A 57,671-nucleotide genomic window follows, 5' to 3' on the forward strand; every position below is an offset into this window, starting at 1 on the left:
TCAGACTACAAGTGATCCACTGGATCAATTGCTTAACGACTTCACATCGTCAGGCTCATATCCTGAACGCCAGAGGTGCAAAGCCGTAAGCTACGAGAAGACAGCCTCGTTCGTTCCGGGGTGGTCAACATAACAGGTAGGACACCAGTAAAATACTCATCAGTGGCTCCCCGGTACTGTCAAAACGATCAGGATCAATCCAGCAGTAACTCGAATACCGCATCGCGCTCGGACAAAACGAGTAACAGAGCGAGATCGCCAGGCTGTAACTGCTCTAAAATCATTTGCGCGGCTTCCGTTGGAGAACGCGCGTCAATGACGCTGTCAGACGCCAGTCCTGCACCGATTGCGGTCTGACGGATCAAGGCTGGAATCTCACCAAGGCTTCGACCACGCAGGTAGCTCTCCATCTCGACAGCGACCACTACGTCGGGTTTGAAACCCATCGCGGTCAGGGTAACGTTGTGTATGTCCTGATCGGACCTGTCCCCGGCATGGCTGAGCATGATAAAGCGGCGTTTGGCCGGAATAGCGGACATCGCATCGCAGACTGCTGCAATTGAGTGTGGATTATGTGCAAAATCCACGAAAACACGGGCGCCGTTATGCGTGAATTCGTTGCAGCGTCCGGGGTTATCTTGTGCGTTGGGTTTGAAATTCGCCAGACCGGCTTGGATGTCACGTGCGTCCAGATCCAACGCTTTTGCGAAGCATAAGGCGGCCAGCGCGTTGGAAATGTTATACTTTGCCGCACCATCCATCGTAATGGGAACATTGTGAACCGATGTCACGGCATGTTCGGTTGTTCCGTCAAAGAACATCAACATTTCGCGGGTCATGTACGCGCAGGGATGGCCTTGGTCTCGGGCTGTTCGAACTTTTGAATTATCGGGATTTAGCGCGAACCACCAAGTTGTAGCGGCGGCGTGTTCGGCCTCGGCGACCACGAAGGGATCATCCGCATTCAGGACGAGCACGCCATCCTCGGCCAGGGTTCGATGGACTGCGAATTTGGCCTGCGCCAGTTCGGGAACTGTGTTCACGCCATATTGTCCCAGATGATCGTTGGCTACATTGGTCACCACGGCAACCTTTGCGCGGCGTGTTGGCAGACCGCGCCGTAGGATGCCGCCGCGGGCAACTTCGAGAATGGCAACCTCGAGTCGTGGATCGCGAAGCAACATGCGCGCACCGCCGGGACCGGAATAGTCACCGCGATCAAGTATGCGGTCCCCAACGCGTACAAAATCGGTCGAGGTCAATCCTGCGGTCAGTCCCGCAGTTGCGGCAATAGCCGCACAAAGGCGGGTTGTGGTCGTTTTGCCATTTGTTCCAGTGACAAAGGCAACAGGCACATCATGCAGTGCAGTCCAGTCGACCTGATCAGGTGCGGGCAAGGCATCGACCGGCCAGATTTGACAGCCGGTGCCATGGCCAATCGAAATCTCGTCATCGTCACACAGGATATCGATACCATGGGCATGCGCGGCGTTGATCAAATCGATCAAGGGCGGGTTCGCCTCTTTCGCCATCACGGATTTTATGTCGGCGATCATGTTGTCAAAATCACCCGCGGGTTGATCCAATATGTCGGCTGCACAAAAGTGCCACGCGGTCTGCGCCGCGAAAATCGACGAATAGAGCTGGTCCATCGGGGCCGAAATGGCAATGTTCACGCCGCCTTCAAATTGGCGCAGGATGTGGTTTTGGTCCTGCCATCCCAACGCGTCCAAAACCCGCCGGGCGTGACGAGCCCACAACGGCGCAATCATCTCGCGCGTGGCATCATCGCAGAATACGTCGATCACTGCGCCCGGGCGATCCCATAACAAACCGGGTCCGGTCAGGCGCCGGGCGTCATCGACACGAAGATTGTCCGCGCTTGCACTGACAATCTTCAACGCTGTTTCAAGCTCTTCGATGCGATCCATCGGGGATCCTCCGATCAATCGGCTTCTTCGTCAATTTCGCGGGCCAGACGCACGCCGCGTTCATCGCGGATAAGCGACTGATCGCCATCAAACATGTCTTCAAAACCGCTCAGGACGGCAGGTTTCGGGATATGCGCCTCGGCTTCGGCCGTATCTTCGCCAGCGTTGTGATAGATGATCTGTTTCCAGCATCTTGCGCTGTCGTCGCCAAAGATCACCAGAAGATCACCCGGAGCGGCCCGTTCAAGACCGGCAGTTACCGCTTCGACCTCATCCGGGATGATGCTGATCGAGGATTCGGGCACGCCATTGCGCATCAATTCCGCCTTGATCATCTGTGGTACTTCATCGTGACCGCGCCCGCGTCTCTGATCGTCGGCTTTGCAGATGTAATGATCGAAATGCCCGGCCAAGGTCGCCGCGCTTTCCACAATATCCTCGTCGCGCCGATCACCCGGCATCGCAGCGACCACGATACGTTCGCGCTTTACGTCCAGCCGGTCCACAAGGTCGGTGACCACGCCAATAGCTGCGGGGTTATGCGCGTAGTCCAGGATGACCTTGAACGGATGCTCATCATAGACATTCATCCGGCCTGGGGCCTGGAAATAACTTGTATCAAAGGTCCGTAACCCGTGGCGGATATTGTCCAGATCAACACCGAAACTATAGGCCATCGCCGCCGCAAACATTGCGTTCTGGACGTTGAAGATGGCTTTGCCCTCCAAAGCAGCCGGTATCAGATGAGACCAGAGTACCGGCATGTGAAGGCCGTTGTCATAGATGGTCAGCATGTCGCCGTTCATGCCGCTTTCCAGAACGATGGCTTTGCCGCCAGCCTTGATATGCTGCTTTACCAGGCTGTGCCCGGGATTGACGGTGACATAAAAGATCGACTCGACATCGGCATAATCCGCCATCTTCAGGCAGTTGAGATCGTCTGCGTTCAAAACCGCCGTATCGGTTGCGCTTTCGACAACGACACGTTTGACGACGGCCAGTTCTTCGACAGTGTTGATGCCGCGCAGGCCCAGATGATCTGCGGATACGTTCAGGCATGCGGCCACGTTGGATCGTTGATACCCCAGCCCGGACCGCACCAGCCCGCCCCGCGCGGTTTCCATGACCGCAAAATCCACAACCGGGTCGCGCAGTACGATCTGCGCCGATTTCGGGCCGGTCATATCGCCTTTGACGCTGAGCTTGCCGTCAACATAAACCCCATCCGTGGAGGTCATGCCCACCGTTTTGCCGCTGCCCTTCATGATATGAGCAAGCATCCGCGAGGTGGTTGTTTTTCCGTTTGTCCCGGTGATGGCGGCAATCGGAATGCGTGCCTCCTCTCCGACGGGAAACAGCATGTCCATGACCTTGCCCGATACATCACGCGACTGACCTTCCGAGGGTGCCACATGCATACGGAACCCGGGTGCCGCGTTGACTTCGACAATTGCGCCGCCGATTTCCTTGTAGGATTTGGTGATGTCATCGATCAGAAAATCGACACCTCCCACATCCAGACCCACTGCCATGATCGCGCGCTCGGCCATGTCGCGGTTATCGGGGTGCACGACATCGGTCATGTCGATCGACGTCCCGCCTGTCGACAGGTTGGCCGTAGACCGAAGGTAAAAAATCTCACCCTCCGGCAAAACGGTCTCGGCGCTGTGACCGGCGTCAGCCAGCAGCCGGTTGGCCTGATTGTCAAGCTCCAGCTGTGTCAGCACCTTCTCGTGACCAATCCCGCGCCGCGGATCGAGGTTCACGATATCAACCAGCTCGGCGATTGTGCTTTTGCCGTCCCCGACCACATGCCCGGGCACGCGCTTGGCGACAGCTTCCAGCTTGTTGTTGATCACAAGCATCCGGTGGTCGAACCCGGTGACAAAGCTTTCCACAAGAATGGCACGGCTTTTGGAGTGTTCCTTGGCCTCATGAAACCCGGCTTCGACCTCGGTATCGGAATTCAGGTTGATTGACACGCCGCGCCCATGGTTTGCATCAAGCGGTTTCACGACCACCGGATGACCAATGCGCCGCGCCGCCCGGACAGCTTCACGGGCGCTGTAAACCATATGCTGTTTGGGCACCGGCAGGCCCAGATCGTTCAGCAGATTGTGGGTGTCTTCCTTATCGCAGGAAATTTCGACCGCGATATGTTTGGTTTCAGACGTGATCGTTGCCTGAATGCGTTTCTGATACTTGCCATGGCCGAACTGGACCAACGAATACTCGTTCAACCGCAACCACGGGATGTCACGTTCTTCCGCAGCCTTAACCAGGGATCCGGTTGAGGGGCCGAATTCCTTGCGCTGTGCCCGCAGCACGAAAGTGCGCAATTCGTCTTCCCAGTCGAATTCCGGGTCAAATTCATAATCGGACTGATCCTTCAGCGCTTGCGGCAGAAGATGCATCAGCAACCGAAGCGCCAGCTTGCCCGCATCAAGGCCGACATCGCGCTGGCGATATTGGTAAACCATGTTGTATTGCCCGGGCTCACCGGTGGATCGGGTTCGCCCAAAGGTCACATCCGTTCCCGCCACGCCCTGGATTTCCAATGCGCAATGTTCCATCACATGGCCCAGCCAGGTGCCTTCGTCTTCCCGCAGACGCCGGATGAAGCCACCCGGCTCGCGATACGAGCAGCCGTGCTCGGACAGGCCCGGCAGCGCTGCAATCAGGCCATCAATGAACTCGGGGCCGATCTTTGCCGACGGCCAGTCTTCCAAAAATCCCAAATCAACGACATGTCGAATAACCGGAAAACTCGCCCAGACATTGGGGCCGACATAGACATTGGTTGAGACGATTTTCATAGGCTTCCCCGTTTGAGGTTTGTTGTTTTCTTGCGGTCACTCAACATTGCCGCCTGACACTGGAAGGGTGCAGAACGCTGCATGTTCGTCGGGTGGATAGGCTTGACGACCCGTCAGATCATAACGGCACCCTTCACCCAAAACGTCAAGACGAAGGCCCAACAGGCTGAGCGCCTCACCCCGCCGCGCGTCCCACATCGAGGAATGGGTCAGATGACTGGCGTCAACCACGGTCACCGTTCCGCTGCCCACAACCTCGATAACGTTGTCGGGGCCGATAAAGGCAGCGGTGTCTTCGTCGATCCCCAGACCGATCAGAAAAGGGTTGAACGATGACGCTGTGAGCAGACGCCCCAGCCGATTGCGTTGGGTGAAGTGCTGATCGATGATCACCGCGTTGGTCAGCCCCATACCGGGGGCCAGGGTGATGTTGCCCTCGGCGGGTCCGGCGTTGCTGCTACCGCCGGCAACCATATGTTCTGACATGATCGAAGCGCCCGCCGATGTTCCCGCAACCGGAACGCCCGCCGCATTTTTGCGGCGAATTTTCTGGGCTACAAGCGTGCCGCCAAGAATGGCCGACAGGCGCAGCTGATTGCCCCCCGTCATGAATATTCCGGTTGCCTGATCCAGCATCTTGGCAAAGTCCGGGTTGTCACAATCGGCCCGTCGCGAGATCGGGAGAAACTCGACCTGCCCAGCCCCGAGATCCAAGAAGATGCGATGATAATCGGGCCCGGTTTCTTCAAGCATCGATGCGGTCGGGATCACTACGATATCTGCATCCGCACCGCCGGACAGTTCAAGGAATTTCCGGTGAATCTGCATCTCCTTGACCCGGTCTTCGCCGCCGCCGATCGGAATGATAAATCCGCGATCCGTGTCATCCTGTGCTGGTGCTGGGCACATGGCTGTTCCTTGCCTTTCGTTCGTCCCGAGTGTTCCGGAGGGTTACTTTGCGGTTTCGTACAGGCCCTGCCGCACGGTCTGATGATCCTGTACGTGCCAGGCACCCCGAGCCATAACATCCCGAACACCCAGATCACCATCCAAAATCACCAGATCGGCATCCCTGCCGGCATCCAGACGGCCTTTGTGGTGCAATTTCAGCAAGTCCGCGACATTGCTTGTCAGTGGGGCCAGCGCCTGAGCAAGAGGAACGCCCAGACCGACAAGTTCGGCCAAAGTGTCGGGCAAGGTCTGGGACACGCCTACGCCGAACCGCGTCAGCTGCCCCTCGCTGTCGAAACTGGGTAGACAACCACCGCCGTCCGAGCTGATGGTAAAGCGGTCCATCCGGCATCCGGCGTCGCGAAAGCGCAGATAGGCCTGGGCGGCAGAGACACCGGGGTCGACATGGCCATCAGGAAAGGCGGTTGCATCAATAAAGCAGCCATGCCGCGCAAGCGCGATGGCTTGTTCCAGCAAGGGCAGGTTTCGGTTCACATGGGTCGGGTTGAACACCCGCGCAGGGATTTCGCAGACATCGATGGCCTGTTCCAGTATCTCGAGGCCACGGGCCCCGTCGCCCATGTGAAAATGGACGATCCCGGCTTTGCCGGTCATCAAACCGGCCACATGTGCTTCGCTGGCGATCCGCAGCACTTCGTTCAGGGTGGGTTGGCTGGATCGGTGATCGCTCAGCGCCAGCTCTCCCACGCCGATCACCGGGTCAAGAAACACGATATCTCCGCGTGCGGATCCGGTCAGCGTCGTAAGCGGAACATGATAGCCGCCGGTGTGACACCACGCTGACAGCCCTTCTTCGCGCAGCCCGTAGGCTTGCGTGACCAAGCCTTCGGTATTGCGAGTCAGATCATCCGTTCCAAGAACGCCAACAACCGAGGTAACCCCGGCCGAGGTAAAGGAGGACAGGAGAAGAGGCGGGACCCGACTGGACGGGCCGGTTTCGCCCCCGCCGCCGGTGATATGGGCATGCCCATCAATAAATCCGGGAACGACCGCTGCACCTTTGAGATCATGGACGGACGCATCCAGCGCCGCAGGTAAGCTGGGTTGCTCGGCGCCAAGGTAAACAATTTTTTCCCCTGCGATCAGAATCGAGCCCAGCCCAAGCGGGTCCGGCGCATAAATATCTGCGTTGGTTAAAAGTGTGAGCACGCGCATGACCTTTCGAAACGTTTATCGTTTTCGTAAAGGCTTGGGCCACGGTTTACAAACTCAACACCGTTTATTCTTGTTCAGCGTCAGTGAGCGCATTTGCGTGTTCAAATGTCAGGAATGACCCTGCGGCTAGTCCAGAATCAGGTCTCCGGATACCGAGTTTTGTACGACGCGCAAAGCGTTTGGAATGTCGTTTGCCAGGGCGCGTTCTCGCGCACGATCGGGGGGCAGGTCGTGCGTCAGCCATCTTTTGATCAGGCGTTTTTCCAATGTCTTTTGCGGGACGTTCAGGAACACCGACATCACCCAGTACCGGCGTAGCTCTGCCCATCCGGGTTCGTCCAGAAGAAGGTAATTGCCCTCGACCAGTACGATCCGCTGATCAGTCGCAATCACCGATCTGGCGGCTATGGCCTTGTCCAGAGTGCGGTCAAACTCGGGCACTGCAATCTCATCCTCGACCAAAAGACGTCTGAGCAAGGCGTGCAGCCCGGCAATGTCGAAAGTCTCGGGTGATCCTTTGCGGTCCAACATGCCGCGTGCAGTCAGGATCGCGTTGTCATAGTGGAACCCGTCCATCTGCACGAGGCCGACCGAGAGTCCGCGTCGGTGCAACGCGGACAGCGCCCGTGCCGCCACGGTCGACTTTCCTGCACCCGGCGGTCCGGCCAGCGCAACAAGGCGACGTGTGGGCTGCGGTGGCAAGGCGGCTATTGCGTCGGCGACCTTTTCGGCCTGCACATCGGCTGTAAAGGGCTCGGCGCTCACGCCGCCTGGTCCTCGGCGGGCGGTTCCTTTGCGCCGGTCATAAAGGCCACCGCGTCTGACATCGAATAATCCTTGGGATCGATGACACAGAGCCGCTTGCCCAGACGATGGACGTGAATCCGATCTGCGACTTCGAAAACATGCGGCATGTTATGGCTGATCAGAATGATCGGAATGCCGCGCGACTTCACATCTAGGATCAATTCCAGCACTTTGCGGCTTTCCTTGACCCCCAGCGCCGCGGTCGGTTCGTCCAGAATGATCACCTTGGACCCAAATGCAGCGGCGCGGGCCACGGCAACCCCCTGACGCTGGCCACCCGACAGGGTTTCAACGGCCTGATTGATGTTCTGGATCGTCATCAGGCCCAGTTCCGTCAGCTTGTCGCGGGCAAACTTCTCCATCGCGGGACGGTCGAGCATACGCAACCATGACCCAAGCGGACCCTTGCGCCGGATTTCCCGCCCCATGAACATGTTATCGGCAATGGACAGGGCAGGGGACATGGCCAGCGTCTGGTAGACGGTTTCGATCCCGGCTTCGCGCGCATCAATCGGTGAATGGAAGTTGACCTTTTCGCCATCCAGCCAGACGTCGCCCTCGTCCGGTGATACTGCCCCCGAGACCGCCTTGATCAGGGTGGACTTTCCGGCCCCGTTATCGCCGATCACGGCCAGAATTTCTCCGGGCATCAGATCGAAATCGCATTGGTCCAGAGCGGTCACCTTGCCATACCGTTTGACCAGATTGCGTCCTTTAAGAATGGGTTCCATCAGGCTGCTACCTTTCTGATCCACTGGTCCACCGCAACAGCGGCAATGATAAGAATGCCGATCAACAGGAAGGTCCATTGGGCGTCGGCCCCCAACAGCCTGAGGCCCAATGTGAACACGCCGACAATCAGCGCGCCGAACAACGACCCAAGGATCGAACCGCGCCCGCCGAACAGCGATATCCCTCCGATCACAACCGCCGTTATACTTTCGATATTGGCCAATTGCCCCGACGTGGGTGAAACCGAACCGATCCGCCCGATCAGGGCCCATCCTGCAAAGGCGCAGATCAGACCCGACAGCATGTAAACTGAAATCAGGGTGCGATGCACGTTGACCCCGGACAGCTCGGCCGCTTCAGGGTCGTCACCGACCGCATAGACATGTCTGCCCCAGGCTGTGTGCCGCAGGGCGTAGGCCAGACCCAGAATGAGCACCAGCATAAACACAACGCCCACGGTGAAGACCGCGCCGCCGACGTTGAATTTGGCCCCGAACAGCTGAAGGATCGGTGCGTTTGCCTCGATATCCTGCGACCGGATGGTCTCGTTCTGTGAATACAGGAAGTTCGCGGCCAGCACGATTTGCCACATGCCCAGTGTCACGATGAAAGGCGGAAGCTTGATGCGGCTGACGAGAAAGCCGTTCAACGCGCCGATTGCCGCGCCGACTGCCAGGCCACAGACAATCGCGATGGTTGGGGGCAGACCATAGCGAAAGGTGAATTGCCCCATAACAACGGAAGACATCACCATGATCGCCCCGACGCTCAGGTCGATACCTGCGGTCAGAATCACAAGGCTCTGGGCGGCGGCGACGATGCCGACGATCTGAACCTGCTGCAGGATCAGTGTCAGTGCGAAGGGTGAAAAGAACTTTGACCCAAGCAGGACACCGAAGATGACAATCGCGGCGATCAGGACGATCAGCGGCACAAGAGATGGATTGATGTGCAGAAAATGCTGGATGGTCCCGACGACCCCCCGGCGGTGATCCTCAAATTCGGCTACACGTTCCGGACTCCCATGCGCTGCGGATTCAAAGTCGTCGGATTGTCGAGACGTGTCGGACATATAGCTTCCCCCATGGGTCAAGAACCCGTCTGTGGAACACAATAGCAAAGATTCTGATGAGTTTGATATTTACGTCGAGAGGCCGCAAAGGCGGCCTCTCGGCAGGTCAGGTTAACCCCAGCAGAGGTCCATGCCTTCTTTGACGGTGATCGACTCGACCCCGTCCGCTGTCTTGTCGGTCACAAGGGCAACACCGGTATCAAAGAAGTCTTTTCCCGGTGTGTTTTCAGGCTTCACACCTTCTTCCGCCCATTTCTTGACGGCTTCGACGCCCAGCGACGCCATGAGAAGCGGATATTGCTGCGATGTCGCACCGATCACTCCGTCCGAAACGTTCTGGACGCCGGGGCATCCGCCATCGACCGAAACGATCAGAACATCGTTCTCGCGCCCAATGGCCTTCAGCGCTTCGTATGCGCCCGCTGCAGCCGGTTCATTGATTGTGTGAACCACATTGATCGTCGGGTCCTTGGCCAGAAGGTTCTCCATCGCGCGGCGACCGCCTTCTTCGTTGCCTGCGGTCACGTCGCTGCCGACCAGGCGCGGGTCACTTTCGTCCCCGATCACGTTCGGGTCCGCCAGATCTACGCCGAAGCCCTGCAAAAAGCCCTGATTGCGCAAAACGTCGACCGTCGGCTGGCTGACCGCCAGATCCAGCGTGGCGATCTTGGCATCCGCAGCAGCATCGCCAAGCGTGGCTTTCGCCCATTGTCCAATCAGAAGGCCCGCAAGGAAATTGTCGGTCGCGAAGGTGGCATCGGCCGAGTCGATCGGCTCTAGCGGTGTATCGAGTGCGATCACCAGAACACCTGCATCGCGTGCTTGTTTCACTGCGGGAACAATGGACGAGGTATCAGAGGCGGTCAGCAAAATACCCTTGGCACCGTCGAGAATACAGGTCTCGATCGCCTGTACCTGAGTCTCATGATCCCCGTCCACCTTGCCTGCAAACGCTTTCAGCGTCATGCCAAGCTCTTCGGCCTTTGCAGTTGCGCCCTCTTTCATTTTCACGAAGAAGGGGTTGGTGTCTGTCTTGGTGATAAGGCACACGGTGGTCTCGGCCATTGCGGACCCGGCCATAACGGTGAATGCAAGCGCCGAGGCGCCGGCAAGCTTTGATAAGTTCATTCTTAATCCTCCCAGTATCTCCCGTGCCCTAAGTCGGCACATAAGCGATCGGGTGAAATTGAACCCGATCACACGGCAAAAGCATCCTCAGATTCGAGATGTGAGTCAATAAATAAATCACTCTTATTTATTATTGACAGATGACAACCCATTCCACATTTTTAAACAGCGGAGGGTCGATTGTGACGTCAGAACCAACGCCGCAAGCCATTGCCCCGGATCGGGTGTCGAATGTGCGCGGTACAAATCAAAGTGGAATGCGGGCGCATAATGAACGTCTTGTGTTGTCTCTGGTTCGGCGGCACGAGGCGCTGGCGAAATCCGAAATTGCCCGCATGACGGGTCTGTCCGCACAGACGGTTTCGGTCATTATGCGACAGCTGGAAAAGGACGGTCTTCTGCTGAGGGGAGAGCCTGTTCGGGGCAAGGTCGGGCAACCCTCGGTTCCGATGCGTCTGAATCCGGAAGGGGCGTTGTTCTTTGGTCTGAAGGTTGGGCGTCGCAGCTCGGAACTGGTGATGACCGATTTTCTGGGCGATGTGCGCCAGCGTGCGCGGCGCACCTATGACTATCCGACCCCTGATGACACTCTGGATTTTGCGGCGAAGGCGCTGGACGACATGATCTCGGGGGTATCGCCGGACATGCGTGGCAGGATCGCCGGGCTGGGTATCGCGATGCCGTTTTTCCTCTGGGACTGGGCGCAGACCTTGCAGGTTCCGCAGAATAAGATGGACGCTTGGCGCACTGCCGATATCAAGGCCGCGCTGGCGTCGCGATTTGACATCCCGATTTTCGAACAGAATGACGCAACCGCAGCGTGCGGGGCAGAACTGGTCTTTGGCCCGTCGGGCGGGCCTGATGATTTTCTGTATTTCTATGTCGGGTATTTCATCGGTGGCGGGGTGGTTCTGAATGGCGCGATCTTTTCCGGTCGCGGCAATGCCGGCGCATTGGGGCCGCTGCCGGTTCCGGATGCCGGGGGCGCGATCAAACCACTGATCGACGTCGCCAGTCTTTATGTTTTGGAAAGATCCATAACTTTAAATGGGCAGGACGCCGCTCTGCTGTGGGAAATGTCCGAGCGTTGGGACATACCGCAGGATGTGTTAGAGACGTGGTTGCACCACGCGGCTGTCGGGCTGGCCTATGCCATCGCAACATCCTGCAGCGTCATCGATTTCGAATGTGTCAAGATCGATGGATGGATGCCGCCCGAGGTCAAGGCCCGATTGATCGAAGCCATCGAAGACCGGTTGTCAGAGATGAATCTGACTGGGTTGGAAAGACCGATGATCTCAGCCGGGACCGTTGGGCCGGACGCGCGTGCCCTAGGCGCGGCAAGCCTCCCCCTGTCCGAGCGTTATCTGGTCGAGGGCTGACAATTGGTTGAGCAGAGACGCCCATGAACACCACGGCGAAGGGTTCATAAACGGCAACAAGATCGGGTACGGGCGGGCGCAAGGTTGCCCCTCGTGTACCTGTGCTAATATGTCTTCACAGTATACCGAAAATCACAGTCGGTACGGGGTTGTCTATAATGATACCAACAGGTGCAGAATTCAGAGCTTCTAAAAAGGTGCAGGGGTTGCATCAAGTCGAACTCGGCAGGTTGGCGGGCCATGGTCGGCACAGTTAAAAATTTGGAGTTCAAACCCATCACCAAGTGACTTGAGTCCTGTGCAGCCAAATGCCGGTCAGGGCTGTTGTGCATCAGAGAATCCGAGGAACGGGAGAATGCAACCCGCCGATTGTGCGGCAAAGATGGCGTTGGGATGAATATCGAGAGCGCTGCGCTGTCAAGGGTAGAGTTGGGTCGGTAACCTAATTCTGAGCCTAAAAGTATTTTTCCGACCTTTCAAGCGCTGGAATTGAAAGGTCGAAATTACCCTAAATTTAGCTTCAGCCATTGTTCCGATTGTATACCTTCCAGTTGGGCAGTGACAAATTGGCATTCAATTCTAGATTTTGAACATTCGGTAGAATCACATCGCAAATAACTTTGACATGCGGTACTTTCTTTTCGGCTTCCGTGTATATGTCGAAGTCATACATTGTTTTGTAGAAATCGCTTTTTTCGATGTCATTTTGTGCGTTGGCAAGAGACCAGCTGTAGTCATCGGCTATGAAGCAACCGTTTGGCCTAAGTAGTAATGATGCCACAACCATTGGCGCGGTATCCACGTTTAACGTGTGATGCCCGTCAAAGAAAATTATGTCAAAACGCTCGTTGGCTTCCAAAAGATGTATTAAATTGAATAAGTATGAGCCTTTACGGCTGTTCCCAATGTATTTGTGCTTTGACAGGTTAACTCCCTTTTTCTCAAGGTGGGTTCGGTGGGTTTCGCAAACGTCATCGAAATCCAAACCAACATATTCAATTTTGTTGTCAATGAGTATCTTGTGACGGTCATACAAAACGTTCGGTCCAACACCGATCTCCAGAAATCGAATTTTGCGGAACTTGGACAAAATCCAATTTAAGCGTTCCTTCTTGTTCAACGGAGCAGATTCTCTGCTCAATTTCTTTAGTTTTATCATCTTAGCTAGGCTCCATTGTCTCGATCTAGGTTTTCTAAGAAATCATACGATATCATGCTTTTTCTGTGCGAAATTACGTGACTCATTGTTGTAATTGGCGATCCCTGAAGGACTCGAACCCTCAACCTGCTGATTAGAAGTCAGCTGCTCTATCCAGTTGAGCTAAGGGACCGCTGCTCCCTTCTTGCTGGTTTTACGCGGAGGGTTCAAGAGCCAAGCGCATGAAGGCGCTGTTGGGGTCCGGCGCGTAGCCATAGATCGGGCCGCAATAGGAATAGCCCAGCGATTCATACAGCCTGCGGGCCGCATCATATTCGGTCAAATGACTGGCACCGGTTTCAAGAACCAGCGCGGATATGCCTTCGGTTCGTGCGAGATCGGCAAGATGGTCCATCACCATCCGCGCAAGCCCACGACCGCGCGCGCTGGAGAGGACATGGACAGATTTCACCTCGGCCGTGCCATCCGGCAGTGATTTGAGCGCACCGCATCCCAATGCCGTGTCAGCGTCATAAATCGCCCAGAACCGGATACCCGCCTCCTGCAGCGACTCGACATCCAGCGTGTGGTTCGATGTTTGCGGCGTGGCGTCCCAGCTATGGGCCAGATGAGCCTGAATGATGGGGCGCAGATCATCTGCGCCCGGATCGGCCTCGCGAATTTCGATCACTTCGGAGGCCTCAGATCAGTGGGTCCAGGGACCGCGCCGCCCTGTGGCAAAATTCTCACCATAGCCACCGGCGCGCACGTTCGGCTTGCGCTTGTGCGGCTCGGACACCTGCGCGTCGATGCCATTGTCTTTGGCGTAATCCAGCGCCTCTTTCTTGGTGTCAAATTTCAGGCGTACTTGGGTCTGCGTGTCACTGGACGAGGTCCAGCCCATCAGCGGATCAACCTCGCGCGACGAGGCAGGGGCATATTCCAGAACCCACTTGCGGGTCTTGGCCATCCCCGAGGTCATCGCGTTTCGCGAAGGCTGGTAAATCCGTGCGCGCATGTCGCCTCTCCGTACTCACTTGGCTGGGCATGTTTATGCGTCAGAGCGCGACCGGGGACAAGATGACAAATGTCGCGGTGCGCTGATGTCAGAACCTGTCATCAACCCGCGCTAGACCGGGCGCAATCCAAACACGGGGACAGCACGTGCCGCAAAAGTGCAGAAGAATACACGGATGCAGCCCGCATGACCCCCGATCCCCCCTTGCAGATGGACAAAATAAGAACAAATGTAAGGGCCTGATCCCCGGAGCCTGCCTATGCCCTACGCCCATTCCGACAAGACCCAGCTGACCGCCGACGATGTCCGCGCCCGCCTGAAACTGGAAGGCGGCAAGCAATTCGTCATGCATACCGAGTTCAATGCGGCAGGCGACCAGCCGACGGCGATCAAGGAACTGGCGGGCGGCGTTCTGGACGGTGAGCGTGATCAGGTTCTGCTGGGCGCGACCGGGACGGGCAAAACCTTCACCATGGCCAAGGTGATCGAGGAAACCCAGCGTCCCGCCATCATCCTTGCGCCCAACAAGACATTGGCGGCGCAATTGTACGGCGAATTCAAAGGCTTCTTCCCCGAGAACTCGGTCGAATATTTCGTCTCTTACTATGACTACTACCAGCCCGAGGCCTATGTGCCGCGCAGCGACACCTACATAGAAAAAGAATCCCAGATCAACGAACAGATCGACCGGATGCGCCACTCGGCCACCCGCGCCCTGCTGGAACGCGATGACGTGATCATCGTGGCATCGGTTTCGTGCATCTACGGTATCGGCTCGGTTGAAACCTACGGGGCAATGACGCAAGACCTGAAGGTCGGAAACGAATATGACCAGCGGCAAGTGATGGCCGATCTGGTTGCCCAGCAATACCGCCGCAACGATCAGGCGTTTCAGCGCGGGTCGTTCCGGGTGCGCGGCGACAGCCTCGAAATCTGGCCCGCCCACCTTGAGGACCGCGCATGGAAACTGTCCTTCTTCGGCGAGGAGTTGGAACAGATCACCGAGTTTGACCCCCTGACCGGTGAACGTGCGGCGACGATGGAGCATGTGCGCGTCTACGCCAACTCCCACTACGTAACACCGAAACCCACGATGCAGCAGGCGATCATCGGCATCAAAAAGGAACTGCGCATCCGGCTGGATCAACTGGTCGGCGAGGGCAAATTGCTGGAGGCGCAACGTCTCGAACAGCGCACCAATTTCGATCTGGAAATGCTCGAAGCCACCGGCGTCTGCAACGGGATCGAGAACTATTCGCGCTATCTCACAGGCCGCGCCCCGGGCGAACCGCCCCCAACCCTTTTCGAATTCATTCCCGACAACGCCATCGTCTTTGCCGACGAATCCCACGTCTCGGTCCCGCAGATCGGCGGCATGTACCGAGGCGACTATCGGCGCAAATTCACGCTGGCCGAACACGGCTTCCGCCTGCCGTCCTGCATGGACAACCGCCCCCTCAAATTCGAGGAATGGGACGCCATGCGCCCGCAATCCGTCTTTGTCTCGGCCACCCCCGCCAAGTGGGAGATCGAACAGACCGGCGGCGTCTTCACCGAACAGGTGATCCGCCCGACCGGCCTGCTGGACCCCGAGGTCGAAATCCGCCCCGTCTCCATGCAGGTGGACGACCTGCTGGACGAGGTGCGCAAAGTCGCCGCCAACGGGTTCCGGACGCTGGTCACGACGCTGACCAAACGCATGGCCGAAGACCTGACCGAATACCTGCACGAACAGGGCATCAAAGTCCGCTACATGCACTCGGATATCGACACGCTGGAACGCATCGAAATCCTGCGCGACCTTCGCTTAGGGGCCTTCGACGTGCTGGTCGGCATCAACCTGCTGCGCGAAGGCTTGGACATCCCCGAATGCGGGCTGGTCGCCATTCTGGATGCCGACAAAGAGGGCTTCCTGCGCTCGGAAACCTCGCTGATCCAGACCATAGGCCGCGCCGCCCGGAACGCCGATGGCCGCGTGATCATGTATGCCGACAAGATCACTGGTTCGATGGAACGCGCCTTGGGCGAAACCAACCGCCGCCGCGCCAAACAGCTCGCCTATAATCAGGAACACGGCATCACGCCCGAGACGGTGAAGAAGAATGTCGAGGACGTTCTGGCCGGTCTCTACGAGGGCGACGTCGACATGAACCGCGTCACCGCCACCATCGACAAACCGATGCACGGCGCGAATTTGGAGGCGCATCTGGACGGTCTGCGCGAAAAGATGCGCAAAGCCGCCGAGAACCTCGAATTCGAAGAGGCCGCCAACATCCGCGATGAGATCAAACGTCTGGAAGCGGTCGACCTCGCCGTCGCCGACGACCCCATGGCGCGGCAATGGGCGGTCGAGAAGGCGTCCGAGGATGCCGTGAAATCACACGGCAGGTCGACGGCTGGCAGGCCGGGGCAAAGGGGTGGGAATGTGAAGCGGCGGAAGCGGTAGCTGTTGCGCAACTGATGGTTGCAATCTGCACTAAAACAATAAATAATCCACTCTGGATTTATTTCCGGAGTATATTGATTTGCCGATTGTTATTCTTATCCTGACCGTTATCGGCGGAGCGGTTTGGTGGTGGGTTCGCAACAACCCAAGAGAAGCCATCAACACTGCTCATGATGTTGCAACGACCTTGAAGAACGCGCCCAGAAAGTTGGCGTTTCGAAGCGTCGCGAACGCGCATCCAGTCGAGGGAATTGACGACGAGCGTATTGCGATCTGCGCAATCGCCCAGGCTTTTATCGAACTTGATGACTTGCCGACCTCAGAGCAACGTCAACAGCTACACATTCTCTTGCGCACCAGATTGCGCTGTTCAGAAGAAGAAGCCCAGGAAATGGAAGTCCTCGGTCGATGGCTGATGACGCAATGCAACGGTCCTAGCGATGCGGTTCCGCGGTTGGGCAGACGCTTAAGAAAGATCGACACAGGGCGGGCATGGGACAGCCTGCAAGAGATGTTGATGCCTTTGGCCGGAGAAGAACTCTCCCGATCGCAGATCGAAGCAATCGAAGACATCAAGATCGCGCTCAAGGTGAAATAGCGTAGGCTATTGGTGGCAGTCAGACAATTGTAGTGCACAGCAAACACAAAATAGCTGGTTCACCCATCTTTCGCAGCCAGCGTAGGATGACGCATGTGATGGGCGAAATCACACATCCTAAACACCTCGTCTAAAACGGGCGGGGATGTCCCCGCCCGCTAACTCACCCCTTACCCCAATGGGCAATCACATCATACCCAACCGGTGTCGGCGGGCCTTCCATGAATTCGGCGAAATGGCCCCATAGCTCGGCCACTTTGGGTGCGTTCGCGTTTGAGGTCGCCTCGCTCTCGACCACCGAGACCACATAGCCCGAGCCGTCCTCGTTCATCACGTTGGTAAAGCAGTGCATGCCGGGCATGCCCATGATTTCGGATTTCAGTTCATTCATTTTCGCCGTTGCCGCCTCGCGCGTGCCGGGCTTCATTTTGTATTGAGTAATACGTGCAAACATGACTTTCCTCCCTCGTCTGGCGAAATTGCCAAGCGGCGCGGCCGGAAGGGCCGTGCTGGGGAAACTTAACACAACATCAAGAAATCTCATATTGAGATTCATGATTTGCGGTCATTTTCAACCCTACGCTTTATCATTATCTGATACCTGACACTTCAGGGTTGAGGTATTTCCCAGTTCATCCGGTCTGATCCGGAATCGGCGGGAAATTCAGCCGTGATACTGCGCGCAATCGGGTTTTGGCGAATTCCACAAACGCCCGGGTTTTTGCCGGGGCCCGGCGTCCTTCTGCATGTACCAGATGGATCGGCAACGGGGCTGGTTCGTGTTCGGCAAGAACAAGACGCAGCTTGCCTGCGTCCAGATCAGGGCCCACCTGATAGGACAGAACGCGGCACAAACCCCAACCGCTGCGTGCAACTGAAATCGCGGTGGCAACGCTGCTGACGGTCAAGCGGGGGTCAATCCGGATCGCCTCGTGCTGGGTGAGTCCGAACTTCCATTCCGGCAGAGGGCTGCCCGATGCCGCCACGACGATCCGATGTGCCTGCAGGTCTGATGGGATTTGCGGAATGCCATGCGTCTCGAAATAGGAAGGCGCCCCGCAAATGACGCGCCGCACCTGCCCGACGCGGACAGCCATGAGGCCCGAGGACGGCAGTTCTCCGATCCGGACGGCAAGGTCAAAGCCCTCCTCTACCATATTCACGACCCGATCGAGCATCACCACTTCGGCGGATACATCCGGGTAGGCATCCAGAAAATCGGTTAGAATAGGGGTCACGTAGATACGCCCAAACTCGTTTGGACAGGTGATCCTCAGCTTGCCGACGGGTATGCTCGCAGCCCCCGAGGCCGCATCGTCCGCTGCCTGCAGCTGTGCCAGAATGTGGCGGGCATCTTCCAGATAGGCCGCGCCCACTTCGGTCAGCCTGACGCGCCGGGTGGTGCGGGTAAACAGGCGCGCGCCCAGCCGCAATTCCAGCGCATTGATGCCGCGTGTGGCAGACGGCGCGCTCAAGCCAGTTTTACGCGCGCCACCTGCAAAGCTTTCTGCTTCGGCGACGGCGATAAAGACTTCAAGGCTTTTGATGCGATCCAAACCCGACCTCGTTGATTATCATCGTTTTGCAAAGCAATGAGTTTCCAATTCAGAGTATTAATACATTTTTCAACACAAACTAGATGTGGCTTGCAGAAACCAACGCAGGATGCCCTCGGATGACCGCTGAACCGCCACGCCCCCCTCTCCCTCCGTTCACGAAAGAGACCGCAATTCAAAAGGTGCGCCTAGCCGAAGATGGCTGGAACGGTCGCGACCCGGCCAAGGTCGCGCTGGCCTATACGCCCGACACCACCTGGCGCAACAGGGCCGAGTTTCCCAAAGGCCGCCAACAGGTCGAAGAGTTCCTGACCCGCAAATGGAACAAGGAACTGGATTACCGCCTGATCAAAGAGCTGTGGGCCTTCTCGGACAACCGGATCGCAGTGCGATATGCCTATGAATACCATGACGACAGCGGCAACTGGTTTCGTGCCTACGGGAATGAAAACTGGGAGTTCGATGAGAACGGCTTCATGGCCCACCGGCACGCGTCGATCAATGAATTGCCCATCAAAGAAGAAGACCGGAAATTCCGTTGGCCTTTGGGTCGGCGGCCCGATGACCATCCGGGTCTCAGCGATCTTGGCCTCTAATCAAAACAGGATACTGTGATGACACCGATCAAACTCTACCGAAACCCGAAATCCGGCCATTGCCACCGCGTTGAGCTGATGCTGGCCCTGCTGGATCTGCCATATGAAACGGTCGATCTGGATATGGCAAACGGCGCGCATAAAGCACCCGATTACCTGAAAATCAGCCCGTTTGGACTGGTGCCTGCCATTGACGACGCAGGATACACGCTGGCCGATTCAAACGCGATTCTGGTTTATCTGGTTCAAACCTATGCCAAAGGGTCCAACTGGATGCCGGAAGATCCCAAAACTGCGGCCGAGGTGCAGCGTTGGCTGACCGTCGCGGCGGACAATGTCTATTCCGGCCCCTGCGCGGCACGGCTGGTCAAAGTATTCGGCGCGCCTTTGGATCATCAGGCTGCAGTGACCAAAGCCCATGCCTTGTTTCAGGTGATGGATGCGCATCTGGACGGGCGCGAGTGGCTGGCCCACGACACGATCACAATCGCGGATGTGGCCGGCTACAGCTATATCGCACATGCACCCGAGGGCGGTGTGAATCTGGCTCCATACCCGAATATCCGGGCATGGTTGGAGCGGATCGAAGGCCAGCCGAACTTTGTTGGAATGGTCCGATCCCCCATACCCGAACTGGTCTGATCCATCGGGTCAGCCGGACGGGCTGACCCTCAATCACCTATGTACATGAAGGAGCGGATGCGATGGAAAGCCCTTTCCACGCAGGCGAACGTGCTGCGCAGATCAAGGCTGGCGTCGGTGACGTCGCGACATGGGCGGGCGGTTTTATCCGGGATCACATGCCGGAACAGCATCGCGCTTTTTATACGTCGTTGCCGTTTCTGGTGTTGTCCGGCGCGGATGCATCAGGGTCAGTCTGGGTCACTCTGGTCGATGGGCCCGAAGGGTTTGTAGGGTCCCCAGATCCCCGGACCCTGACGCTGGCAACGGGTCTCGATAGCCAGGACCCGCTGCATGCGGCATTTTCGGCGGGGACCGAGGTCGGTCTGATCGGGATCGAACTGGCCACGCGCCGCCGCAACCGGCTGAGCGGGTTTGTCGGCCCATCCGAGCAGGGTTTTCAGCTGGATATCCGCCAGACCTTCGGAAACTGTCCGCAATACATCCACGAAAGGGCTTGGCGGCGCGAAGACGCGAACGTGCCCGACAAAGCCCGGCGCAGCACCCAACTCAGCCCGGACCAGATGGCATGGATCAAACAGGCCGACACGCTCTTCATCGGGTCCGGCACGCTGAACGAGGCCTCGGGTCCGGCGCGGGGTTTTGATGCCTCGCATCGGGGTGGCGCGCGCGGATTTGTGCAGATCAAATCGCCAAACCATCTGCGCATCCCGGATTATTCGGGCAACAACTTCTTTAACACCATCGGCAATCTGCTCAGCGACCCTCGCATCGGTCTGGTGTTCATTGATTTCGAAACCGGCGGCCTGCTGCATTTGTCCGGTCGTGCCGAGATCGACTGGTCGCTCGGGGATGCCCGGGACCCTGACGCGTGGCGTATGATCGATATGACCATCGACACCGTTATCGAGCGCCCCTGTGCGCTGGCTTTGCGCTGGGCCCGTCAGGATGCGGCCGATCGTGTGCTCCGGGTTGCCCGGCGGGTCCGGGAAACAGAAGAAATCATGTCGTTCTATCTGACGCCTACGGATGGCCAACCACTGTGGCCGTTCCGGGCAGGTCAGCACTTGCCGATCTCGGTGTACCTACCGGGTCAAACAGCGGCGCAGCGGCGGACCTACTCACTCTCGGGATCACCGTACGACAAAGATACGTACCGCCTGACAGTCAAGCGCGCGCCCGGGGGGCAGGTCTCGGGTTACCTCCATGACGCTTTGCGGGAAGGAGCAGAGGTAACGGCCTCGCGCCCGTCAGGTGACTTTGTGATCCCAAGCAGCGATGCCCCGCTTGTGCTGGTCAGCGCCGGTGTTGGCCTGACGCCCATGGTGTCGATGCTGCATGCCGCTGTCACGCGCCAGTCAAACCAGCGCATATGGTTCATACACGGGGCCAGAAGCGGCACGGATCACGCGTTGTCGCCTGAAATCGAAGGGCTTTTGCAAGCGCATCCTGATGCAGTGGGACAGGTCTATTACAGTCGCCCGGACCTGCATGACGCGCCGCACAAAACCGGACGCATCACCGTGCAGGATTTGTTGAATTTGGGCGCGGGTGACGGGGCACAGTATATGCTGTGCGGCCCGGCACCGTTTTTGTCCCAGCTTCAGGCCGGTCTGGAACAGGGCGGCGTGCCCGCCCGCAATATCCATTTCGAAAGCTTCGGGTCGTCCGACCCGTGAGTCAGAGTTCAGGCTGTGAAGAAGTCGATGTCAAAGCTGTTCGACCTTTACCGAATCCGCCGGGTAAAAAGCCAGATATTCTTTGATTTCGGCAACAGTTGGGATCGGGTCCTCATAACTCCACGCCGCGTTCTCTGTGACCGAGGATTTGTTGACGATGGAAAAATGTGTGGCATCGCCCTTATGCGGGCAATGGGTCACCTTATCTGAGCGATCCAGAAAGGCCATCGCGATATCGGCGCGGGGGAAATAGATCACCGGGTCCAGGTTGCCCTCGAACAACTCCAGCGCGTTGGTCGTTTCACCCAAAATCGCACCGCCGGACCGGACGCTCCATTTTCCCGGTGCTTTGCGAATTTTTGTCAGATCGGTCATTTCCACTTCTCCCCTTGGGCCAAGGCCCATTCCTGTGTCCACTTTATGTGAAAGTGCGATGTCAGATCGGCGCCGTTGCGGCATCCAACCACAGCTGAGCGTCATCGCCCAGCCTTGGGCGGACTTTATCCGCAACGTCACGATGGTAAGCGTTCAGCCACGCGCGCTCATCTGCTGACAGCATGCTTGTCATGATCAGACGCCGATCAATCGGAACATAAGTCAACGTCCGCCAACACAGCATAGCGCGTTCGGGATCTGCGGTCGGAAGGGCCGGTGCCTCTTGCACGACAAGAAGATTTTCGATGCGGATGCCAAAGGCTCCTTCGCGGTAATATCCCGGCTCGTTCGACAGGATCATGCCGGGTTCAAACGGGACATGACTGACCTTTGACAGACGCTGCGGCCCCTCATGCACACTCAGATAGGCCCCGACCCCATGGCCAACCCCGTGGTTGAAATCCTGCCCCGCAGTCCAAAGCGGCGCGCGCGCAACGCATTCGATGTCGCGCCCTGCAAGCCCCACTGGCCAGCGCAACACGGACATGGCGATCATCCCCTTGAGAACCCGGGTGAAACAGGCTCTTTCTTCGTCCCCGACCTCTCCAATCGCAATCGTTCGAGTGATGTCGGTGGTCCCGTCCAGGTATTGCCCTCCACTGTCCAGCACCAGAAGATGCCCATTCTGTAACCGGGAATCCGTTTCTTCGGTTACGCGGTAGTGCATGATTGCACCGTTGGGCCCGGTGCCCGCGATCGTGTCGAACGAGATGTCCTGAAGGGCGTTGTCTTTGCGCCGGTTTGCCTCCAGACGGCTGACCACCTGGGTCTCGGTCAGGCTGCCCGGCGTCTGCTTGTCGAGCCAGCACAGGGTTTCGATCACGGCGACTGCATCCCGCAGATGCGCTTCGGCGCTTCCTGCGATTTCCGCTGCATTCTTGCAGGCTTTGGGCAAGGCGCACGGATCGCCATCATCCACCATCTTGTCCTGCAACACATCGGCCACCGCTTGCGGCAGCGTGCCCAGGTCCACCTGAATTTTGCCTTGCAGCGCGGCGGCGACACCCAGAAAGGCAGATGGCGCATGAAGACGCACCTGTTCGCTCAGTTGAACTGTTAGTTTTTCCTCCGCCATGAACAGGTCCACACGACCAGTGTCGTGCAGAATGGCGAACCCGTGCGCTACCGGATTATACCTGACATCCGAGCCCCGAATGTTCAGCAACCACATGATCGAGTCCGGCAAAGTGATCACGGCGGCGCTGTTGCCCGCCTCCCGCAACGCTTCGGACAATCGTTTGATCTTGCTATCGGCGGTTTCTCCGGCAAACTCCACCGGATGTAATTTGACCGGACTCATAGGGGGATCGGGTTGATCCGACCACACACGGTCGATCAGGTTATCACACCGCACAAGCGCGATCCCGGTATCTGCAAGTTCCTTCTGAGCAGAAGAGATTTGTCGGGCAGCATGCAGCCAGGGGTCAAAACCAACTTTGCCCCCCTGCGGCAACTGTTCTTTCAACCATGCGCTCAGACCGACATCGGGCCAGGGCACCGGAGTATAGTCGCTGGCCACCTGAGCTTTGACCTGTGTGCGGTACCGGCCATCGATAAACACGCCAGCCACGTCCGTCAGCACGGCACAAAAACCGGCAGAGCCCGTAAACCCCGTCAACCACGCCAGTCGCTCGTCCCGCGGGGCGACATATTCTCCCTGATGGGCGTCGGCGCGCGGGACCAGAAACCCGGCCAATCCGTCGCGCAGTATCTCCGCGCGCAAGGCTGCCAACCTGGGAGGCCCCTGTTCCGGACGTGCCGTGACGGCAAAGGACTGAAACATGATCTCCCCTTTCATTGTCTTGCCCGGGAACCTGCGGCGCAATGCGCCAAATGTCCAGATGCCGGGTTCTTTTCAGGTGATCTGCATCCAACCGACGGGCTCTGTTTAAAACAGGGGGCCACATCAAAGATCCATGATGGCGATAAAACCCTACGCAACCTTAAAAAACTATCGTCGGACGGCCCATTCACTTCTTTGAACAACGACCCCACACTTCATCTTTTTGAAAATACTCCCGCCGGAGGCAAGGCAAGCGTCAGCTTGCCTTTTTCATCCCCATCACCCGAGCGCGGGCACGCGGATCACTGTCGAACAACGCTGCCAGTTGCTCGGTCATCGCCCCAGCCAGTTGCTCGACATCCGTGATTGTCACCGCACGATCATAGTACCGCGTCACATCATGCCCGATCCCTATCGCGAGCAATTCGACCATTTTGCGCTTTTCGACCATCGCGATCACATCGCGCAGGTGTTTTTCGAGATAGTTCGCCGGGTTCACGCTCAGCGTTGAATCATCGACCGGAGCGCCATCCGAAATCACCATCAGAATCTTGCGCTGCTCACGTCGGGCCAACATCCGACGATGCGCCCATTCCAGCGCTTCACCGTCGATGTTTTCCTTCAGCAGCCCTTCTTTCATCATCAGGCCCAGATTGGGCCGCGCCCGCCGCCAGGGTGCATCAGCGCCTTTGTAAATGATGTGGCGCAGATCGTTCAGACGCCCCGGCTGCTGAGGCCGGCCATCGTTTAACCACGCCTCACGCGCCTGACCGCCCTTCCACGCCCGCGTGGTAAAGCCCAAAATCTCGACCTTCACATTGCACCGCTCCAGCGTGCGCGCCAGAACATCGGCGCAAATCGCGGCAATCGAGATCGGACGCCCCCGCATAGAGCCTGAATTGTCCAGCAGCAGGGTCACCACCGTATCGCGGAACTCGGTATCTTTCTCGACCTTGAAGCTCAGCGGCGTCGTGGGGTTTGCAACAACCCGCGCCAGGCGTCCGGCATCCAGAATCCCTTCCTCGCGGTCAAACTCCCAGGACCGGTTCTGTTGCGCCTGCAACCGGCGCTGCAGCTTGTTGGCCAGACGGCTCACCGCGCCTTTCAACGGCTCCAGTTGCTGATCCAGATAGGCCCGCAGCCGCTCCAACTCGGCCGGCTCCGCCAGATCCTCGGCCGCGATCTCTTCGTCATGGGTGTTCAGATAAACCTTGTAATCCGGATCGGCCTCGGACGCGGGCGGTGGGGCAGGCGGTTCCAGCGGAGCCTCCCCTTCGGGCATCTCCGCCTCTTCTCCCATCTCCTCATCGGCCATCTCATCCATCGAGACCTGGGCCTGAGACTGATCCTGCTGCTCTTCCTGCGTCTGCTCTGGATTGGCGTCGGCGTCCTGTTCGTCCTGATCATCCTGCCCGGTGCTGTCGGGGTCCGGCTGTTCCTCGGCGTCGTCCTCGGCCTGATCTTCCTGCTCGTCATCCAACTCATCGGGGTCATCGCCCAGCTGGTCGCCATAGCCCAGATCCTTGATCATCTGCCGCGCGAACTTGGCAAACTCGGCCTGATCCGAGAGCACCTCGTCGAGGTTTTCCAACACACCACCGGCCTGTTCTTCGATAAACCCGCGCCACAGATTCATGACGTTCTCGGCGGCAGGCGGCATGTCCCGCCCCGTCGCCAAATGCCGGATCAGGTAACCGGCGGCAACGGCCAAAGGCGCATCAGCAGGCTGCTTGCATTGATCATAGCCACGCCGGATCGCCTCATGTCCTATCTTGACATCGATATTCGACGCGGTCCCTGGCATGTCTCGTGCACCCATCGCCTCGCACCGGGCCACCTCCATGGCCTCATACAAATCGCGCGCCATATCTCCCGGAGGCGCATAGTGCGCATGGGTCGCGTCATCATGGTATTTGCGCTGCAAAGCCAAGGCATCCGCCGTCCCGCGGGCAAGCAGAACCTCTTCCCGCGTCATCCGCCGCGAGACCTGGGGCAGTCGCATCGACTCACCCGTCATGCCCGACGGATCAACCGTATAGGTCACGTTCAACTCGGGGTCATCGGCCATGACCTTGGTGGCTTCGGCCAAGGCCTTCTTGAACGGATCAGCAGGATTGTCGTTCTTCTGCACCATGTTCAAACGCCCTTTGTGCTGCGGAGATCCAATGCCTCAAAGCGCAACCGGATCCCCCTTCATCTGGCCAAAAATATCCCCGCCGGAGGCATTGCGCCCGGTAAGGGCGCAATTCAGTGCGCTATCCCAAACTCGCAGACGCCGCACTTTCAGGCAATTCCTCATCAAAACAACGCTGATAGAACTCCGCCACCGTCTGGCGCTCCAACTCATCACATTTGTTCAGGAATGACAGGCGGAACGCGTAACCCACATTGCGGAAAATCTCGGCGTTCTGGGCCCAGTTGATCACGGTCCGCGGGCTCATCACTGTACTGAGATCGCCGTTCATGAACGCGGTCCGGGTCAGATCGGCCACCGTCACCATCTGGCTGACGGTCTTGCGGCCTTTTTCGGTGTTGTAATGCGGCGCTTTCGACAGCACGATCATCGTCTCGGCATCATGGCTAAGATAATTCAGCGTCGAGACCAGCGACCACCGGTCCATCTGCGCCTGGTTGATCTGCTGCGTGCCGTGATAGAGGCCCGTCGTATCGCCCAGCCCCACCGTGTTCGCCGTTGCGAACAGGCGGAAATTCGGGTTCGGTGTAATGATCTCGTTCTGGTCCAGCAGGGTCAGCTTGCCGTCATGCTCCAGTACCCGCTGGATCACGAACATCACATCCGCGCGGCCCGCATCATATTCGTCGAAGACGATGGCCACGGGGTTACGCAGTGCCCAAGGCAGAATACCCTCGTGGAATTCAGTCACCTGCTTGCCGTCGCGCAGTTTGATCGCGTCCTTGCCGATCAGATCGATCCGGCTGATATGGCTGTCGAGGTTCACCCGAACCGCCGGCCAGTTCAGACGCGCGGCGACCTGTTCGATATGGGTCGATTTCCCGGTGCCGTGATAGCCCTGGATCATAACGCGGCGGTTATGGGCAAACCCCGCCAGAATCGCCAGCGTCGTTTCTGGATCGAACTTGTAGGTGTGATCGATCACTGGCACCCGGTCACTGCGGTCGGCAAAGCCCTTGACCGCCATATCGCTGTCAATGCCAAACACTTCACGGACCGAGATATCCTCGGTAGGTTTTGCGTTGATATCGATCGATCCGTCAGCCATGCGCCTTGTCCTTATCCTTTGACCCGCTCCCCGGGTTTGAACCCGTGTGTGGTGCAACATATTGCGGGCAAGGGCAAGGGAAAGCGCTGCGATAAGATGAAATCATGCCGTGGCGTCCGCCATCTGTCCGGACGGGGCAATCAGCGGTGCATTATTGTTCGAATCCGGCGGATCAGGATGGGCGGGCGGACTCGGGCGTTTGCAGGCGACCCTGCAGGAATGCCTCCATTCGGTGCAACGCAGACAGCACGGCATCAAAGGAATACCCGAACAGAAAACAGGCCAAAAAGATCAGCGTCGGATTGCTTTGCTCATTGATGGTGAAAACATTTGCCGGAATCAGCAGCATCGAAAGCGTCATTGCCGCAAAGGCTCCGAACAAAATACGCAGGAATGCACGTGCAGGGCCAAGGTCGGACAGCGCTGGTGTCAACACCCGAACCAGGCAGAACAGCGCGGCACCAAGCGAGCCGTAGACCATTGGCAATGCGAACCTGTTGGATAGGGAAATCTTGGCCTGCAAACGTTCGGCCGATTGCAGCAATTGCAGTCTTGTCACGATATGATCGGCCGGATTGGCCAGTGAATTGCGGCCTGTTTTCTTTGAGATTTCCCGAACGATTTCCATGAACCCGTCATGCCCCGCAAGTGCGATTCTGACCAAAGACGAGGTCTGCGCCGCCTCGGATGCGCTTGGGGCAAGGCTTTCGGACGGGCTGGCAACGGTTGCATTGGCCGCCCGCGCGATTTGCGCGTCGGTCTTGCGTTGAATTTCTTGTATCGTGGTGACGACATCGCCAGGGGTTGACAGGGTTCCGGTATTGCTTTTTGCGCCGCCGCTGCCAGCAAAACCCGCCCTGGAAGCGATCGTGTTCGTGCCGTTGGTAACGGACGGCCTCAGGCTGCTCGGCGGGGGTGCGGGAAACAGCCGGTGGGAAACGCCGCTGATGGTTTCACGCGCGGCGATCAGAAAATCGAACCTTTGCGTTGCGACCGAGCTTTCACGGCGCAACGCCTCTTCCTGATAGTGATAGGCCTTCAAGCGGCTCATTGTTTCGTTGAAGAGCTTCTGGGCCGGTGCATTTGAGTTGGGCACGGCCGTTTGCTGTTCGTTGGTTTCAATGGCGGTTGCGACCACGATCAGATCGCGGACCTCTTCGTGTATATCCGTGGTCATGTGCTCATCCAGCCGCGCCAGCAGCAAATTCGCCCGGAAGGTCCACTGGGTATAGTGCATGGCAAGAACCAGCAGTACGACCGCGATCCCGGGCAGCACCCATCGTTGCCAAAACCAGGGCCAACTTTGCTTGAAGCGGCGACCGAAGCGGTTCAGCTGGGCCGCAAAACCGAGATCAGACTCTTCCTCGTCATTCGATCCGCGAAATCGCGCTGACGGGCTGCTGATACGTACCGGAGGTTCACCATCAAGAATTCGCGTCAAGGTATAGTCGTCAATATCACGGCAGGTATCGCGCATGGCTTTGCGCAGATTAACCAGATGATCCGTTGTAATCTTGCTGGGGGTGCCATCGAAGGGTGCAAGCGCGTCGATCAGCGCGTCAGATTTATCGCTCGCGCGTCCGGTCAACATGCAATATGTGCGGGTTGCACGTGCAGCTTTCAATAAATCTCGAACTTCAGGTTTCTCAGTTAATTTCACGATAACCTCTGTTCAGTTCTGGATACCCTCCACCCAACCATCTTCGGTCAGACAATAGCATATCTCACCAGGAAAACCGGCGGACGGCGGAATGCACCATTGACCGGTGTCCAGAATGATGCAGGCCCCAATAGGGTATTGCTGAGCTTGGAGAGTTGACCCGGGATAAAAAACAGCCCCGGCTGCAACAATAATGCACAAAAGGGTTTTCATTAATTGACCTCTGAGAAGAGACCCAAGAAAATAGTGAGGTTAACCTAGCGTAAGTTGCGTAACTTGGCAAGTTTCCCCAATAAATTGCCACAACACACTATTTTTGACGTGCAAGCCCATCGTCAAACACGACACCATACGCATGCGAAATCAGATGCCCAGGCGGGCCGGATCGCTACTTGAAACTCCGGCTGTCCTTGATCTGATCCCAGGCCCACACGACCTCTTGCAGCTGTTCTTCCTGGGACCGGTCGCCACCGTTCATATCCGGGTGCAACACCTTGATCAGCTTCTTGTAGGCCTTGCGGATTTCGGCCTTGGACCAACTGTCCTGTGCTTCAAGGATCTCGATGGCTCGGCGTTCGGTGGGGGGCAGGCGACGACCGCCGGAATTGGCGCGACCTTTGTTCTGGGTCCCGTTCGCGCCCAGAACCTGGTGCGGATCTTCGATGCCCAGCCGGGCCCAGGCGCGGGCTTCGGGGTCGCCCATGGGTTTGGTTTCGCGTTCCCACACCTTGTCCTTGGACCGCTGGGCGTTCAGTTCGGCCTCGGTGGTGCCATCGAAGAAATTCCATTTCTGGTTATATTCGCGCACATGCTGCTGGCAGAACCAGAAAAAATCGTCCAGCACATCGGGCGCTTTCGGTGCCCGGAACTTGCCGGCCTCTTCACAGCCCTCGTGGTCGCAGATTCGGACCGATGTTTCGGACGCACCCGACATGCCCCGACGCCCGCGCGGTTTCTTTTTCTTTGCGCTGGATACGGACATATCGAATCCGAAAGGGTCTGATTTCACCATGGGCCTGCTCCTGCGAACGCGTCTTTTCGACTCGGAGGCAGCAGTTTAACCTAAGCGTCAGAGAGTAGAAGAGGGGAGCGGCAAAAATTTTGCCGCCGGGCAGAAAAATGACCGTTACCGAAGACATCCGTACCCGGCTACAGGCCGCATTCAACCCCCGCGAGCTGGAGGTTGTCGATGACAGCGAAAGCCATCGCGGGCATGCCGGGTATCAGGACGGGGGCGAGAGCCATTTCAACGTGCGCATCAGATCCGACGCTTTCGCAGGTCAATCCCGCGTTGCGCGCCACCGCGCCGTTCATGCTGCATTGGGGGATATCGTGTCGCGCATTCACGCGCTGGCTCTGGATATTGATGTCTGACTGCAGGGACGGGTCGCTAAATGGACACGCAACATTCCGAGCCCGAGACCTACCCCACGCGTCTTATGGCGGTGGCGCTGGGCATTGGTGTTGCTTTGGTCATTATCCTGTCAGTGTTCCTGTACATGTCCCGCGAGACGGGCACCCGAATCGGCGACATGCGGCAAGCCTGGCAGAGTTACGCGGCCGAGACGACACCGCGCGGGTACTGGATATCTGACATCCGGCAGTATTTCGGCTATGGCGGTCTGATCCACAATTTCAAGAATTATGTCCTGCGGCAGGACCCCTCATATGGAACGACGCTTGGCCGTCAATCACGCAATCTGTTGTCCACGATTGCAGAATACCGTGACGCCAACCCCTCGAAAGCCGAATTGGAGGCGCTGGCGCATATCGAGAGCGTGGCCCATGAGTATATCGGCAATATCACCCGGATCGAGGATGGGATTGCTGCAGGACTGGGGGCCGAGCAGATCGATGCTTTGGTCCGTGTGGATGACAGTGCGGCCCTGAGTGCGCTGGCAACCCTTGAACAGCTTTGGATCGCCGAACGCGACGACAGCCTGTCGGCCATGGTCCGGGCGTTTTCGGAGGGCGAGCGCCTGGTGCGCAATTTCTCGGTTCTGCTAATCGGGTTGATCGTGGTGATCGGTTTGATTGCCATTCTGACCACATTGCTGATCGCCAATATCCTGCGCACCAATCATCGGCTCAAGGCCGAGCTGGAATTGCGTGAACAGGTTGAGCTGGCCGAACGCAAGCTGGCGCGGGCAGTTGAACAAAGCCCTGCGTCAATTCTGATCACGGACACCGATCTGAAGATCGAATATGCCAACCGCAAATTCTTTGACCTCAGCGGGTACGAGGCGGACGAGGTATATGGCCACACGCCGCGCATTCTGCAGTCAGGGCATTCGGGCAAGGGGATTTACCGTGACCTGCGTCAGCGCTTGCAGCAGGGTCGCAGCTGGTACGGGGTGTTCCGCAACCTGCGCAAGGATGGCTCGCACTATTGGGTTTCAACTGCGATCTTTCCACTGGTCGGACAGGATGGTGCGATCACGCATTATATTGGCATTGGCGAGGACCTGACTGAGGCGCGACGTACCAATGAGCAATTCGCGCAGGTGCAGAAGATGGAAGGCGTCGGCATTCTGGCCGGGTCCGTCGCGCATGATTTCAACAATGTGCTCATGAGCATCACCGGCAATGCCGACCTGATCGAGATGGACGCAGAAGACGATGCCGACATCCAGACCTCGGTCAATCACATCCGGATTGCAGCGCGTCGGGCACAGGCACTGGTGCGCAAGATGCTCACCTTTGCGCGGCAACGGCCTCGCAATCCGACCCGTGGCGATATGGTCAAGGCCACGCAAGAAGCGCTGGACCTGATCCGCGTATCGGCCCCACCCAATGTTGAAACGCGTTTTGACATCGAATTGGATGCGGCGTTTTCCGACTTCGACGGGACGCTGTTCTTTCAGACGCTTTTGAACCTGTGCCACAACGCATTCGAGGCGATGGGGGATCAGCCGGGCGAAGTTGTCCTGACGATAAGTCAGGCGCCTCGGGATGCGCTGGAGGATCTGCCGGACGAGGCGATCGGCGTGATCCGTCTGGACGTGACGGATACCGGTCCTGGTATGTCGGCCGCGTTGCAAGAAAAGGTGTTCCAGCCCTTTTTCTCGACCAAACCGGTGGGCAAGGGCACTGGGCTTGGCCTGACGATCGTGCATAACAGTGTCGAGGAATGTCATGGCCGGGTCGAGCTGAACTCGGCTCCTGGCGAAGGCACCCGGTTCAGCCTGTTCTATCCGCTGATGCCCGCACTCAGCCAGGATGAACAAGCTGTGGTGGCGGCGATCACTGGGTCAGAGCATGTCTTGCTGGTCGATGATGATGAAAACGTCCTTTATGTGACGCGCACCTTGCTGACCCGATATGGCTATCGGGTCGAGGCATATTCCGATCCATTGAAGGCGCAACAGGCGTTTCAAAGTGATCCGGACAGTTATGATATAATTGTCACCGATTTGAAGATGCCGGGGCTGATCGGCACGGACCTGATCGAGGCCGCACGCGCCGTTCGGGGTGAGGTTCCGGCGATTCTGATCAGCAGTTATTTCGATGATATGGAGTATTTGTCGACTGCCAAAAATTTCATCATGGCGCAAAAACCTATTGAGATACAGGACCTTGCAAGGTTTATCCGATCATCCGTCGGTTGAATGCCGTTACATTTCTTAACATCTCTTCACAGACCTTAATCTGGATCAAATCCTCACGAAACAACTGCCCCCTAAGGTTCGCCCTACCGGTTTGCGGCCGTGCCGCGAAGACCGGACTAGCGATAAAGGGGCTTTTAAATGACAACCAAAGCCAGAACATGGTTCTCGGCGCTATCGACAGTTTCGCTGCTGACGATTTGCGCTGCTTACCCGGTTCACCAGGCCCAGGCGGATGAGCCGGGCCCGGTAGAAGCCATTGAGTTCGACCCAGCCAAGGCGGCCCTTGGCAAGCGACTTTTCTTTGATCCACGACTGTCCGGCGACGCCGCGCTGTCGTGTTCCAGTTGCCACCAGCCGGAAAACGGGTTCACCGACGGGCAGGCCCTGTCGGACGCCTATACGGGCAACCTGCATTTCCGCAACGTGCCGACGCTAATCAACACGGCCAAGCGCAACGCGTGGTTCCATGACGGGCGCATAGGCACCAACCTCAACGATGTGACCCGCGAAAGCATCACCGAGACCTATCTGATGAACATGGACATGCGGATGATGCAGGAACGCATCAAGCAGGATCCGGTCTATGTCGAGATGTTCGAAGCCGCCGGATTTGGCGAGCCTTCGAACGGTGGTGTCCGCAACGCGATCCCGGAATATCTGAAAACGCTGATCTCGCGCGGCGCACCGTTTGATTCAGGCGAGATGTCGGACGAGGCCAAGGCAGGCTATGAGCTGTTCAACGCCAGCGGCTGTAATTCGTGCCACGCGGGCGAGCGGTTCACCGATGACCTGCCGCACAATATCGGCGTTGGCGACAATCCGGACATCTGGGCGGACCCGACACGTCACATCACCTTCGTGACGATGATGAAGTTCCTCGGCGTCGAGAACTACATGAACCTGCGTGCCGATCCGGGGGCTTATATCCGCACCCACACCGCCGACACCTTCGGCACATTCATGACCCCCACGCTGCGCGAGCTGACTTATACCGCGCCGTATATGCACAACGGCACGATGGAAACGCTGGAAGATGTGGTGGCCTTCTACAACGCCGGTGGCGGTGATGATGAGAACAAGGATCCGCGCATCAAGCCGCTTGGCCTCAACGAGACCGAACAAGCGCAGCTGGTGGCCTTCCTGAAGGCACTGTCCGGCGAGCCGCTGACCGGTCCTGACTTCGTCGCCGAGGACATCGATACGGATTATGCGCCGATCGAAAACTGGCGCGAAACGACAAACTGAGGAGTGGACCCATGAAAGACCTTAAGTCTTACCTTTCAGGCACAATCGCCACCGCTGCCTTGTTTGCCGCCATCGGTTCGCAAGCGTTTGCTGCGGACAGTATGGAGATTGAGGCCGGTATCGGCGGGGCAGACCCTGACACCGATGCGCCGCTGGTGGCGCTGGGCGAACCGCTCATCCCGCTGGACAATCCGCAGACCGAGGCCAAGATCGAACTGGGCAAGATGCTGTTCTTCGATCCGCGTCTGGGCGGGAATGAGACAACGCCCTGTTCGGCCTGTCACCTGCCCGATGTGGGCTGGGACGTCGAGGCACCGATTTCGTTCGGCTATCCCGGCACGACCCACTGGCGCAACAGTCAGACCATCGTGAACTCGGCTTATTACGGCAAGCTGTTCTGGGCGGGCTCTTCGAAAAGCCTTGAAAGTCAGGCCAAATCCGCCGCAGGCGGTGCGGTTGCCGGCAACGGTGAATCCGACATGATGGAGGCCCGTCTGGCCTTTGTCCCCGAATATGTCGAACGCTTTAACGACGTCTTCGGTGACCAATGGCCACGCATCGGCAACGCATGGCGGGCCATCGCTGCGTTTGAACGGACCATCGTTCAGACCGACACGCCCTTCGACAACTATCTGCGCGGGGATGATGCGGCGCTGAGCGACGAACAGAAACGCGGGCTGGAGCTGTTTACCGGCAAGGCGCAATGTTCCGAATGCCATAACGGTGCGCTGCTGTCGGACGAGAAATACTACAACACCGGCGTTCCGCCCTATAGCGGCTGGGAAGATGACGGTCTGGCGCAAGTGACCTTCCGGTATGAGCTCTATTCCAAAGGCTCGACCGAGGATTTCTATCGCCACACCAAGGATGACCCCGGCTTCTATTTCCGCACCAAGGAAAAGGCTGATCTGGGCAAGTTCCGCACGCCGAGCCTGCGCTACACCCTCTATACCGAACCCTACATGCATAACGGCATGTTGGAGACGCTCGAGGATGTGGTCGAGTTCTACAACCAGGGCGGCGGCGAGAATGAATTCGCAGCAACCAAATCCGATCTGATCCAGCCGCTTGGCCTGAATGATCAGGAAAAGGCGGATCTGGTGGCCTTCCTGAAATCCCTGTCCGGTGACGAGATTCTGGTCGAAGAACCTGATCTGCCGGATTACCAGCCGCTTCCTGCGGCAGCAGAGGAGTAAGCGTCATGAAAGATCATAACGCAACCGGATGCAGTTGTACCGGTGAGGCCAAAAAGGCCTGCACCGTGAACCGCCGCCAGTTCCTGTTCGCCTCGGGCGCAACAACCTTTGCCGTGATGGTGGCCATGCCCACCCGCCACGGTCAGGCCGAACAAGTGCCCGCATTGGTATCGACCTATCCGCGCAAGCTGATCGGCAAACTGTCCGAACTGGAACAGGATGTCCCGGTCGAGTTCTATTACCCGGATGAGGGCGATTATTCGGACTCGATCCTTGTGAAAACCGGCGTGGAAAGCGGCGGCGGCATTGGTCCGCAAAAGGATGTTGTGGCCTTCAACCTCACCTGCACCCATCAGGGCGGGTCGATGTATGACAGCTACAAGCCTGAACATAAGGTGCTGGGCCCGTGCCCGCTGCACCTGTCCACCTATGACGTGACACGGCACGGCATCCTCGTTTCGGGGCAAGCCTATCAGTCGCTGCCGCAGGTCCTTTTGGAACTGGACGGTGATGACATCTACGCCGTTGGCATGTTCGGCCTGATCTACGGCCGCTACGACAACCTCATTGCATAAGGGAAACGGAATCATGGCAACCCCGTATTACGTACCCGAAACCAACGTCCCGCTGCCGCCCAAAGGCGCCGAGGTCATCTCGACCGCCTGCGACTACTGCATCGTGGCCTGTGGTTACAAAGTCTACCGCTGGCCCGTGACGGCCAAACCCGGTGGCCCAACTGCGGACGAAAACGCCTTTGGCGAGGATTTCCCCGTTGCACCGTTGGGTGCCTGGGTCGCGCCGAACCAGCACAATATCGTTCTGCACAAAGGTCAGCCGCACCACGTGGTGATCATCCCTGACAAGGACACGCAATACGTCAACACCGACGGCGACAGCTCCTTGCGGGGCGGGTGTATCGCGCAGAAATGCTATAACCCGCAGACCCCAACACGTGACCGTCTGAAGACACCGCTGATGCGGATCTATGGCACGCTGATGCCGGTTCCGTGGGATCTGGCGCTGGATGTGGCGGCTGAGGTGGGCAACCACGTCATCGCCAAACACGGCACCAATGCCTATGGCGTGAAAACCTTCAGCTATCAGTATATCGAGAACACCTATGCGATCTCGAAATACGCGCTGCGCCATATCAACACCGCGAACTTCACCTTCCACGACACGCCGTCCGACGTGACCTCGACCCCCGGTTTCCGGGATGCGGGTTTCGACAACTTCGGCCCGTCCTACGAAGACTGGCGCGATGCGGAAACCCTGCTGGTCTGCGGTACCGACCCGTATGAGACCAAGACCATCCTCTATACCCAGTGGATGATGAAGGGGATGCAGAACGGTCAGAAAGAGATCTATCTGATCCCGCGCCGGTCTGCCGGTGTGGCCCATGCTGAAAAGATGGGCGGTCTGCATATCGACGTTCTGCCCGGCACTGACCTGCTGGTCGTCAACGCCATCGCCCGCGTCATCGTGGAAAATGGCTGGGAAGACAGCGACTGGATCAAGAAATGGGTCAACAACAAGTGGGAAAGCTCCTCGGGCTTCGGTCAGGGCACCCGGAACACGCCATGGCAGTGGCGGACGACCTGGGGCAAGTTCCAGACCGCTGGGTTTGAGGACTGGAAGGAATGGCTTTTGTCTCAGGACGAATTCTCGCCCGAGAACGCAGCCGCCATGGCCGAAATCGACGTGCAGAAAATCTATACTGCCGCCGAATGGCTGGCCAAACCCAAGGCAGATGGTACCCGGCCCAAAACCTCGGTCATGATCGAGAAAGGGTTCTACTGGTCCAACAACACCGGCAACACACAGGCGATCTCCGCTCTGGGCATCATCTGTGGCTGTGGCGGTCGTCCGGGTCAGGTCATTGGCCGGGCCGGTGGTCACCAGCGGGGCGGCGTGAAGGGCGGGAAATACCCGCGCAACAAATCGCCCGAGAAACTGCCCGGTCGCCGTCGCCGCGCCATGGATACCGACCGGTATCTGATCGCAGGTCATACCCGTATGGCCCACGTGATCGGCACCACCTGGATCCAGTCCATGTGCGGCAGCCAGCAACTGGCTGACAAGTTCGAGGAACTGACCGTCCGTAACCCGCACCAGATCGCCAGCTTCGACAAGCAAGAGATGATCGACACGTTGAAGGCCCGCGCCGACAGCGGCGGTATGGTGGTGATCAACCAGGACATCTATCTGCAGGACCCGATCGGCAACCGCTACGCCGACATCGTGTTCCCCGCAGCCACCTGGGGCGAAGAAGACTTCCTGCGCGCCAACGGCGAACGCCGTCTGCGCCTGTACCAGAAGTTCTATGATGCCCCCGGTGCGGCGAAACCCGATTGGTGGATCATTGCGCAACTGGCACAGCGGATGGGCTTTGACGGGTTCGACTGGCAGAACTCGAACGAGGTTGCCGAAGAGGCCGTGCGCTTTACCCGCGGGTCGCGCAAGGACTTCCACGCGGTCTACCGTCTAGCCAAGAAGGAAGGCAAAGGCCTGCACCAGAAGGTCCGCGAATTCGGCACCGATGGTGTGCAATGCCCGGTTATGCTGGATGCCGATGGGGTCACGCTGATTGAAACCAAGCGTCTGCACGACACAACCCGCGAACTGCCCGATACCGGTGCGGCTGGCGCGGATGTGTTCAACAAGAAGCTGACGCATTTCAACAGTCAGACCGGCAAGTGCAACATCCAGAAATCACCTTGGAACCTGTTCTCGGACTATTGGGAATGGCTGAAACCCAACAAGGACGAAGGCGAGCTTTGGGCGACCTCTGGTCGGATCAACGAACGCTGGCAGTCCGGCTTTGACGACCGTCGCCGCCCGTATATCGTGCAGCGCTGGCCGGAAAACTGGGTTGAAATCCACCCCGATGATGCGGCCGAGCGTGGCATCGAAAGCGGCGACTATGTGATGGTCTATTCGGAACGCGTTCCGGGCAACAAGACCACGCTGCTGGGTGTGGAAGGCGACGACTTCCAGTTCTCGAAACTGATGGAGAACGGGCATATCGAACTGACCAAAGCGGCGATCACCGCCGTGGCCATGGTCACGCCCGCCATCAAGAAAAGTGTTGTCTACATGGACTTCCTGCACATGCAGCAGCCTGCGAACGCGCTTGAGGGCCGGATCGTCGACTGGATCAGCGGCAACTACAACTACAAGATGGGCGTTGCCAAGCTGCGCAAACTTGGGCCGAGCCCCTACAAGACCTCGTTCCGCACGATGTCCTTCGCACCGCGCGACATCGCCTGATGTCTTTCCGGGGGGCGGTCGCCATGCCGCCCCCCGGGTCTGGTCCCACTGCAGAAGGGACCACATGGAAGGCAGGCTTCGGTTGGGAAACCTGCCTTCCACTTTCACCCAACCTGTCCCAACGCAAAACATGGCAGACCCGATATGAACATGCATTCCGATACAGCCCTGCGTGACGAGGCCACCAGCCTGTTCGCCGACTACGCAAAATCCGACTATGACGTGATCCGCCTGCGCGCCATTCAGGCCCTGACCGCCATTGGTGCCGCCAACAGCCCCGCACTGGTCGAGGCGCTGCTGGACGATGACGAAGACGTCCGTCAGGACGCCGCTCAGGCGTTGGGCGCGCTGGGCGTGCAGGACGCAGCACCGCAACTGCTGGAAAACCTGATCCACGATCCCTGCGGCGAGGTGAAGCTGGCCTGCGTCACCGCTCTGGCCGAGTTGAAGTCCGAAGATGCAGCCCCCTATCTGCGCACGCTTGTCACCGGGCGCGGCGAGGACATCACATGGGACGAGGACGAGCTGCACCAAGACGAATGGGACGACTGGCTGGACGCCCAGATCGCCGCCATCAAGGCGCTGGGTCGCATGGGCGACGCGGCCGCGATTGAACCCATCGTCATGGCCCTGATGGACGAAGACGGGCAGGAGCTGGGCGATGTGGCCTGCGAAGCGCTGGGCCGGATCGGCCAGCCCGCCGTGCCGACGCTGGGCGTGTTCACCCAATCCCAAAACCGCCGCCTGCGCCACTGCGCCTTGCGGACGCTGGCCACCATCGGAGGACCCGAGGCCGAAGCCATCTTGCGCAAAGCCACCGCCGACAAGGACGGGGCCGTGCGCCTGATCGCCTATGAGGCCCTGATGCCCGGCGATCCCGCGCTGGTCGAACAGGCCCTGACGGATGCGGTCGAGGATATTCGCATCGCGGCGCTGAACCAGTCCGGCTTCTCCGAACCCGAACTGCTGGACCGTATGATGCGCGACCCCGGTGCCAAGGTGCAACTGGCGCTGCTCGACCGGCTGGACCGCGACACGCCGATCGCGGACAAAGAAGACCTGCGCTGGCAGGTGCTGGATTTCCTCGCCACCGGTCAACAACCCGAAGTGTCCGCGCAGGCGCTGGGCCTGCTTGCGGCGCTGGCCCCGGACTTGGTGGCCGATCGCCTGAACGCGCTATTCTCGGTCGATGCGGATGACCTCAAGGCCGAGCGTATCCAATGGGCCATCGTCGACGCGTTGGCGACCTCGCCCTTGCGCGAGGCAGCGGAATGGCTGCCGCGCGCCTGCCGCGCGCCCTTCCGGTCGGTGCGACTCAAGGCCGTCGCGTCGCTGGCGATGATCGTCACCGACGCCGACCGTCCGCATGTGAACCAGCAACAGGGCCGCGAATTGCTGCTGTCCTTCGCGCTGGCCCCGATGCCCGTGACCACCGAGGAAACCCCCGAAGAAGAGGCTCCGCAAACCGACATCGCCGCGCTGGAAGAGGCCGGGCTGGATGTCTCGGAAGGCGGTGAGAACGGCCCGACCTCAAGTCTTGGCGCGATCCTCGGTCACGACGCCATCGCGGCGGAAATGACGCAGGAAGCGCAAGAGGATGAGGTGCAACCGCTGACCCCCCGCGAACAGGCGCTGCTGGCCAAGGCGACCCGCCACCCCAAACGCCGCCGCGTCGCGCTGGATGACAATGCCGAAGCGCTGGAGCGGGAAACCCGTCTCTCCGCCATCCGTCTGCTGGGCGAGGTGCCGGGGATGCAGATCATGCTGGCCCAGATCGCGCAGGACCCCGAGACCGAGATCGCGCAACAGGGCTTCTCGGCACTGGCCGCTGCAGTCACCCGCAACGGTGTGGAACTGGAGCAGGATCAACTGGTGGACCTGATTACCAAGGGCCTGTCGCACACCGACTCAAGCCTCTCGCTGCAGGCGCTGAAACTGCTGCAACAGGCTGATCTGCCGCCGCAGGATAGCCTACGCGGCAAGCTGCGGGCGATGGTGAAGACCGGCGATACGCCTTTCCGCATCGACGCCATGCAGATCCTGACCCGCTGGGACGGCACGCCGGATGTCGCACGCAGCCTGCTCGATGACGTCTCGGCCGCTGTGCGGCAGGCAGCGATGCGTCTGTTGTCGGAAACCGCGCCCGATCAGGCCGGTGCCGCCATCGTGCCCTTCCTGATGGCCAACCCCGAGCAGCGGATCGTGACCTATGTCAATGACAGCGCGCCTGCGGTGGTGTCCATTGGCCGCCAATTGCTGACCGAACTGCGCGACGAAGACCGCCGCGCGCAATGGCCGGTGATGATCAGTGCATTGGCCGACTTGCTGGGGACCGACTCCCGGGCGGCGTGAACCCCGGAGGGACAGATGAACATATCGCTGAAACTGACTGCGGCGATTCTGGCGGGGGCCATGGCCTTTGGCCCCGCCGCACAGGCCGACGACCTGCCCGAGGTCGCGGTGGTGCATCAGATCATCGACCTCAACGCCGATACCCCGGCCCATGCGTTCCGGTTCGAACCCAGGTTCCTGCAGGTCCCTGCAGGCGCCACCGTGCGCTTCAAGGGCTCGACCGGGCGGCATACCGTGACTGCCATCACCCGCATGATCCCCGTCGGCGCCCGCAGCTTTGAGATTCGCGGCAAGCCCGAGATGGATGTGAGCTTCGAGAAAGACGGCGTCTACGGCATCCGCTGCCGCGTGCATGGCCGCCACGGCATGGTGATGCTGCTGGTGGTGGGCGACCCCAGTTCGAACCTCGAAGAGGCCAAGGCCTACCTGCCCAAGCTGGGGGAGGCCGAGCAAGCCGGTTTCGAAGAACTCTTCGCCTATATGGAGGCCCAAAATGGCTGATGGATGCGCCTGCGACCGCCACGCCCATATGTACCTGACCGTTGACGACGCGCTGCGGCGCGGGCTGTCCGTTGCTGACCCCCTCACGGACACCGAGACGCTGCCGCTGGCGCAGGCCATCGGTCGGGTATTGGCCGAGGATTGCTCCAGCAAGGTCGACATGCCCGCTTTTGATAATTCGGCGATGGACGGCTATGTGCTCCGAACCGCCGATTTGGGCGAGGGGCCTTTGTTCGAACTGCCCGTCGCCGGGCGCATTGCCGCCGGAGATAGCGGCGCACATGATGCGCCCCAAGGCAGCGCCCTGCGCATCTTCACCGGCGCGCCGGTGCCGCCCGAATTCGATGCGGTGCTGATGCAGGAAGATTGCGACGCGACCCCCGACCGCATCCGCTTCAGCCGCCGCCCCAAACCCGGCCAGCACATCCGCCGCGCGGGCGAAGACCTGAAGGCCGGTGCGCCCATCCTGCGGCGTGGTTGCGAGATCACCGCGCGCGAGGCCGCCGCGTTGGCTTCGTCGGGGTACGGAGAAGTCAAAGTTAACCGCAAGCTCAAGGTCACCATCTTCTCGACCGGTACCGAACTGCGGCAGCCGGGTGAAGACCTCGGCCCGGGCCAGATCTACAACTCGAACCGCTATATGCTGCTGGCGCTGCTGGACAAGCCGTGGATCGACCTGATCGACCGCGGCCCGGTCGAGGACAAGCCCGCGCTGCTGGAACAGGTCCTGCGCGAAGCCTGCGAGACGTCCGATCTGATCATCACCACCGGCGGCGTCTCGGTCGGCGACGAAGATCACATGCCACGCCTCTTTGCCGAGATCGGCGGCGAGGTCGACGTGATGAAGGTTGCCATGAAGCCCGGCAAACCGATCATGTTCGGCCGTCGCGGTGATGCGCTTTATGTGGGTCTGCCCGGAAACCCGGTCTCGGCCTATGTCACATGGCAGATCATCGGATCACAGATGATGGCTCGTCGCGCCGGGTTGCATTGCGGCGAACGCACTCCGGAACACGCCGTTCTGGCCGAGCCGTTGGAACGCCGCGCGGGCCGGCGCGAATACCGTCCGGTACGCATCGACGGGAGCGCGCCGGATGGTACGCCACGGCTGCGTCTGATGGCGGCCTCTTACAGCGGGCGCGTGGCGTTATTGGCGCAGGCTGATGGTCTGGCGGTCATCCCGGCTGAAACCGAGGCGCTGCCCGCCGGTGACTCGTTGGATTTCATCAGGTTCTGAACAAATCATTCGTGTCCCCGCGACGCGCCTTGACCTTGCAAGATCAGGGTGCCAACCGCTAGAAACGTCCTGCGCCAGCCCCATTTGCCCGCCCGGAACCTCATATGGCCAAAGAACATATCCTTGTTGTCGATGACGACCCGCAGATCACCTCGTTCCTGCAGCGCTATCTGGAAAAGCAGGGCTGTCAGGTGACATGCGTGGGCGATGGCAGCGCCATGGATGCTGTGCTTGCGCGGGAAGAGGTTGATCTGATCCTACTGGATATCGGCCTGCCGGGGCGAAATGGTTTCGATATCACGCGCGAACTCAGGGTCAGTTCGAACATTCCCATCATCGTGCTGTCAGGCCGGGATGAGATTTTCGACCGCGTCGTCGGGCTGGAATTCGGGGCAGATGACTATATCACCAAACCCTTCGAGGCGCGCGAGGTTCTGGCCCGTATCCGCACCGTTCTGCGCCGCGCCCGCCCCGAGGACAAACCGGTCAACGGGGCCGAGATGCCTCTGATCGCCTTCGGAGACTGGGTGCTGAACCTGAACGAGCGCACCCTGATCGCGCAGGGCGCCGAGGAGATTACCGCCCTGACCACCACAGAGTTCGATGTGTTGCAAGCCTTTGTCACCAATCCGCATATGGTGTTCTCGCGCGATCAGCTTCTGGACAAGGCGCGCGGGCGCGAGACCATCGTCGGCGACCGCACCATCGACGTGCACGTTGCCCGCCTGCGCAAGAAGATCGAACCCGATCCGGCTGCACCGACCTTTATCAAGACCGTTCACGGCATTGGTTATTGTTTTGCCGCCAATGTGCGCAAAACCGGCGGCTAGATCAGGTCCTTGTACATGTAGGTGGTGGGCTCTAACCGATCCTCAAACGGGTTGCGGCAGTAGTTCGGGATTTCTCCGGCGATTTGAAAACCCATCGATTGGTAGAGCAGCCGCGATGGGTCCGAGCTCCGCGTATCCAGCACCAAAGTGCGTCTACCCAGCTCAGCCGCGCGATCCTGCAGCGTTGTCATCAATGCCCGGCCCAGCCCGCGACGGCGGGCGTCGGGATGGACCAGCAGCTTGGCCACATCCGCCCGGTGGGGTTGGTTCGGCATGGCGGCGGGGATCAGTTGCACCGTGCCCTGAATGCGCCCTGCCTCATAGGCGACAAACAGGTCCAGTGTTTCAGATTGCAGGTCAGGATACACGCGATCCTGCCAATAGGCGCGCGCTTCGTCCTGCGAGAATGGCAGGATGAACCCGATGCTGGCTCCGGTGTGCACGCAAGCGTGCAGGATGTTTGCCAGGTCCGGCAGGGCGCCTTCAAAATAGGTCGGGCTCAGGCGCGTGATCATATCAGAACCAACAGATACCGCGCGCCGCGGTTGGGTGCGGTCTCGAATCGGGTGGGCCCTGACAGGTGATAGCGCAGGCAATCACCTCCGCTCAGTTGATGTTCAGTGCCGTCCACTGTCAACGTCAGCCCGCCATCCAGCATGATCAGGTGATGTTCCTGCCCGGGTTTGGGCGGGGCGTCATAGGTGATCACGGTCGCAGGGGGGAGATGGCCTTCCATCACCTCGCCACTCAACCCAGTGGCTGGAGGCGAGACAGAGCGGCGCGTGAACCCGGTCTCAGGGTCGCGCCACTCGGGTTGACGTTCGAAGGGGACGCGCGGGTCAAAGCTGTCCTCGACCATCATCAGCAGGCGCGACATCGGAAGCCCATATGCGGCGCATAATCGCCCCAGTGTTTCCGCAGTCGGACTGACATCGCCCTTCTCCATCCGCGACAGGGTTGCCCGGCTGATGCCACTATGCTCGGCCAGCTGGTCCAGCGACCAACCGCGACCCTGTCGCAGTTCATTCAGTCGCACAGCGAGGCGATGGGAGAGATCATCTAGCATGAGTCAAATATGGGAAAAATTTTCATATTTGGGATTATTGTCATGAAATATGACGCATGCAAACAAAAAAGAGCGCAGCTCACGCCGCGCTCTTTCGCTTGCCCGATGGGTTGGAGCTTATTTCCAGCCAACTTCATTAAAGATTTTCTGCGCCTCGGGGATGTTCTTGGCGACTTCGGACAGGTTGACCTCATCGGCCTTGAATTCACCCAGCGACGCCACGTTTTCAGCCAGCGCCACGCCTTCGACGGCGGGGAATTCATCATTACCGTTCGAGAAATAGACCTGCGCCTGATCGCTGGCCAGATACTCCAGGAACTTGATGGCGTTGTCCTTGTTTTGCGCATTGGCAGCGACACCGGCACCAGACAAGTTCATATGTGCACCTTCGCCATCCTGCGCGGGGAACTGCACGCCGATCATGTCGATCTCGGCGCTCAGGCCTTTGACATCTTTGCGCAGCGCGCGGGCGAAGTAATAGGAGTTCGAGACGGCGATCTCACACTCGCCAGAGACAATGCCGCGCAGTTGGTCAGTGTCACCACCCTGCGGATCACGCGCCATATTGGCGACCACGCCTTCGGCCCACGACTTGGCGGCCTCGGCCCCATGGTTGGTGATGATCGAAGCCAGCAACGTCTGGTTATAGGTGTTGCTGGAGGACCGGATGCAAACCAGACCTTTATATTCGGGTTTGGCCAGGTCCAGATAGGTCGCGGGCGGGTTGGCCATATCGGCTTTGTCGAAGAAGATGATCCGTGCCCGTTGTGAAAAGCCGTACCACTGGTTGTCTTCGTCCTGCAGGTTGGCGGGGATACGCTCTTCCAGGACAGCGCTTTCGATCGGCTGCAGGATGCCCGCATTCTTGGCACGGGCCAGACGCGAGGTATCAACCGTGAGCAGAAGATCAGCGGGCGAGTTTGCGCCCTCGGCTTCCATCCGCGCGATCAACTCGTCAGCCTTACCTTCGATGCGGTTGATGGTGATGCCGGTGGCCTCTTCGAAATCGGAATACAGACGCTCATCGGTGTCGTAGTGGCGCGAGGAATAAAGGTTCAGCTCACCCTCGGCAGCGGCTGAAGTGGCGATCAATGCCGTCAGGGCGGCGGCGATACAGGTAGAGGATTTCAGCATGATGTGTCCTAACATTAGAATACGCTGCGGGTCGTAACCCGACTGATTTAGTCAATTAAAGGAATCCGACCGAGATGCAAGGATTTCCGACAGATTTAGTTGGTCAAAAGGCCGCAGCTACCTTGTGAGCCGGGCTATTGAAAAGAAACCGATCCTGAAACAATGAAGTTCCACACGCCCACCCTCGCCCGGACGGAAGCAGATGAAGTAACAGCGGGCTTTTGTCACTTTGCCAATGGGCACGAACTAAAAAACCGCGCCCGAAGGCGCGGTTCTTTGAAATCGGTTTAGGCTATTCTTAGCCCTGACGCGCTTTGAACTTGCGCTGCGTCTTGTTGATCACGTAGACGCGGCCTTTGCGACGCACAACCCGGCAATCACGGTGCCGGTTCTTGAGCGAGCGGAGCGAGTTCTTGACCTTCATGGGTCTGTCTCCAATCTGCGGCGCCTTCATCAAAGACGTGGCCAGCGCCTGGGTTTATCGGGTGTCCCGGAACCCGGAACAGTGAAATCATGGTGGGCGGTACAAGGATCGAACTTGTGACCCCTTCGATGTCAACGAAGTGCTCTACCGCTGAGCTAACCGCCCATGAACCGATGCAAGACGAACCCCATAACGAAATGGGGCGCGGAACCCCGCGCCGGTGACGGGCTCTATAAAAGGAGTCGTTGGGGGGATCAAGGGGTTTGGAAGAACTATTTTTCCGGTCTATGTTCAGTGCGAACAAGGAGTCGCCATGCGCAACGCACCCTATGCCCTGGATATGCCTCAAGACCGCAGTTCCTGTGTGGTATTCGCGTCTCCGCATAGTGGGCGGACCTATCCGGCGACTTTGTTGCAGAAGTCGGTTTTGAACCGTAACGTGATTCGATCTTCCGAAGACGCTTATGTGGACCAGCTGTTCGACTCGGTCTCCGAGTTTGGGGCCCCTTTCATCGCCGCGATCATGCCGCGTGCCTATCTGGACCTGAACCGCAGCGCGGATGAGCTGGACCCGGCTCTTATTGCCGGGGCGCGTCGTCATGGGCACAACCCGCGCGTCGCGTCGGGCCTTGGCGTGATTCCCCGCGTCGTGGCCAATGGGCGCGCGATCTACAATGGCAAGCTGACCATGGATGAGGCACGTTTGCGCATCGATACCTATTGGCGGCCCTATCATGCGCGTTTGAAATCCCTTCTGGCAGAATCGCATGAAACATTTGGTCAGGCGATCCTGATCGACTGTCATTCGATGCCGCATGAGGCGGTTGTGACGACCGGAACAACCGGCGGCAAACATGCCGAGATCGTTCTTGGTGACAGGTTCGGAGCCGCCGCATCGGGTATTGTCGTCGATCAGATCGAGGCCGCTTTTGTCGAGGCAGGGCTGAACGTGGCGCGCAATGCGCCTTTTGCTGGTGCCTATGTCACCCAGACCTATGGCCGACCGGCGCGCCATCAGCACGCGGTACAGATCGAGATCGACCGGTCATTGTATATGGATGAAAACACGATCCAACCAAACGGAAATTTTGAAGCCTTTCGTAACCTGCTGCGCGATGTAACCGAAAAGATCGCCGGCATTTGTTCGGAACCAACCCGGCTGGCCGCTGAATAGGCGTTACCGCAGGGCACGCCCTTTGACGATCGCGTCGGTGCCGAACCGCCGCCGGATTTCGTCTGTTGCCCGCTCGGCTTGCGAACGCTTCGCGGCCCCCGGGTCAAGCAGATCACCTGAAACATCGGCGTTCTCACCGGGGCACAGGTCTGAGAGACCACAGCCCAAAAGCCGGAATGGCCCCTGATCCGACACTTGATCAAACAATCCGCGCGCCGTGCGGTAAATGCGGTCGGCAATCTGGGTCGCATCGCGCAGAGACACCCGGCGTGTGATGATCTTGTGATTGGCGCGCTTCAGCTTCAGGGTTACAATACGACCTGCCAGATTTTTTGCCTTGGCGCGATCTGCGACCTTCTCTGCCATGCGCCACAAATGCCCGTCCAGGATTTCGGGATTGGCTGTATCTTCGAAGAAGGTCGTCTCGTTACTGATGGATTTCATCGGCTCGTGCGCCGAGACGCGGCGCTTGTCCTGCCCTCGCGCCAGATGCCAAAGCCGGTATCCCATCGATCCGAACCGTGCAGTCAAAGCCTCCTGATCCCATCGCAACAGGTCCGAGAAGGTGCGAATGCCGGCACGCTCCAGTGATTCCTGTGCTGCAGGCCCGATGCCCCAGATCAGGCGGACCGGTTTGTCATGAAGAAAGTCTGCTGTTTCGGTCCTGCCGATCACTGAAAACCCGCGTGGTTTGTCGAGGTCTGATGCAACCTTGGCCAGAAACTTGTTGTGCGAAAGCCCGATTGAACCGGTCAGGCCCAGCTCATCCTTCATCCGTTTCACCAACCGGGCGAGCATCACGGCAGGTGGCGCGCCGTGCAACCGCTGCGTGCCGGACAGGTCCATGAAGGCTTCATCCAGCGACAAAGGTTCTACCACCGGGGTCAGTTCGTCCATCATGGCGCGGATGTCGCGCGACACTTCGGCATAAAGCGACATGCGGGGTTTCAGAACCACAGCTTCGGGGCATAGTTTCAGCGCCTTGAACATGGGCATGGCTGATCGCACGCCCCGAATGCGCGCCACATAGCAGGCGGTTGATACGACGCCCCGCTTTCCGCCCCCGATGATGACCGGTTTGTCCGTAAGTTCCGGGTTGTCGCGTTTTTCGACCGAGGCGTAAAAGGCGTCACAGTCCATATGCGCAATGGTCAGGTCAAACAGCTCGGGGTGCGTGCGCACGCGCGGGCTGCCGCACGAGGGGCAGCGCCGTTCTTCCGTCAACATGGTTAGACAATCGCGGCAAAGGCCGGGCATCCGGGGGTTCCCGATAATCAAGGGTGCGCAGATGGGGCAATTTTACACGAGCCGCAATCCGGAACAAAGACCTGAAACGCGATGACACCAAGGCCGGCTCTTCGGAAGAAAGCCCCCCCGCGAAAGCGGGGGGAGAGGTAACGGACCTCAGGAAGAAACGGTCCGTTGGGGAGTATCTCGGTCACAGAATCCCTTAAAATAGGGCGATTTGACAGCTTCATGCCCGGATGCGCGAAACTCGCAAAAACCATGTGTGTTTTCAGGCACAGGGGCAATTTGGCACGGAAAGACGGAATATTGACGTAAGGTGAACTGCTTGCGGGCCAATCCTGCGATCTTTTTCGTATGTTTCAGACGGCCAGAGAGTGGGAGATCAAAAATATCTGATCTTTATAGCGGCATACTTACTCTCTGTTAGGAGTGGTTGCCTGTGGTGAGGCAAGTTCGTGCAGAATCGCCTGGACGGCGGCCTTCGGGTCTTCGGCGCGGTAAATCGGGCGACCGACCACGACGTGATCCGCGCCATTTGCAATTGCGTTGGCCGGTGTTGCGACCCTTTTCTGATCTCCCAGCTCCGCTCCTGCGGGGCGCACGCCAGGGGTAACGATCAGGCGGTCTTCGGACTGGGGAAGGGCGCGGATCAGGGCGGCTTCTTGCGGGCTGGCGATGATACCATCGGCCCCGGCCTCGAACGCTTTTGCCGCACGTTCGACCACAATTTCCTGCACGTCGCCCGCTTTCAGCAGGCTGGCATCCAGATCATCGCGGTTCAGAGAGGTCAGGATTGTCACCGCGAGGATTTTCAGGTCCTTGCCCGAGGCGCCTTCCTTGGCGGCCCGCACCACATGCGGATCGCCATGCACGGTCAGGAAATCCAGATCGAACTGCGCCAGCCCCCGCACGGCGTTCTCGACTGTGTTGCCGATATCGAACAGTTTCATGTCCAGGAAGATGCGCTTGCCGTGGTCCTGTTTCAGCTCATTGGCCAGCGCCAGCCCGCCACCCGTCAGCATGCCCAGCCCGATCTTGTAGAAGGACACGGCATCCCCCAACCGCTCGGCCATGGCCAGCCCCTGCAGGGCGTTCGGGACATCGAGGGCTACGATCAAGCGATCATCAGACATGAGGTGGGCTCCTTTTTGGCAAACGTCTGCGTCCTAACGGGTTCGGGGCGATCTGTCCATGCGCCGTGCAAATCCTGTGGTAAGCTTGCGGTATTCTTTGAAAGGGACAGACATGAGAAAGCTATGTGTGCTTTGCCTCGCATTGGCCGCCTGCCAGGAAACCCCATCCGAAACCCCTGTTCAGGGTGTCGCCCCGCCCAACGACGATCTTCGGTTTGTCGGGGGGTACCGGGCTACAGATGACGACTGCCAATTGACCGGCGAAACCGCGTTTACCATCGATTTCCTGGATGACGCCGCTGACCTTGTGTCCTGCCCGACAGGTGGTGAACCAGCGCGCTCGCTGGTTGAAATGTACCGGGCGCGACAGGTGGCCGAGAGCGGAGGCTATACGCTCTATTCTGTGCCGCGCAGATAATCGCTGTTTGCGGCCTTCAGGCCCCTTGAACCGGCGAAGATATTTCCCAGATTGAATGTGAGGCCCCACCCAACGCGTGCCGCCAAGCGGGCGCATTACACAAGGGGCGCTTGGAAAAGGAGAATGCTATGGACTTGAACAAGTTCACCGAGCGGGCACGGGGTTTCGTGCAGGCAGCGCAGACCATTGCGCTGCGCGAGGGGCACCAGCGGCTGGAGCCAACTCATATACTCAAGGCATTGATGGATGACGATCAGGGGCTGGCCAGCAACCTGATCACCCGCGCAGGCGGCGCGCCGGGCCGAGTGGTCGAGGCGCTGGATGCCGCGATGGGCAAGATCCCGAAAGTCAGCGGCGATGCCAGCCAGATTTACATGGACGGCCAGACCGCCAAGGTTCTGGACGAGGCCGCCAAGATCGCCACCAAGGCGGGCGACAGCTTTGTGCCGGTCGAACGGGTGCTGATGGCGCTGTGCATGGTGAAATCCAAAGCCAAGGACGCTTTGGAGGCCGGGGCCGTATCCGCTCAGAAGCTGAACGAAGCGATCAACGATATCCGCAAGGGCCGCACCGCTGACACAGCGTCGGCGGAAGAGGGCTATGATGCGCTCAAGAAATACGCTCGCGACCTGACCGAAGCAGCGGCTGAGGGCAAGATCGACCCGATCATCGGGCGGGATGAAGAAATCCGCCGCTCGATGCAGGTTCTGTCACGCCGCACCAAGAACAACCCGGTTCTGATCGGGGAACCTGGCGTCGGCAAAACCGCGATTGCCGAGGGCATGGCTCTGCGCATCGTCAACGGTGACGTGCCGGAATCGCTGAAGGACAAGAAGCTGCTCGCGCTCGACATGGGCGCGTTGATCGCCGGTGCGAAATACCGTGGTGAGTTTGAAGAACGCCTCAAGGCGGTGCTGACCGAGGTGACGGAAGCCGCCGGTGAGATCATCCTGTTCATCGACGAGATGCACACGCTGGTCGGCGCCGGTAAATCCGACGGGGCGATGGATGCCGCCAACCTGATCAAGCCTGCGCTTGCCCGGGGTGAGTTGCATTGCATTGGTGCGACCACGCTGGATGAGTATCGCAAATACGTCGAAAAAGACGCGGCTCTTGCGCGCCGGTTCCAGCCCGTTGTTGTGGCGGAACCGACCGTTGAGGACACGATAAGCATCCTGCGCGGAATTAAAGAGAAGTATGAGTTGCACCATGGCGTGCGTATTTCGGATTCGGCGCTGGTGTCGGCGGCGACCCTGTCGCATCGCTATATCACCGACCGCTTCCTGCCCGACAAAGCCATCGACCTAGTCGATGAGGCCGCGTCGCGGTTGCGGATGGAGGTGGATTCCAAACCCGAGGAATTGGATCAACTCGACCGTCAGATCCTGCAGATGCAGATAGAGGAAGAGGCGCTGAAGCTTGAGGATGATGCAGCGTCAAAAGATCGTCTGGAAACCTTGCAAAAGGATCTTGCCGATCTGCAGGAGCAATCCGCCGAGATGACCGCCCAGTGGCAGGCTGAACGCGATAAGCTCGCTGGCGCGCGCGATCTGAAAGAACAGCTCGACAAGGCGCGGGCCGATCTGGAGATCGCCAAGCGCGAAGGCAACCTCGCCAAAGCGGGTGAGCTGTCCTATGGCGTCATCCCCGAGCTTGAGAAAAAGCTGACCGAGGCCGAAAACGCCGAAAGCAACGCCATGATGGCCGAGGAAACGGTGCGTCCGGAACAGATCGCCTCCGTGGTCGAGCGCTGGACCGGCATCCCGACCTCGAAAATGCTGGAAGGTGAGCGCGAAAAGCTGCTGCGGATGGAAGACGATCTGCACTCCCGCGTTATCGGTCAGGATGCGGCGGTGACTGCTGTCGCCAACGCCGTGCGCCGGGCGCGTGCGGGCCTGAATGATGAAGGCCGCCCGTTGGGCTCGTTCCTGTTCCTCGGGCCGACTGGTGTGGGTAAAACTGAACTGACCAAAGCCGTGGCGAATTTCCTGTTCGACGACGACAACGCGATGGTGCGCATCGATATGTCCGAGTTCATGGAGAAACACGCGGTCGCCCGTCTGATCGGGGCCCCTCCGGGCTATGTCGGCTATGATGAAGGCGGTGTGCTGACCGAGGCCGTGCGGCGCAGACCCTATCAGGTCGTGCTGTTCGACGAGGTCGAAAAGGCACACCCCGATGTGTTCAACGTGCTGCTGCAGGTTCTGGACGACGGCGTGTTGACCGATGGTCAGGGCCGCACGGTGGACTTCAAGCAGACGCTGATCATCCTGACGTCGAACCTTGGCTCTCAGGCGCTCAGCCAACTGCCCGAAGGGGCCGATAGCGCGCAGGCGCGGCGCGACGTGATGGATGCGGTCCGGGCGCATTTCCGGCCCGAATTCCTGAACCGTCTGGACGAGACCATCATCTTTGACCGCCTCAAGCGGGCCGATATGGATGGCATCGTCGATATCCAGATGGCACGCCTGCAAAAACGTCTGGCCGCCCGCAAGATCGAGCTGGCTTTGGATGATGGTGCCAAGGAGTGGCTGGCCAACGAAGGCTATGACCCGGTCTTTGGGGCCCGTCCGCTGAAGCGCGTGATCCAGCGCGCCCTGCAGAACCCTCTGGCTGAGGCGCTGCTGGCCGGCGAGATCAAGGATGGCGAAACCGTGCCGGTGACAGCTGGGTCTGAAGGCCTGATCATTGGCGACAGGTTGGGGACGTCAGACCGTCCCCGCCCGGATGATGCTGTCGTACACTAAAAGCCAAACCCTACAAAGACCCGCCAAAATGGCGGGTCTTTTTTGGCCTGTTTTCAAATACGTCTCGCCAAGGAAATCAACGCGGTGCCAGAGCCACATGATCAGCCCTCTGCTCGAAGCGCGAGAGGGAACCGACGAACAGGCAGTGGCTCAACCAGAGCGCATTGACCACGGTGCGCCTATGGCGTGTTCTATCTCATCGGACACACCTCTGACGGCTGCCTCAAGCTCTGAGATAAAAGCGCGAGCGGCCATAGACTGGGTGGCAAAGCCGGGGGTCAGAATTGACACGTGGCTGGATATTCTTGGTGCAAACCGCCGAAGCGCAAGCCCGCCATTTTGGGGCGCGTGCAAGACGTGGCTATAGGCCGTGATCATATCGCAGACCATTGCGCAGGCCCCGGCTGCCACAAATTGAAGACCGGGTAAAAAGGTTCGAAGATCAAAGCGTTTGACGAAGCGGCTGCCTGCAGAGCGGAAGGCCGCTTCAGTTTGAATGGCAGTGCTGTGTCCGTCAAACAGGACCGCCAGAGGACGGCCATCAAGATCCTGCGGGTGAATAACGGGTTTCCGGACCAAAGGATCGTCGGCGGGCAAAACGCAAACACATTCCATATTGTAGTCGGATTGGCGTATCGATGCACGCGGCACGGGTGTTTCCGAGAACCCGATATCATATTGCTGCGAGGCGATCATATCCTCGATGACCCCCGACGATCGCATAATCAGTGACACATCCAGATCGTCGCGATCCTTCAGGAAGCCGGTCAGCAAACGGGGCAGAAACACGCTGGATGCAGCCGGATGGCATGCAATTTTGAGTTTGCCGGATTGCAACGAGCTGATCCGCTCCAGGGTGCGTTCCGTGCGTTCAACCCGGCCCAGAATATCTTCGCATTCTTCCAGAAAAAAATGGGCCTCGGGTGTTGGCGTCAGTTTGCCATGCGATCGCAGGAACAAAGGAAACCCAAGCTGGTCTTCAAGCGTCTGGACCATTGTTGAAACCGCTGGTTGGGTGCGGCCAACGGATCGGGCCGCCTGGCTGATCGAGCCGGATCGCATGACTTCGCGAAAGGTTGCGAGTTGTCGGAGAGACAGATGCATAGGCATAAATCCAATTTATGGAGTTACAGATTTAATCAAATTGATTTTATACTCAATGTCCAGTGTGATCCCCGGAAAGTTCTCAGGCAAAGGCCTGTGGGAACGGGGGACCAATGGATACATTCGCCAAATACCTGCTCACGGCGCTGATCATTTCGGTGGCGTTGGGGCAGTTTGTTCAGGTTATCACGCGCTATGTATTACAGGTTCCCGTTATGGGGCTGGAAGAGACGATGGCCTACCCGACGGTGTGGCTTTACATCCTTGGTTCGGTCAATGCTTCGCGCGAGAACACCCATATCCGTGCCAACGTGCTGGAGATTTTCATTAAGACGGATCATGGCCACAAAATCCTGGCCATTATCGGTGAAATTATCAGCCTGGTCGTTGGTCTGTGGCTGCTGTCCTGGGCCTGGGATTATACGCAATATGCCTGGCGCGTTTGGCGGGAAAGCCCGACACTTTATATCCCCACGTTCTATTCCGACGTTGCGCTGGTCATCGGCCTGACGCTGATGATGATCTACACCGCCGGGCATCTTTTGCGTCACATTCTAAGTCTGCGCACGGGAGAGCCGGCATGATTGAAATCGCCCTTCTTGCGATTGCCCTGCTAATCATCACGCTGACCTTGGGTGTGCCGCTTCCCTACTGCTTCGGATCGGCCCTGATGGTCATGTATTTTATGGGCGGAGTGACCATGAAAGGCATGATGCTGTGGGGTGTGCAACAGCTGGGGAACCCTGTTTTGCTGGCGATTCCGCTGTTCGTTCTGGCGGGCACGGTCATGTCGGAAAGCGGGATTGCCGCGTCCCTGCTGCGCTTTGTGAACGCGTTTATCGGTCACGTGCGCGGCGGTCTTGGTGTTGTTGCAGCTGTGTCCTGCGCCATAATCGGCGCGATATCGGGCTCGGGTCTGACCGGGATCGCCGCCATCGGGCCGCTGTTGATCCCCGAGATGGAAAAGCGCGGCTATCCTCGTGAATACGCTACGGCCCTGATCGCCAATTCTTCGATCCTCGGCCTGTTGATCCCGCCCTCTGTCACGATGATCGTCTATGGCTGGGTCACCGATACCTCGATTTTGGCCTGCTTCCTTGCAACGCTTGGCCCGGGCCTTCTCATCATGACGTCCTTTTCCGTCATCAATCTGGTCATGGCGCGCAAGTTCAATCTGATCCTGGATGACAAACCCTCATTCTCGGAGCTTTCAGGCGAGGTTGCCCGGCGCGGGTTTCATGCCTTCCCGGCGCTGCTGATGCCGGTGATCATTCTGGGCGGCATCTATGGCGGTATCATGACTCCGACCGAGGCCGCCGCCGTTGCGGTGATCTATGCCGTCCCCGTGGGTTTCCTGATCTACAAAGGCCTGAATTGGAATAACTTTCTGTCGGCGGGCAAAGAAGCGGCCACCGCTGTGGGCGCGATCATGATGATGATCCTGTTTTCCATGATCCTCAGCCAGATGTTCGTTTACGAGAGCATCCCGCAGCAATTGGTTCAGGGCATCTTCGCGATTACCGAGAACAAGGTGTTGTTGCTGATCATGATCAACATACTGCTGTTTCTGGTCGGGATGGTGGTCAATGACGTGACTGCGATCATCCTGATCGCACCGCTGCTGTTGCCTTTGATGAATGCAATCGGGGTCAGCCCCGTCCAGTTCGCGGCGATTATGGGGGTCAATACCGCGATGGGGGGTGTGACACCGCCTTATGCGTCGATCCTTTATCTGGGCGCGCGCATCGGCAATGTGAAGGTGACCAAGGTCATCCCGCCAGCGATGAAACTGATCCTGTTCGGTTATGTGCCGGTGGTGTTCCTGACCTCGCTCTGGCCCGATCTGTCGCTCTTTTTGCCGCGGTTCTTCGGATACGACGTGGCGCCCTGATCTCAACCAAACCAAACGCATACCGATAAGGAGGAACTTCCAAATGAAACATGTATTTCTCAGCACAGCCACAGCGGCGCTTATGGCGCTTGGCAGTTATGCGCAGGCGCAAGACCTGAAGATGAGCCACGTGCGCCCGCAAGACACCACCATCGACAAGGAGTTGCGGGCCTTTTCTGCTGCGGTGGACGAAGCGACTGGCGGGGATGTGAAAATCAATCTGTTCCCGGCATCTGCGCTTGGAGACTACACGACTGTTCAGGAACGCATCAGCGTCGGGGCCATCGACATGGCGACCCAACCTGCCGCCGCTGCGGCTGATCGTCGGATGCAGATCAGTTCTTTTCCGTATCTTGCTGGCAACTGGGATCAGGCCCGCGCGGTCTATGGCCCGGACGGCGTTGTTCGTGACGTGATGACAACCCTTTATGCCGAGCAAGACATTACCATGTTGGCCGCCTATCCGGTTTACTTTGGCGGTATTTCGCTGAATGTCGAAAATGCCAATCCCGGCTCGGTGGATCCCAACGGTATCAAGGTCCGTGTACCGGGCATCAAAAGCTTTCAGCTGACCGGCGAGGCGTTGGGATATATCCCCGCACCGATTCCTTTCTCAGAGGCGTTTACAGCCGTGCAGACCGGCGTTGTGGATGGTGTAATCGGATCGGGCGCCGAAGGATATTATGCCTCTTTCCGCGATGTGACGCGTACCTATATTCCGGCAAATACGCATTTCGAAGTCTGGTACATGATTATCTCGAACGAGAGCCTTTCGGCTTTGTCCGACGAAGATCAGACCGCATTGCGCGAGCAGGCTGCCATCTTCGAAGCCACCCGCTGGGAAGTGGCCGAAGAGGATCAGGGGCGTAACGAGCAGCGGCTGATAGATGAGCTGGGTGCAACTGTTGCCGTGCCGACCGAAGCGGACCTGGCTGCAATGGCGGAAAAAGTTCGTACCGAGGTTTGGCCCGCCGTTCTTGAAGATGTCGGCGTCGATTGGGGCCAGGCGATACTGGACGAAGTCGCCGCCGCAGGGAATAACTGATCCTGAAATCAGTCGGGGCGGATTGTTCCGCCCTGACACCGCCATCTGTGATCGGAACGATAGCATGGACACCGATTATACCATTATCGGAGGGGGCGTTGTTGGCCTTTCCGTCGCGTGGGGCTTGCTGCGACGCGGGCTGACCGTGACCGTTCTGGATGGGGATGACGGCGCGTTTCGGGCGAGCCGGGGGAATTTCGGGTTGGTCTGGGTGCAATCCAAAGGCATGAACCAACCTCGCTATGCCCGCTGGTCGCAACAATCCGCCGCTATGTGGGCCGAGTTTGCCGAAGAAGTGTCCGGCAACACCGGGCAGGCGATCCCATTGGAACAAAACGGCGGGTACGACTTTCATTTCTCTGAAGAATCGCTGGAAGCAACGGTTGAAAAGTACAAAAAGCTCAAAGCCGAGCTTGATGGCGATTACCCCTATGACGTGCTGGGGCATAACGCGCTGCGCAAAGAAGAGCCGCATATCGGTGCCTCGGTCGTCGGCGCGATCCTGCATCATCAGGACGGTCACGCTAACCCTCTGAAACTATTGCTGGCGCTGGCTGCCGATGTGCGTCGGATGGGTGGGCGCGTATTGACGGGCAAAACCGTTACAGAGGTGAGCAAGTCTGATGGGTTTTGTGTAAGCTGCGAGGACGGTACCACGACAACTGCGGGTAAAGTGGTTCTGGCCGCCGGGCTGGGGGCGATGCAACTGGGCCCGAAAATGGGGTTCAAAGCCCCCATTCGTCCACAACGCGGACAAGTGCTGATTACAGAAAGACTGCCCAAGTTGATCAATCGCCCGTCGCTGATTGCGCGGCAGGTGGATGAAGGCGGCATCCAGATTGGGGCGACCAATGAAGAGGTCGGGCTTGATGATCGGGTCACGCAACCGGGCGTGTCGCGGCTGGCCGCTGATGCCATCTCGGCCTATCCGGCGCTGGCCCGCGCGCAATTGGTGCGCAGTTGGGGCGCGCTGCGGGTACTGTCACCGGACGGGCTGCCGATCTATCAGGAAAGCGCCTGCATGCCCGGGGCCTATCTTGTCACCTGTCACAGTGGCATCACCCTTGCCGCCGCACATGCCAGGCTTCTTCCCGACTGGCTTGAGGCCACAGATGCAGCCCCGGATCTGGAGGTGTTCAATGAATCCCGCTTCGCCGTTTCTTGAACTGGAGGAGACCCCCCGTGTGGACGTGTCTTTCGAAGACACGACGCTCAGCCTGCCTGTCGGAGCGAACCTTGCGGCTGCGTTGCTGGGTGCCG

The 57,671-nt window shown here is 58.7% G+C and carries 50 protein-coding genes and 2 tRNA genes (1 of these 52 running past the window's edge); 24 read left to right on the forward strand and 28 right to left on the reverse strand.

Annotated elements, in window-relative coordinates; all coding sequences use genetic code 11:
* Window positions 1-194: 194 nt before the first annotated feature.
* The 8 genes from ACR0K4_RS20110 to ACR0K4_RS20145 form a co-directional block, all read right to left on the reverse strand.
* A complete protein-coding gene (locus ACR0K4_RS20110) occupies window positions 195-1,931 on the reverse strand; it encodes a Mur ligase family protein (protein ID WP_480855466.1) in 1,737 nt (578 codons plus the stop codon).
* 14 nt (window positions 1,932-1,945) lie between these two features.
* Window positions 1,946-4,747: a cyanophycin synthetase gene (cphA, locus tag ACR0K4_RS20115; RefSeq protein ID WP_480855467.1), complete on the reverse strand. Its 2,802-nt coding sequence runs from the start codon at window positions 4,745-4,747 to the stop codon at window positions 1,946-1,948.
* A gap of 36 nt (window positions 4,748-4,783) precedes the next feature.
* A complete protein-coding gene (locus ACR0K4_RS20120) occupies window positions 4,784-5,656 on the reverse strand; it encodes a cyanophycinase (protein ID WP_480855468.1) in 873 nt (290 codons plus the stop codon).
* A 42-nt stretch (window positions 5,657-5,698) separates the two neighbouring features.
* Window positions 5,699-6,868 carry a beta-aspartyl-peptidase gene (gene iadA, locus ACR0K4_RS20125; protein WP_480855470.1) on the reverse strand — a complete coding sequence of 390 codons (1,170 nt, stop codon included), beginning with the start codon at window positions 6,866-6,868 and terminating at the stop codon, window positions 5,699-5,701.
* A 132-nt stretch (window positions 6,869-7,000) separates the two neighbouring features.
* Window positions 7,001-7,639, reverse strand: a complete 639-nt coding sequence (locus ACR0K4_RS20130; RefSeq protein ID WP_480522070.1) for a nucleoside/nucleotide kinase family protein — start codon at window positions 7,637-7,639, stop codon at window positions 7,001-7,003.
* On the reverse strand, window positions 7,636-8,412 hold the full coding sequence (locus ACR0K4_RS20135) for an ATP-binding cassette domain-containing protein (RefSeq protein ID WP_480522068.1): 777 nt from the start codon (window positions 8,410-8,412) through the stop codon (window positions 7,636-7,638). Before ACR0K4_RS20135 ends, ACR0K4_RS20130 begins: the two co-directional genes overlap by 4 nt.
* Window positions 8,412-9,485 carry an ABC transporter permease gene (locus ACR0K4_RS20140; RefSeq protein WP_480522066.1) on the reverse strand — a complete coding sequence of 358 codons (1,074 nt, stop codon included), beginning with the start codon at window positions 9,483-9,485 and terminating at the stop codon, window positions 8,412-8,414. Before ACR0K4_RS20140 ends, ACR0K4_RS20135 begins: the two co-directional genes overlap by 1 nt.
* A 111-nt stretch (window positions 9,486-9,596) precedes the next feature.
* Window positions 9,597-10,613 carry a substrate-binding domain-containing protein gene (locus ACR0K4_RS20145; RefSeq protein WP_480855471.1) on the reverse strand — a complete coding sequence of 339 codons (1,017 nt, stop codon included), beginning with the start codon at window positions 10,611-10,613 and terminating at the stop codon, window positions 9,597-9,599.
* A gap of 257 nt (window positions 10,614-10,870) precedes the next feature.
* On the opposite strand from ACR0K4_RS20145, the gene ACR0K4_RS20150 reads away from it, so the two are divergent.
* Window positions 10,871-11,995 (forward strand): ROK family transcriptional regulator, encoded by a 1,125-nt coding sequence (locus ACR0K4_RS20150; protein WP_480855516.1) that lies wholly within the window; start codon window positions 10,871-10,873, stop codon window positions 11,993-11,995.
* 520 nt (window positions 11,996-12,515) lie between these two features.
* Here the strand turns inward: ACR0K4_RS20150 and ACR0K4_RS20155 are convergent.
* From ACR0K4_RS20155 to ACR0K4_RS20170, 4 genes are all read right to left on the reverse strand, one after another.
* On the reverse strand, window positions 12,516-13,154 hold the full coding sequence (locus ACR0K4_RS20155; protein ID WP_480855472.1) for a hypothetical protein: 639 nt from the start codon (window positions 13,152-13,154) through the stop codon (window positions 12,516-12,518).
* A 95-nt stretch (window positions 13,155-13,249) separates the two neighbouring features.
* A tRNA-Arg gene (locus tag ACR0K4_RS20160) sits at window positions 13,250-13,326 on the reverse strand.
* Between the two features lie 21 nt (window positions 13,327-13,347).
* Window positions 13,348-13,824: a GNAT family N-acetyltransferase gene (locus tag ACR0K4_RS20165; protein WP_480855474.1), complete on the reverse strand. Its 477-nt coding sequence runs from the start codon at window positions 13,822-13,824 to the stop codon at window positions 13,348-13,350.
* Window positions 13,825-13,839: 15 nt separating this feature from the next.
* On the reverse strand, window positions 13,840-14,151 hold the full coding sequence (locus tag ACR0K4_RS20170; protein ID WP_480855476.1) for an ETC complex I subunit: 312 nt from the start codon (window positions 14,149-14,151) through the stop codon (window positions 13,840-13,842).
* A gap of 259 nt (window positions 14,152-14,410) precedes the next feature.
* On the opposite strand from ACR0K4_RS20170, the gene uvrB reads away from it, so the two are divergent.
* Complete coding sequence (gene uvrB / locus ACR0K4_RS20175) at window positions 14,411-16,597, forward strand: excinuclease ABC subunit UvrB (RefSeq protein ID WP_480855477.1); 2,187 nt, start codon at window positions 14,411-14,413, stop codon at window positions 16,595-16,597.
* Between the two features lie 79 nt (window positions 16,598-16,676).
* Window positions 16,677-17,195 carry a hypothetical protein gene (locus ACR0K4_RS20180; RefSeq protein ID WP_480855478.1) on the forward strand — a complete coding sequence of 173 codons (519 nt, stop codon included), beginning with the start codon at window positions 16,677-16,679 and terminating at the stop codon, window positions 17,193-17,195.
* Window positions 17,196-17,358: 163 nt separating this feature from the next.
* Here the strand turns inward: ACR0K4_RS20180 and ACR0K4_RS20185 are convergent, their stop codons facing one another.
* On the reverse strand, window positions 17,359-17,649 hold the full coding sequence (locus ACR0K4_RS20185; RefSeq protein WP_480855479.1) for a hypothetical protein: 291 nt from the start codon (window positions 17,647-17,649) through the stop codon (window positions 17,359-17,361).
* Window positions 17,650-17,827: 178 nt separating this feature from the next.
* Window positions 17,828-18,751 (reverse strand): LysR family transcriptional regulator, encoded by a 924-nt coding sequence (locus tag ACR0K4_RS20190; protein ID WP_480855480.1) that lies wholly within the window; start codon window positions 18,749-18,751, stop codon window positions 17,828-17,830.
* A gap of 119 nt (window positions 18,752-18,870) precedes the next feature.
* Between ACR0K4_RS20190 and ACR0K4_RS20195 the strand changes: the two genes are divergently transcribed.
* The 3 genes from ACR0K4_RS20195 to ACR0K4_RS20205 all read left to right on the forward strand — a co-directional run bounded on the left by ACR0K4_RS20195 (window position 18,871) and on the right by ACR0K4_RS20205 (window position 21,668).
* On the forward strand, window positions 18,871-19,347 hold the full coding sequence (locus ACR0K4_RS20195) for a nuclear transport factor 2 family protein (protein ID WP_480522054.1): 477 nt from the start codon (window positions 18,871-18,873) through the stop codon (window positions 19,345-19,347).
* 18 nt (window positions 19,348-19,365) lie between these two features.
* The gene (locus tag ACR0K4_RS20200; protein WP_480522052.1) at window positions 19,366-19,989 is read left to right on the forward strand and encodes a glutathione S-transferase family protein; all 624 of its coding nucleotides are present in this window, start codon (window positions 19,366-19,368) and stop codon (window positions 19,987-19,989) included.
* 62 nt (window positions 19,990-20,051) lie between these two features.
* Window positions 20,052-21,668 (forward strand): FAD-binding oxidoreductase, encoded by a 1,617-nt coding sequence (locus ACR0K4_RS20205; RefSeq protein WP_480855481.1) that lies wholly within the window; start codon window positions 20,052-20,054, stop codon window positions 21,666-21,668.
* A 30-nt stretch (window positions 21,669-21,698) separates the two neighbouring features.
* Here the strand turns inward: ACR0K4_RS20205 and ACR0K4_RS20210 are convergent, their stop codons facing one another.
* From ACR0K4_RS20210 to ACR0K4_RS20235, 6 genes are all read right to left on the reverse strand, one after another.
* Window positions 21,699-22,043, reverse strand: coding sequence for a DUF427 domain-containing protein (locus ACR0K4_RS20210; protein ID WP_480522050.1), 345 nt, complete (start codon window positions 22,041-22,043; stop codon window positions 21,699-21,701).
* 61 nt (window positions 22,044-22,104) lie between these two features.
* Window positions 22,105-23,886: an aminopeptidase P family protein gene (locus tag ACR0K4_RS20215; protein WP_480855482.1), complete on the reverse strand. Its 1,782-nt coding sequence runs from the start codon at window positions 23,884-23,886 to the stop codon at window positions 22,105-22,107.
* A 256-nt stretch (window positions 23,887-24,142) separates the two neighbouring features.
* Entirely contained in the window at window positions 24,143-26,020 is a 1,878-nt protein-coding gene (cobT, locus tag ACR0K4_RS20220; protein WP_480855483.1) for a cobaltochelatase subunit CobT, read from the reverse strand.
* A 121-nt stretch (window positions 26,021-26,141) separates the two neighbouring features.
* On the reverse strand, window positions 26,142-27,128 hold the full coding sequence (cobS, locus tag ACR0K4_RS20225) for a cobaltochelatase subunit CobS (RefSeq protein WP_480855484.1): 987 nt from the start codon (window positions 27,126-27,128) through the stop codon (window positions 26,142-26,144).
* A gap of 172 nt (window positions 27,129-27,300) precedes the next feature.
* The gene (locus tag ACR0K4_RS20230) at window positions 27,301-28,719 is read right to left on the reverse strand and encodes a hypothetical protein (protein WP_480522046.1); all 1,419 of its coding nucleotides are present in this window, start codon (window positions 28,717-28,719) and stop codon (window positions 27,301-27,303) included.
* 457 nt (window positions 28,720-29,176) lie between these two features.
* On the reverse strand, window positions 29,177-29,800 hold the full coding sequence (locus tag ACR0K4_RS20235) for a DnaJ domain-containing protein (protein ID WP_480522045.1): 624 nt from the start codon (window positions 29,798-29,800) through the stop codon (window positions 29,177-29,179).
* A 107-nt stretch (window positions 29,801-29,907) separates the two neighbouring features.
* On the opposite strand from ACR0K4_RS20235, the gene ACR0K4_RS20240 reads away from it, so the two are divergent.
* The 10 genes from ACR0K4_RS20240 (at window position 29,908) to ACR0K4_RS20285 (ending at window position 43,027) form a co-directional block, all read left to right on the forward strand.
* Window positions 29,908-30,162 carry a BolA family protein gene (locus ACR0K4_RS20240; protein ID WP_480522043.1) on the forward strand — a complete coding sequence of 85 codons (255 nt, stop codon included), beginning with the start codon at window positions 29,908-29,910 and terminating at the stop codon, window positions 30,160-30,162.
* A gap of 20 nt (window positions 30,163-30,182) precedes the next feature.
* A complete protein-coding gene (locus ACR0K4_RS20245) occupies window positions 30,183-32,396 on the forward strand; it encodes a hybrid sensor histidine kinase/response regulator (RefSeq protein ID WP_480855485.1) in 2,214 nt (737 codons plus the stop codon).
* 138 nt (window positions 32,397-32,534) lie between these two features.
* Complete coding sequence (locus ACR0K4_RS20250) at window positions 32,535-33,641, forward strand: cytochrome-c peroxidase (RefSeq protein WP_480855486.1); 1,107 nt, start codon at window positions 32,535-32,537, stop codon at window positions 33,639-33,641.
* Window positions 33,642-33,652: 11 nt separating this feature from the next.
* Window positions 33,653-34,837 (forward strand): cytochrome-c peroxidase, encoded by a 1,185-nt coding sequence (locus tag ACR0K4_RS20255; RefSeq protein ID WP_480855487.1) that lies wholly within the window; start codon window positions 33,653-33,655, stop codon window positions 34,835-34,837.
* A 5-nt stretch (window positions 34,838-34,842) separates the two neighbouring features.
* Window positions 34,843-35,412, forward strand: a complete 570-nt coding sequence (locus tag ACR0K4_RS20260) for an arsenate reductase (azurin) small subunit (RefSeq protein ID WP_480532654.1) — start codon at window positions 34,843-34,845, stop codon at window positions 35,410-35,412.
* Between the two features lie 13 nt (window positions 35,413-35,425).
* Entirely contained in the window at window positions 35,426-38,107 is a 2,682-nt protein-coding gene (locus ACR0K4_RS20265; RefSeq protein WP_480855488.1) for an arsenate reductase (azurin) large subunit, read from the forward strand.
* Window positions 38,108-38,251: 144 nt separating this feature from the next.
* Complete coding sequence (locus ACR0K4_RS20270) at window positions 38,252-40,459, forward strand: HEAT repeat domain-containing protein (protein WP_480855490.1); 2,208 nt, start codon at window positions 38,252-38,254, stop codon at window positions 40,457-40,459.
* Window positions 40,460-40,474: 15 nt separating this feature from the next.
* Window positions 40,475-40,960, forward strand: a complete 486-nt coding sequence (locus tag ACR0K4_RS20275) for a plastocyanin/azurin family copper-binding protein (RefSeq protein ID WP_480855491.1) — start codon at window positions 40,475-40,477, stop codon at window positions 40,958-40,960.
* The gene (locus tag ACR0K4_RS20280) at window positions 40,953-42,197 is read left to right on the forward strand and encodes a molybdopterin molybdotransferase MoeA (RefSeq protein ID WP_480855492.1); all 1,245 of its coding nucleotides are present in this window, start codon (window positions 40,953-40,955) and stop codon (window positions 42,195-42,197) included. Before ACR0K4_RS20275 ends, ACR0K4_RS20280 begins: the two co-directional genes overlap by 8 nt.
* Before the next feature lie 104 nt (window positions 42,198-42,301).
* On the forward strand, window positions 42,302-43,027 hold the full coding sequence (locus ACR0K4_RS20285; protein WP_480855493.1) for a response regulator: 726 nt from the start codon (window positions 42,302-42,304) through the stop codon (window positions 43,025-43,027).
* Here the strand turns inward: ACR0K4_RS20285 and ACR0K4_RS20290 are convergent.
* From ACR0K4_RS20290 to ACR0K4_RS20310, 5 genes are all read right to left on the reverse strand, one after another.
* Window positions 43,024-43,542, reverse strand: coding sequence for an N-acetyltransferase family protein (locus ACR0K4_RS20290; RefSeq protein ID WP_480855494.1), 519 nt, complete (start codon window positions 43,540-43,542; stop codon window positions 43,024-43,026). The genes ACR0K4_RS20285 and ACR0K4_RS20290 overlap by 4 nt on opposite strands.
* Window positions 43,539-44,093 (reverse strand): helix-turn-helix domain-containing protein, encoded by a 555-nt coding sequence (locus ACR0K4_RS20295; RefSeq protein WP_480855495.1) that lies wholly within the window; start codon window positions 44,091-44,093, stop codon window positions 43,539-43,541. Before ACR0K4_RS20295 ends, ACR0K4_RS20290 begins: the two co-directional genes overlap by 4 nt.
* A 117-nt stretch (window positions 44,094-44,210) precedes the next feature.
* Complete coding sequence (locus ACR0K4_RS20300; protein WP_480855496.1) at window positions 44,211-45,227, reverse strand: Fe(3+) ABC transporter substrate-binding protein; 1,017 nt, start codon at window positions 45,225-45,227, stop codon at window positions 44,211-44,213.
* Between the two features lie 298 nt (window positions 45,228-45,525).
* Complete coding sequence (ykgO, locus tag ACR0K4_RS20305; protein ID WP_005648635.1) at window positions 45,526-45,651, reverse strand: type B 50S ribosomal protein L36; 126 nt, start codon at window positions 45,649-45,651, stop codon at window positions 45,526-45,528.
* 90 nt (window positions 45,652-45,741) lie between these two features.
* Window positions 45,742-45,816, reverse strand: a tRNA-Val gene (locus tag ACR0K4_RS20310).
* Between the two features lie 148 nt (window positions 45,817-45,964).
* Here ACR0K4_RS20310 and ACR0K4_RS20315 point away from each other — a divergent pair.
* Window positions 45,965-46,825, forward strand: a complete 861-nt coding sequence (locus ACR0K4_RS20315) for an N-formylglutamate amidohydrolase (protein WP_480522027.1) — start codon at window positions 45,965-45,967, stop codon at window positions 46,823-46,825.
* 3 nt (window positions 46,826-46,828) lie between these two features.
* Here ACR0K4_RS20315 and ACR0K4_RS20320 read toward each other — a convergent pair whose 3' ends face one another.
* Together ACR0K4_RS20320 and pyrF are read right to left on the reverse strand one after the other, a co-directional pair.
* Complete coding sequence (locus ACR0K4_RS20320) at window positions 46,829-48,082, reverse strand: DNA polymerase IV (RefSeq protein ID WP_480855497.1); 1,254 nt, start codon at window positions 48,080-48,082, stop codon at window positions 46,829-46,831.
* A 404-nt stretch (window positions 48,083-48,486) separates the two neighbouring features.
* Window positions 48,487-49,206: an orotidine-5'-phosphate decarboxylase gene (gene pyrF, locus ACR0K4_RS20325; protein WP_480855498.1), complete on the reverse strand. Its 720-nt coding sequence runs from the start codon at window positions 49,204-49,206 to the stop codon at window positions 48,487-48,489.
* A gap of 112 nt (window positions 49,207-49,318) precedes the next feature.
* Between pyrF and ACR0K4_RS20330 the strand changes: the two genes are divergently transcribed.
* Together ACR0K4_RS20330 and clpB are read left to right on the forward strand one after the other, a co-directional pair.
* Window positions 49,319-49,624: a hypothetical protein gene (locus ACR0K4_RS20330; RefSeq protein WP_480855499.1), complete on the forward strand. Its 306-nt coding sequence runs from the start codon at window positions 49,319-49,321 to the stop codon at window positions 49,622-49,624.
* 128 nt (window positions 49,625-49,752) lie between these two features.
* Window positions 49,753-52,371 carry an ATP-dependent chaperone ClpB gene (gene clpB / locus ACR0K4_RS20335; protein WP_480855500.1) on the forward strand — a complete coding sequence of 873 codons (2,619 nt, stop codon included), beginning with the start codon at window positions 49,753-49,755 and terminating at the stop codon, window positions 52,369-52,371.
* A gap of 150 nt (window positions 52,372-52,521) precedes the next feature.
* On the opposite strand, the gene ACR0K4_RS20340 is transcribed toward clpB, so the two are convergent.
* Window positions 52,522-53,475 (reverse strand): LysR family transcriptional regulator, encoded by a 954-nt coding sequence (locus tag ACR0K4_RS20340; protein ID WP_480522021.1) that lies wholly within the window; start codon window positions 53,473-53,475, stop codon window positions 52,522-52,524.
* A gap of 113 nt (window positions 53,476-53,588) precedes the next feature.
* Between ACR0K4_RS20340 and ACR0K4_RS20345 the strand changes: the two genes are divergently transcribed.
* From ACR0K4_RS20345 to ACR0K4_RS20365, 5 genes are all read left to right on the forward strand, one after another.
* On the forward strand, window positions 53,589-54,059 hold the full coding sequence (locus tag ACR0K4_RS20345; RefSeq protein ID WP_480855501.1) for a TRAP transporter small permease: 471 nt from the start codon (window positions 53,589-53,591) through the stop codon (window positions 54,057-54,059).
* Complete coding sequence (locus tag ACR0K4_RS20350) at window positions 54,056-55,366, forward strand: TRAP transporter large permease (RefSeq protein ID WP_480855502.1); 1,311 nt, start codon at window positions 54,056-54,058, stop codon at window positions 55,364-55,366. The genes ACR0K4_RS20345 and ACR0K4_RS20350 overlap by 4 nt, the downstream gene beginning before the upstream one ends.
* Window positions 55,367-55,409: 43 nt before the next feature.
* Window positions 55,410-56,411, forward strand: coding sequence for a TRAP transporter substrate-binding protein DctP (dctP, locus tag ACR0K4_RS20355; RefSeq protein ID WP_480855503.1), 1,002 nt, complete (start codon window positions 55,410-55,412; stop codon window positions 56,409-56,411).
* A 64-nt stretch (window positions 56,412-56,475) separates the two neighbouring features.
* The gene (locus tag ACR0K4_RS20360) at window positions 56,476-57,576 is read left to right on the forward strand and encodes an NAD(P)/FAD-dependent oxidoreductase (protein WP_480855504.1); all 1,101 of its coding nucleotides are present in this window, start codon (window positions 56,476-56,478) and stop codon (window positions 57,574-57,576) included.
* Window positions 57,551-57,671, forward strand: partial view of a 2Fe-2S iron-sulfur cluster-binding protein gene (locus tag ACR0K4_RS20365; protein WP_480855505.1) — the start only. 188 nt of this gene lie beyond the right edge of the window; 121 of the gene's 309 nt are visible here — the first part of the coding sequence; it begins with the start codon at window positions 57,551-57,553; its stop codon lies beyond the right edge, outside the window. The genes ACR0K4_RS20360 and ACR0K4_RS20365 overlap by 26 nt, the downstream gene beginning before the upstream one ends.

Source organism: Ruegeria sp. K11, assembly GCF_056531905.1.

Bases quoted from the DNA above. Each gene is read 5' to 3' on its own strand.
- ACR0K4_RS20345 (WP_480855501.1), top strand. From the start codon at position 53,589: ATGGATACATTCGCCAAATACCTGCTCACGGCGCTGATCATTTCGGTG.
- pyrF (WP_480855498.1), bottom strand. From the start codon at position 49,206: ATGTCTGATGATCGCTTGATCGTAGCCCTCGATGTCCCGAACGCCCTG.
- ACR0K4_RS20205 (WP_480855481.1), top strand. From the start codon at position 20,052: ATGGAAAGCCCTTTCCACGCAGGCGAACGTGCTGCGCAGATCAAGGCT.
- ACR0K4_RS20110 (WP_480855466.1), bottom strand. From the start codon at position 1,931: ATGGATCGCATCGAAGAGCTTGAAACAGCGTTGAAGATTGTCAGTGCA.
- ACR0K4_RS20195 (WP_480522054.1), top strand. From the start codon at position 18,871: ATGACCGCTGAACCGCCACGCCCCCCTCTCCCTCCGTTCACGAAAGAG.
- ACR0K4_RS20285 (WP_480855493.1), top strand. From the start codon at position 42,302: ATGGCCAAAGAACATATCCTTGTTGTCGATGACGACCCGCAGATCACC.
- ACR0K4_RS20315 (WP_480522027.1), top strand. From the start codon at position 45,965: ATGCGCAACGCACCCTATGCCCTGGATATGCCTCAAGACCGCAGTTCC.
- ykgO (WP_005648635.1), bottom strand. From the start codon at position 45,651: ATGAAGGTCAAGAACTCGCTCCGCTCGCTCAAGAACCGGCACCGTGAT.
- ACR0K4_RS20230 (WP_480522046.1), bottom strand. From the start codon at position 28,719: ATGTTGACCGGACGCGCGAGCGATAAATCTGACGCGCTGATCGACGCG.
- ACR0K4_RS20265 (WP_480855488.1), top strand. From the start codon at position 35,426: ATGGCAACCCCGTATTACGTACCCGAAACCAACGTCCCGCTGCCGCCC.
- ACR0K4_RS20135 (WP_480522068.1), bottom strand. From the start codon at position 8,412: ATGGAACCCATTCTTAAAGGACGCAATCTGGTCAAACGGTATGGCAAG.
- ACR0K4_RS20200 (WP_480522052.1), top strand. From the start codon at position 19,366: ATGACACCGATCAAACTCTACCGAAACCCGAAATCCGGCCATTGCCAC.
- cobS (WP_480855484.1), bottom strand. From the start codon at position 27,128: ATGGCTGACGGATCGATCGATATCAACGCAAAACCTACCGAGGATATC.
- ACR0K4_RS20185 (WP_480855479.1), bottom strand. From the start codon at position 17,649: ATGTTTGCACGTATTACTCAATACAAAATGAAGCCCGGCACGCGCGAG.
- ACR0K4_RS20260 (WP_480532654.1), top strand. From the start codon at position 34,843: ATGAAAGATCATAACGCAACCGGATGCAGTTGTACCGGTGAGGCCAAA.
- ACR0K4_RS20340 (WP_480522021.1), bottom strand. From the start codon at position 53,475: ATGCATCTGTCTCTCCGACAACTCGCAACCTTTCGCGAAGTCATGCGA.
- dctP (WP_480855503.1), top strand. From the start codon at position 55,410: ATGAAACATGTATTTCTCAGCACAGCCACAGCGGCGCTTATGGCGCTT.
- ACR0K4_RS20330 (WP_480855499.1), top strand. From the start codon at position 49,319: ATGAGAAAGCTATGTGTGCTTTGCCTCGCATTGGCCGCCTGCCAGGAA.
- ACR0K4_RS20140 (WP_480522066.1), bottom strand. From the start codon at position 9,485: ATGTCCGACACGTCTCGACAATCCGACGACTTTGAATCCGCAGCGCAT.
- ACR0K4_RS20235 (WP_480522045.1), bottom strand. From the start codon at position 29,800: ATGGTGAAATCAGACCCTTTCGGATTCGATATGTCCGTATCCAGCGCA.
- ACR0K4_RS20170 (WP_480855476.1), bottom strand. From the start codon at position 14,151: ATGCGCGCACGGATTTACCAGCCTTCGCGAAACGCGATGACCTCGGGG.
- ACR0K4_RS20275 (WP_480855491.1), top strand. From the start codon at position 40,475: ATGAACATATCGCTGAAACTGACTGCGGCGATTCTGGCGGGGGCCATG.
- ACR0K4_RS20240 (WP_480522043.1), top strand. From the start codon at position 29,908: ATGACCGTTACCGAAGACATCCGTACCCGGCTACAGGCCGCATTCAAC.
- ACR0K4_RS20250 (WP_480855486.1), top strand. From the start codon at position 32,535: ATGACAACCAAAGCCAGAACATGGTTCTCGGCGCTATCGACAGTTTCG.
- ACR0K4_RS20290 (WP_480855494.1), bottom strand. From the start codon at position 43,542: ATGATCACGCGCCTGAGCCCGACCTATTTTGAAGGCGCCCTGCCGGAC.
- cphA (WP_480855467.1), bottom strand. From the start codon at position 4,747: ATGAAAATCGTCTCAACCAATGTCTATGTCGGCCCCAATGTCTGGGCG.
- ACR0K4_RS20155 (WP_480855472.1), bottom strand. From the start codon at position 13,154: ATGATAAAACTAAAGAAATTGAGCAGAGAATCTGCTCCGTTGAACAAG.
- ACR0K4_RS20145 (WP_480855471.1), bottom strand. From the start codon at position 10,613: ATGAACTTATCAAAGCTTGCCGGCGCCTCGGCGCTTGCATTCACCGTT.
- ACR0K4_RS20295 (WP_480855495.1), bottom strand. From the start codon at position 44,093: ATGCTAGATGATCTCTCCCATCGCCTCGCTGTGCGACTGAATGAACTG.
- ACR0K4_RS20280 (WP_480855492.1), top strand. From the start codon at position 40,953: ATGGCTGATGGATGCGCCTGCGACCGCCACGCCCATATGTACCTGACC.
- ACR0K4_RS20300 (WP_480855496.1), bottom strand. From the start codon at position 45,227: ATGCTGAAATCCTCTACCTGTATCGCCGCCGCCCTGACGGCATTGATC.
- ACR0K4_RS20215 (WP_480855482.1), bottom strand. From the start codon at position 23,886: ATGTTTCAGTCCTTTGCCGTCACGGCACGTCCGGAACAGGGGCCTCCC.
- ACR0K4_RS20270 (WP_480855490.1), top strand. From the start codon at position 38,252: ATGAACATGCATTCCGATACAGCCCTGCGTGACGAGGCCACCAGCCTG.
- uvrB (WP_480855477.1), top strand. From the start codon at position 14,411: ATGCCCTACGCCCATTCCGACAAGACCCAGCTGACCGCCGACGATGTC.
- cobT (WP_480855483.1), bottom strand. From the start codon at position 26,020: ATGGTGCAGAAGAACGACAATCCTGCTGATCCGTTCAAGAAGGCCTTG.
- clpB (WP_480855500.1), top strand. From the start codon at position 49,753: ATGGACTTGAACAAGTTCACCGAGCGGGCACGGGGTTTCGTGCAGGCA.
- ACR0K4_RS20255 (WP_480855487.1), top strand. From the start codon at position 33,653: ATGAAAGACCTTAAGTCTTACCTTTCAGGCACAATCGCCACCGCTGCC.
- ACR0K4_RS20360 (WP_480855504.1), top strand. From the start codon at position 56,476: ATGGACACCGATTATACCATTATCGGAGGGGGCGTTGTTGGCCTTTCC.
- ACR0K4_RS20245 (WP_480855485.1), top strand. From the start codon at position 30,183: ATGGACACGCAACATTCCGAGCCCGAGACCTACCCCACGCGTCTTATG.
- ACR0K4_RS20150 (WP_480855516.1), top strand. From the start codon at position 10,871: ATGCGGGCGCATAATGAACGTCTTGTGTTGTCTCTGGTTCGGCGGCAC.
- ACR0K4_RS20120 (WP_480855468.1), bottom strand. From the start codon at position 5,656: ATGTGCCCAGCACCAGCACAGGATGACACGGATCGCGGATTTATCATT.
- ACR0K4_RS20320 (WP_480855497.1), bottom strand. From the start codon at position 48,082: ATGCCCGGCCTTTGCCGCGATTGTCTAACCATGTTGACGGAAGAACGG.
- ACR0K4_RS20350 (WP_480855502.1), top strand. From the start codon at position 54,056: ATGATTGAAATCGCCCTTCTTGCGATTGCCCTGCTAATCATCACGCTG.
- ACR0K4_RS20210 (WP_480522050.1), bottom strand. From the start codon at position 22,043: ATGACCGATCTGACAAAAATTCGCAAAGCACCGGGAAAATGGAGCGTC.